General features: G+C 75.1%; 48 protein-coding genes. 23 read left to right on the plus strand and 25 right to left on the minus strand.

Annotation, left to right across the window (positions count from 1 at the left end; all coding sequences use genetic code 11):
* Positions 1-90: 90 nt before the first annotated feature.
* Positions 91-1524, minus strand: coding sequence for a PucR family transcriptional regulator (locus tag ACIQVZ_RS35205; RefSeq protein ID WP_402455759.1), 1434 nt, complete (start codon positions 1522-1524; stop codon positions 91-93).
* Between the two features lie 114 nt (positions 1525-1638).
* Between ACIQVZ_RS35205 and ACIQVZ_RS35210 the strand changes: the two genes are divergently transcribed.
* Entirely contained in the window at positions 1639-2619 is a 981-nt protein-coding gene (locus ACIQVZ_RS35210) for an esterase/lipase family protein (RefSeq protein WP_402455762.1), read from the plus strand.
* Between the two features lie 86 nt (positions 2620-2705).
* Here the strand turns inward: ACIQVZ_RS35210 and ACIQVZ_RS35215 are convergent, their stop codons facing one another.
* Both ACIQVZ_RS35215 and ACIQVZ_RS35220 read right to left on the minus strand, forming a co-directional pair.
* Positions 2706-3287: a HutD family protein gene (locus ACIQVZ_RS35215; protein ID WP_402455764.1), complete on the minus strand. Its 582-nt coding sequence runs from the start codon at positions 3285-3287 to the stop codon at positions 2706-2708.
* A 176-nt stretch (positions 3288-3463) separates the two neighbouring features.
* Positions 3464-4735 carry an MFS transporter gene (locus tag ACIQVZ_RS35220; RefSeq protein ID WP_350884193.1) on the minus strand — a complete coding sequence of 424 codons (1272 nt, stop codon included), beginning with the start codon at positions 4733-4735 and terminating at the stop codon, positions 3464-3466.
* Positions 4736-4752: 17 nt separating this feature from the next.
* Between ACIQVZ_RS35220 and ACIQVZ_RS35225 the strand changes: the two genes are divergently transcribed.
* Together ACIQVZ_RS35225 and ACIQVZ_RS35230 are read left to right on the plus strand one after the other, a co-directional pair.
* Positions 4753-6030: an ROK family protein gene (locus ACIQVZ_RS35225; protein WP_371521142.1), complete on the plus strand. Its 1278-nt coding sequence runs from the start codon at positions 4753-4755 to the stop codon at positions 6028-6030.
* Between the two features lie 142 nt (positions 6031-6172).
* The gene (locus ACIQVZ_RS35230) at positions 6173-7354 is read left to right on the plus strand and encodes a PLP-dependent cysteine synthase family protein (RefSeq protein WP_402455767.1); all 1182 of its coding nucleotides are present in this window, start codon (positions 6173-6175) and stop codon (positions 7352-7354) included.
* 79 nt (positions 7355-7433) lie between these two features.
* Here ACIQVZ_RS35230 and ACIQVZ_RS35235 read toward each other — a convergent pair whose 3' ends face one another.
* From ACIQVZ_RS35235 to ACIQVZ_RS35255, 5 genes are all read right to left on the minus strand, one after another.
* Positions 7434-9887 (minus strand): right-handed parallel beta-helix repeat-containing protein, encoded by a 2454-nt coding sequence (locus tag ACIQVZ_RS35235; RefSeq protein ID WP_402455770.1) that lies wholly within the window; start codon positions 9885-9887, stop codon positions 7434-7436.
* A gap of 243 nt (positions 9888-10130) precedes the next feature.
* Complete coding sequence (locus ACIQVZ_RS35240; protein WP_402455773.1) at positions 10131-11009, minus strand: MOSC domain-containing protein; 879 nt, start codon at positions 11007-11009, stop codon at positions 10131-10133.
* Between the two features lie 199 nt (positions 11010-11208).
* Entirely contained in the window at positions 11209-12018 is an 810-nt protein-coding gene (locus ACIQVZ_RS35245) for a DUF6643 family protein (RefSeq protein ID WP_402455776.1), read from the minus strand.
* Positions 12019-12363: 345 nt separating this feature from the next.
* The gene (mscL, locus tag ACIQVZ_RS35250; RefSeq protein WP_063350160.1) at positions 12364-12813 is read right to left on the minus strand and encodes a large conductance mechanosensitive channel protein MscL; all 450 of its coding nucleotides are present in this window, start codon (positions 12811-12813) and stop codon (positions 12364-12366) included.
* A gap of 206 nt (positions 12814-13019) precedes the next feature.
* The gene (locus ACIQVZ_RS35255) at positions 13020-14150 is read right to left on the minus strand and encodes a glycosyltransferase family 4 protein (RefSeq protein WP_350884201.1); all 1131 of its coding nucleotides are present in this window, start codon (positions 14148-14150) and stop codon (positions 13020-13022) included.
* A 313-nt stretch (positions 14151-14463) separates the two neighbouring features.
* Between ACIQVZ_RS35255 and ACIQVZ_RS35260 the strand changes: the two genes are divergently transcribed.
* Positions 14464-15714 carry a glycosyltransferase family 4 protein gene (locus ACIQVZ_RS35260; RefSeq protein ID WP_350884203.1) on the plus strand — a complete coding sequence of 417 codons (1251 nt, stop codon included), beginning with the start codon at positions 14464-14466 and terminating at the stop codon, positions 15712-15714.
* 111 nt (positions 15715-15825) lie between these two features.
* Positions 15826-16500 carry a thiol:disulfide interchange protein DsbA/DsbL gene (locus tag ACIQVZ_RS35265; RefSeq protein WP_402455780.1) on the plus strand — a complete coding sequence of 225 codons (675 nt, stop codon included), beginning with the start codon at positions 15826-15828 and terminating at the stop codon, positions 16498-16500.
* 55 nt (positions 16501-16555) lie between these two features.
* Here the strand turns inward: ACIQVZ_RS35265 and ACIQVZ_RS35270 are convergent, their stop codons facing one another.
* Both ACIQVZ_RS35270 and ACIQVZ_RS35275 read right to left on the minus strand, forming a co-directional pair.
* Positions 16556-17302, minus strand: coding sequence for an SAM-dependent methyltransferase (locus ACIQVZ_RS35270; RefSeq protein WP_402455783.1), 747 nt, complete (start codon positions 17300-17302; stop codon positions 16556-16558).
* Between the two features lie 57 nt (positions 17303-17359).
* A complete protein-coding gene (locus ACIQVZ_RS35275; protein ID WP_402455786.1) occupies positions 17360-18508 on the minus strand; it encodes a glycosyltransferase in 1149 nt (382 codons plus the stop codon).
* Positions 18509-18565: 57 nt separating this feature from the next.
* Here ACIQVZ_RS35275 and ACIQVZ_RS35280 point away from each other — a divergent pair, with 57 nt between their 5' ends.
* On the plus strand, positions 18566-19351 hold the full coding sequence (locus ACIQVZ_RS35280) for a glutamate racemase (protein WP_402455788.1): 786 nt from the start codon (positions 18566-18568) through the stop codon (positions 19349-19351).
* A gap of 454 nt (positions 19352-19805) precedes the next feature.
* On the opposite strand, the gene ACIQVZ_RS35285 is transcribed toward ACIQVZ_RS35280, so the two are convergent.
* Positions 19806-20831 carry a polysaccharide deacetylase family protein gene (locus tag ACIQVZ_RS35285; protein ID WP_402455790.1) on the minus strand — a complete coding sequence of 342 codons (1026 nt, stop codon included), beginning with the start codon at positions 20829-20831 and terminating at the stop codon, positions 19806-19808.
* Positions 20832-21204: 373 nt separating this feature from the next.
* Between ACIQVZ_RS35285 and ACIQVZ_RS35290 the strand changes: the two genes are divergently transcribed.
* From ACIQVZ_RS35290 to ACIQVZ_RS35300, 3 genes are all read left to right on the plus strand, one after another.
* Positions 21205-21477, plus strand: coding sequence for a hypothetical protein (locus ACIQVZ_RS35290; RefSeq protein ID WP_350884215.1), 273 nt, complete (start codon positions 21205-21207; stop codon positions 21475-21477).
* Between the two features lie 352 nt (positions 21478-21829).
* Positions 21830-22339 (plus strand): sugar transferase, encoded by a 510-nt coding sequence (locus ACIQVZ_RS35295; protein ID WP_350884217.1) that lies wholly within the window; start codon positions 21830-21832, stop codon positions 22337-22339.
* 73 nt (positions 22340-22412) lie between these two features.
* Entirely contained in the window at positions 22413-22901 is a 489-nt protein-coding gene (locus tag ACIQVZ_RS35300) for an NUDIX hydrolase (protein ID WP_402455793.1), read from the plus strand.
* Between the two features lie 119 nt (positions 22902-23020).
* On the opposite strand, the gene ACIQVZ_RS35305 is transcribed toward ACIQVZ_RS35300, so the two are convergent.
* A complete protein-coding gene (locus tag ACIQVZ_RS35305) occupies positions 23021-23428 on the minus strand; it encodes a PTS-dependent dihydroxyacetone kinase phosphotransferase subunit DhaM (protein WP_402455833.1) in 408 nt (135 codons plus the stop codon).
* A 467-nt stretch (positions 23429-23895) separates the two neighbouring features.
* Between ACIQVZ_RS35305 and ACIQVZ_RS35310 the strand changes: the two genes are divergently transcribed.
* The 3 genes from ACIQVZ_RS35310 to ACIQVZ_RS35320 all read left to right on the plus strand — a co-directional run bounded on the left by ACIQVZ_RS35310 (position 23896) and on the right by ACIQVZ_RS35320 (position 26938).
* A complete protein-coding gene (locus ACIQVZ_RS35310; protein WP_350884291.1) occupies positions 23896-24135 on the plus strand; it encodes a DUF397 domain-containing protein in 240 nt (79 codons plus the stop codon).
* A gap of 718 nt (positions 24136-24853) precedes the next feature.
* Positions 24854-25348 (plus strand): hypothetical protein, encoded by a 495-nt coding sequence (locus ACIQVZ_RS35315; RefSeq protein ID WP_063350170.1) that lies wholly within the window; start codon positions 24854-24856, stop codon positions 25346-25348.
* 318 nt (positions 25349-25666) lie between these two features.
* Positions 25667-26938, plus strand: a complete 1272-nt coding sequence (locus ACIQVZ_RS35320) for an acyl-CoA dehydrogenase family protein (RefSeq protein WP_402455794.1) — start codon at positions 25667-25669, stop codon at positions 26936-26938.
* 36 nt (positions 26939-26974) lie between these two features.
* On the opposite strand, the gene ACIQVZ_RS35325 is transcribed toward ACIQVZ_RS35320, so the two are convergent.
* Complete coding sequence (locus tag ACIQVZ_RS35325; protein ID WP_402455796.1) at positions 26975-28189, minus strand: phosphotransferase; 1215 nt, start codon at positions 28187-28189, stop codon at positions 26975-26977.
* 473 nt (positions 28190-28662) lie between these two features.
* Here ACIQVZ_RS35325 and ACIQVZ_RS35330 point away from each other — a divergent pair, with 473 nt between their 5' ends.
* Entirely contained in the window at positions 28663-30144 is a 1482-nt protein-coding gene (locus ACIQVZ_RS35330) for a hypothetical protein (protein WP_350884227.1), read from the plus strand.
* Between the two features lie 81 nt (positions 30145-30225).
* On the opposite strand, the gene ACIQVZ_RS35335 is transcribed toward ACIQVZ_RS35330, so the two are convergent.
* Positions 30226-30756, minus strand: a complete 531-nt coding sequence (locus ACIQVZ_RS35335; RefSeq protein WP_350884229.1) for a hypothetical protein — start codon at positions 30754-30756, stop codon at positions 30226-30228.
* Positions 30757-31042: 286 nt separating this feature from the next.
* Here ACIQVZ_RS35335 and ACIQVZ_RS35340 point away from each other — a divergent pair, with 286 nt between their 5' ends.
* Complete coding sequence (locus ACIQVZ_RS35340) at positions 31043-32548, plus strand: HEAT repeat domain-containing protein (protein WP_350884231.1); 1506 nt, start codon at positions 31043-31045, stop codon at positions 32546-32548.
* Positions 32549-32689: 141 nt separating this feature from the next.
* On the opposite strand, the gene ACIQVZ_RS35345 is transcribed toward ACIQVZ_RS35340, so the two are convergent.
* The gene (locus ACIQVZ_RS35345) at positions 32690-33532 is read right to left on the minus strand and encodes an undecaprenyl-diphosphate phosphatase (protein WP_402455835.1); all 843 of its coding nucleotides are present in this window, start codon (positions 33530-33532) and stop codon (positions 32690-32692) included.
* A gap of 250 nt (positions 33533-33782) precedes the next feature.
* A complete protein-coding gene (locus tag ACIQVZ_RS35350) occupies positions 33783-34496 on the minus strand; it encodes a class I SAM-dependent methyltransferase (RefSeq protein WP_350884235.1) in 714 nt (237 codons plus the stop codon).
* Between the two features lie 243 nt (positions 34497-34739).
* Between ACIQVZ_RS35350 and ACIQVZ_RS35355 the strand changes: the two genes are divergently transcribed.
* Both ACIQVZ_RS35355 and rox read left to right on the plus strand, forming a co-directional pair.
* On the plus strand, positions 34740-35681 hold the full coding sequence (locus ACIQVZ_RS35355; RefSeq protein ID WP_402455800.1) for an aminoglycoside phosphotransferase family protein: 942 nt from the start codon (positions 34740-34742) through the stop codon (positions 35679-35681).
* Positions 35682-35854: 173 nt separating this feature from the next.
* Positions 35855-37282, plus strand: coding sequence for a rifampin monooxygenase (gene rox, locus ACIQVZ_RS35360; RefSeq protein WP_402455803.1), 1428 nt, complete (start codon positions 35855-35857; stop codon positions 37280-37282).
* Positions 37283-37355: 73 nt separating this feature from the next.
* Here rox and ACIQVZ_RS35365 read toward each other — a convergent pair whose 3' ends face one another.
* The 5 genes from ACIQVZ_RS35365 to ACIQVZ_RS35385 all read right to left on the minus strand — a co-directional run bounded on the left by ACIQVZ_RS35365 (position 37356) and on the right by ACIQVZ_RS35385 (position 41666).
* Entirely contained in the window at positions 37356-38219 is an 864-nt protein-coding gene (locus tag ACIQVZ_RS35365; protein WP_402455806.1) for a biotin-dependent carboxyltransferase family protein, read from the minus strand.
* Positions 38220-38313: 94 nt separating this feature from the next.
* The gene (locus ACIQVZ_RS35370) at positions 38314-38940 is read right to left on the minus strand and encodes an allophanate hydrolase subunit 1 (RefSeq protein ID WP_402455809.1); all 627 of its coding nucleotides are present in this window, start codon (positions 38938-38940) and stop codon (positions 38314-38316) included.
* Positions 38937-39713 (minus strand): LamB/YcsF family protein, encoded by a 777-nt coding sequence (locus tag ACIQVZ_RS35375; protein WP_244293516.1) that lies wholly within the window; start codon positions 39711-39713, stop codon positions 38937-38939. The genes ACIQVZ_RS35370 and ACIQVZ_RS35375 overlap by 4 nt, the downstream gene beginning before the upstream one ends.
* A gap of 140 nt (positions 39714-39853) precedes the next feature.
* Entirely contained in the window at positions 39854-40390 is a 537-nt protein-coding gene (locus tag ACIQVZ_RS35380) for a hypothetical protein (protein WP_350884245.1), read from the minus strand.
* Between the two features lie 235 nt (positions 40391-40625).
* The gene (locus tag ACIQVZ_RS35385; RefSeq protein WP_402455813.1) at positions 40626-41666 is read right to left on the minus strand and encodes an IPT/TIG domain-containing protein; all 1041 of its coding nucleotides are present in this window, start codon (positions 41664-41666) and stop codon (positions 40626-40628) included.
* 194 nt (positions 41667-41860) lie between these two features.
* Here ACIQVZ_RS35385 and ACIQVZ_RS35390 point away from each other — a divergent pair, with 194 nt between their 5' ends.
* The 4 genes from ACIQVZ_RS35390 (at position 41861) to ACIQVZ_RS35405 (ending at position 49752) form a co-directional block, all read left to right on the plus strand.
* Positions 41861-43405, plus strand: a complete 1545-nt coding sequence (locus ACIQVZ_RS35390) for a hypothetical protein (RefSeq protein WP_402455837.1) — start codon at positions 41861-41863, stop codon at positions 43403-43405.
* Between the two features lie 66 nt (positions 43406-43471).
* A complete protein-coding gene (locus tag ACIQVZ_RS35395) occupies positions 43472-44347 on the plus strand; it encodes a hypothetical protein (RefSeq protein ID WP_350884249.1) in 876 nt (291 codons plus the stop codon).
* 37 nt (positions 44348-44384) lie between these two features.
* Positions 44385-48977: a hypothetical protein gene (locus ACIQVZ_RS35400; RefSeq protein WP_402455815.1), complete on the plus strand. Its 4593-nt coding sequence runs from the start codon at positions 44385-44387 to the stop codon at positions 48975-48977.
* Between the two features lie 10 nt (positions 48978-48987).
* The gene (locus tag ACIQVZ_RS35405) at positions 48988-49752 is read left to right on the plus strand and encodes a metallophosphoesterase (RefSeq protein ID WP_402455817.1); all 765 of its coding nucleotides are present in this window, start codon (positions 48988-48990) and stop codon (positions 49750-49752) included.
* Positions 49753-49775: 23 nt separating this feature from the next.
* On the opposite strand, the gene ACIQVZ_RS35410 is transcribed toward ACIQVZ_RS35405, so the two are convergent.
* On the minus strand, positions 49776-50126 hold the full coding sequence (locus tag ACIQVZ_RS35410) for a hypothetical protein (RefSeq protein WP_350884255.1): 351 nt from the start codon (positions 50124-50126) through the stop codon (positions 49776-49778).
* Between the two features lie 174 nt (positions 50127-50300).
* Positions 50301-50996 carry a FadR/GntR family transcriptional regulator gene (locus tag ACIQVZ_RS35415; RefSeq protein WP_402455819.1) on the minus strand — a complete coding sequence of 232 codons (696 nt, stop codon included), beginning with the start codon at positions 50994-50996 and terminating at the stop codon, positions 50301-50303.
* Between the two features lie 166 nt (positions 50997-51162).
* Between ACIQVZ_RS35415 and ACIQVZ_RS35420 the strand changes: the two genes are divergently transcribed.
* Positions 51163-51717 carry a gluconokinase gene (locus ACIQVZ_RS35420; protein ID WP_350884259.1) on the plus strand — a complete coding sequence of 185 codons (555 nt, stop codon included), beginning with the start codon at positions 51163-51165 and terminating at the stop codon, positions 51715-51717.
* Positions 51718-51719: 2 nt separating this feature from the next.
* The gene (locus ACIQVZ_RS35425; RefSeq protein WP_350884295.1) at positions 51720-53108 is read left to right on the plus strand and encodes a gluconate:H+ symporter; all 1389 of its coding nucleotides are present in this window, start codon (positions 51720-51722) and stop codon (positions 53106-53108) included.
* Between the two features lie 91 nt (positions 53109-53199).
* Here the strand turns inward: ACIQVZ_RS35425 and ACIQVZ_RS35430 are convergent, their stop codons facing one another.
* A complete protein-coding gene (locus ACIQVZ_RS35430; protein WP_402455821.1) occupies positions 53200-53820 on the minus strand; it encodes a TetR/AcrR family transcriptional regulator in 621 nt (206 codons plus the stop codon).
* A 93-nt stretch (positions 53821-53913) separates the two neighbouring features.
* Between ACIQVZ_RS35430 and ACIQVZ_RS35435 the strand changes: the two genes are divergently transcribed.
* Positions 53914-55137 (plus strand): amidohydrolase family protein, encoded by a 1224-nt coding sequence (locus ACIQVZ_RS35435; RefSeq protein ID WP_350884263.1) that lies wholly within the window; start codon positions 53914-53916, stop codon positions 55135-55137.
* A 92-nt stretch (positions 55138-55229) separates the two neighbouring features.
* On the opposite strand, the gene ACIQVZ_RS35440 is transcribed toward ACIQVZ_RS35435, so the two are convergent.
* Entirely contained in the window at positions 55230-56825 is a 1596-nt protein-coding gene (locus ACIQVZ_RS35440) for a glycerol-3-phosphate dehydrogenase/oxidase (RefSeq protein ID WP_350884265.1), read from the minus strand.
* Positions 56826-56859: the final 34 nt, after the last annotated feature.

Here is a 56859-nt window from a genome sequence, read left to right on the forward strand (position 1 = left end):
CCTGGGCCATCACCCCCACCACCACATAACGCAGGAGGGGCTGTCCCCAACCGGGACAGCCCCTCCACCAACAAGATCTTCAGGAGCCTTCTAGGGCGCCTGTTCGGCGGCGCGGGCGGCGATGGCGGCGGTGATCCGCAGGACGTCGGCGGGGCGGGCGGGGTCGAGGCCGGTGAGGGCGGCGATCCGGCGCAGCCGGTAGTCGACGGTGTTCGGGTGCAGGTGCAGGGCGCCCGCGGTGTGTCGCCGGTTGAGTCCGCCGGCCAGGTGGGTGCGCAGGGTGGTGAGCAACTCGCCGCCGTCGGCCAGTGGTTCGAGCAGTGCGGCGAGCCGGGAGCGGGCCTGGCTGGGGCGGGTGAGCTGGTATTCGAGCAGGACGTCGTCGAGCCGGTACAGGCCCGGTGGGCGGTCGAACGCGCGGGCCACGTCCAGGACTTCGTACGCGAGTGCGGCCGCGCCCGGCACCTCGCCCGGTGCGGCGGTTGCCACCGCGGCCAGGACGGGGACGCCCCCGGCCCGGGCGGCCGCGGCGACGGTGGCGGCCAGGTGCTGCCACGGGAGCTCGGCGGGTGTGCCGGGGCGTCCGGGCGTTCGCTCCGGCCGGGCCTCCGGGGACGGTCCTAGCGGGACGAGTGGGCTGAGCGGGACGAGTGGGCCGAGCGGGACGAGCACGAGACCGCCCGAGGGGGTGAGCGCGGTGATCGCCGAATGTCGCGTCCGGTGGTCGAGTTCGGCGACGAGCCGGCGGAGCTTGCGGCGGCCGGCGATGCCCGGGTCGACGCCGGGGGCGTGTTCGTCGGGGTGGTCGGCGACGGACAGGCACAGGACGGCGTACCGGGGCGGCAGTTGGAGCCCGGCCCGGGCGGCGGCCTCGTCCGCCGGGGCGCCGGCGAGCAGTGCGGTGAGCAGCGACTGCCGGGCGGCTGTGTGCCGGTCGCCGGCCGGGCGGCGTTCGTCGAGGTAGCCGGCGCCGGCGGCGGTGGTGGCCTGGCGGAGCTGGTCGAGCAGCAGCCGGTTGAGGACGAGCAGGTCGGCGGCGTCGCCGTCGCGGGCGTGCCGGGTGACGAACTCCCAGCAGACCTCCAGCCCGAGGTGGTGGGCGAGCAGGACGGCGTCCAGTGGCAGGCCCTCCTCGGCGCGGCGGGCGGCGGCCTCCCGGACGGCGGCGAACTCCTCGTCGGGGGCGGGGAGTCCGGTGCGGACGGCGTGGGCCAGGGCGCGGATCCGGCGCTCGGTGTCGCGGGTGAGTTCGCCGGTGAGCTGTTCGCGGGGCAGGCGGTGGTACACCGGCACGCGGTCCAGCAGGGCGGCGACCACGATCTCGGCCAACTCGCGTACACCGCACAGGAGTCGCTGGTCGGCCGGTCGGCCGCCGATCACCGGGACGCGCCAGCCGGGCGTCCGGTCGGCGGTGCGGTCGGGTGTGCGGTCGGGGGCGGCGGTGGGCGCGGAGTGCGGCTCGGAGCGGGGTGTGGCGTCGGGTGAGCGGCCGGGCGAGGCGGCGGGTGCGTTGTGACCGGTCACAGAGAACACCGTCCAGGTCTGGGGAACGCCCAAGGGCCGGGCCGGAGGGGCGACCGCATGATGGAGCCACTCGGGTTACCTGTTGGTAACAAACTTCCGCCATGGAGGCAACAGTTGAGAACCCCACTTCTCCGCTTCTCCGCAACTCCCTTGCGCCGCAGGCTCGGCGGGGCCATCGGCGCGACCGTCCTGGCAGGCGCGCTGCTGGTCGGCGCGTCGGCCGCCCCGGCGAGCGCCGCGACGTCCCCCTCCGTCGCGCCCGCCGCCGCCCGCTCCATCACCTCCACCTCCGCCGAACTGCCGCCCGACGGCGACTCGGTGGCTTCGCCGCCCGGCGCCAACGACTGGACCTGCCGCCCGAGCGCCGCCCACCCCGATCCGGTGGTCCTCGTGCACGGCACCTTCGCCAACCGCTACGAGAACTGGCTCGCCCTCTCCCCGCTGCTGAAGGGCCTCGGGTACTGCGTCTTCGCGCTCGACTACGGCACCATCCCGGGCGTCACCTCCAGCGGCAGCGGTCTGTTGCTACCGATCGGCGGCCTGGGCCCGGTGCCCGAGTCGGCCGCCCAACTCGGCCGGTTCGTCGACCTGGTGCTGAAGGCGACCGGCGCGGCCAAGGTCGACATCGTCGGGCACTCGCAGGGCGGCATGCTGCCGAACTACTACCTGAAGTTCCTCGGCGGCGCCGCGAAGGTCGGCCGGGTGGTCGGCCTGGCGCCGTCCAACCACGGCACGACGCTCGACGGGATCACCAACCTCGTGCCGTACTTCCCCGGCGTCGCGGACCTGATCTACACCGTCTGCCAGGCCTGCCGCGACCAGGCGGTGGGCTCCGACTTCAACCGCACGATGGCCTCCCGCCCGGACACCGTGCCGGGCGTGAGCTACACGGTGATCTCGACCGTGTACGACGAGGTCGTCACCCCGTGGCGGACCCAGTTCCTGACCGGCCCGGCCGTCGACAACGAGGTGCTGCAGAACCACTGCCCGATCACGCTCGCCGAGCACGTGGCGATCGCGTTCTCGCCGACGGCGCTGCACCTGGTGGCCAACGCCCTGGATCCGGCGCACGCCACCCCGGTGTTCTGCGGCTGAGCCGCACCCGTCGGAACGCCGCGGCCCGGGAGGGGGACCTCCCGGGCCGCGGCGTTCCGGTGCCCGGGCGCCCCGGTCCCCCGGCGTCAGCGCGACGGGCGGAGCGTGACCACGGCGGTGACCCCGCCGGCCCGGATCCGCACCTCGCGCGGGCCGGCTCCCTCCAGCAGGGCGGCGTCGTAGCGCTCCAGCACCGCGTCGCCGTCGACGGCGGCCGAACCGGTGAGGCAGACCAGCAGGACGGTCGCCTCCGGCGGGACGTCCACGGCGGCCGGTGCGGTCAGCACGTCCACGGCGGCGACGACCCGGCTGCGGCGGGTCATCACGTTGAAGTCGACCACCGGGCCGGCCGACAGCCGACAGTCCGTCACGGCGTCACCGGAGAAGGCGAAGGGGCGGAAGGGCGCGTCGACCGGATGCTCGGCGCCGTCGACGGTGAGCGTCATGCCGGGGCCCTCGACCAGGGTGATCACCCGGTCGACGCCGGGGAACGGCGAGAACGGCCCGGCCGACGCGACGTCCGCGAGGCTGACCCGCCAGTCGAAGGCGTCCAGCCCGGCCCCGACCGGGAAACCAGCGACCTCCCTGGTCACCCCGCCCCCGTTGAGCCACGCCGTGGCCGGGCGCTCGTCCGCCCGCAGTACCTGGATCCGTCCGCTGCTCGTCATGGCCCGCATCCTGCCACCACGTCCGCACGCGGCCGCGTCGGGTGCCGCCCGGGGCCGTCGGCGGTGGGCACGGTCGGACCGGCCGTGCCGACGACCCGGGTGCTCCCGTCAGCGCCGACCGACGGTCAGCGCCGACGGACGGTCAGCGCCGACGGATGGTCAGCGCCGAGGGATGGTCAGCGCCGACGGACGGCCAGCGGCAGGAGCGCTCCCGCCGTGGCCGCCACCGCGACGGTGGTCAGGGCCATCGGCAGCCCCACCGCGTCGGCGAGGAAGCCGATCACCACCGGGCCGATCAGCATGCCGCCGTACCCGAGCGTCGAGGCGAACGCGACGCCCTGCGGGCCGCCCGCCGCACCGGCCCGGGCGATCGCGAGGGGAAAGAGGTTGGCGAGGCCGAGGCCGACCAGGACGAACCCGCAGACGGCCAGCGGCACCACCGGGGCGAGGGCGGCGACGAGCATGCCGGCCGCCGCGGTCAGGCCGCCGAGCAGCATCAGCCGGGTCTGGCCGAGCCGGATGGACAGCCAGGTGCCGCCGACCCGTCCGCTGGTCATGGCGAAGGCGTACGCGGCGTACCCGGCGGCGGCCGTCCCGGGGCTGGCGTGGACGTCGTCGGTGAGGTGGAGGGTGGTCCAGTCGGCGATCGCGCCCTCGCCGTACGCGGTGCACAGCGCGGTGAGGCCGAGCAGCAGGACGAGCAGCCGCAGGTGCGGGGCGGCGCGGCCGGCCGTGCTGGGGGTGCCGTGGTCACTCGTGGTGTCGCCGGTGGTGCCGCCGTCGCCCGCGCGGCCGGGCGCGACCAGCGGTGCGGCCGGGCTGCGCAGCAGGACGAGGCCCGCGCCGGCGGTGACGGCGAGGCCGAGCAGTCCGCCGAGCGCGAGCGCCCAGGCGGTGCTCAGCGCACCGGCGAGGAGCCCGCCGAGGCCCGCGCCGAGCAGACCGCCGAGGCTGTACCCGGCGTGGAAGCTCGGCATGACGGGCCGTCGCAGCTGCGCCACCAGGTCGACGGCGGCGCTGTTCATCGCGACGTTGGCGCCGCCGTACCCGGCGCCGAAGAGCAGCAGCACGCCGCCGAGCGCGGCGACCGAGTGGGCGTGCGCGGGCAGCGGGACGGCGAGGCTGAGCAGGGCGAGCGAGCCGACGGTCACCGGGCGCGAGCCGTACCGCAGGCACAGCCGCCCGACGAGCGGCATGGTGAGGACGGCGCCGATCGACAGGCAGAGCAGGGCCAGCCCGAGGGCGCTGTGCGAGGCGTCGACCTGGCTGCGGATGTCCGGGATGCGGACCACCCAGGCGGCGAAGAGGAAGCCGTCGACGGCGAAGAACGCGGTGAGCGCGAGCCGTGCCGAGCCCCAGGGGCTGTCCGTTCCGGGGGGTGTGCTGCGAGACTGGGGGGAGGTCTGGTCGGGTCGGGGACGCGGGCGGATTTTGTTTCGAAGCGGCACAAAGTCACAATAGGGGCGTGCAGCTCTCACCTTCAAGTCCGCGACCAGGTTCCGGAACCGACCTCGAAGCGCAGCGCGACGCCCACCGCCGCGCGGCCCCCGATCGCGGTCGGACGCTGCTCGGCCCCGCGCTCTCGCTCATCCACACCGGACAGACGCCCACCCGCTCGGCGCTCACCCGCGCGCTGGACGTCACCCGGGCCACCGCCGGGGCCGTCACGGCCGAACTGGAGGCGCTCGGGCTGATCACCGTCGACTCGCGCCCGGCCGGCGGCGGACGCGGACGCCCCTCGCACCGGCTCGCGATCGACCCGCAGGGCCCGGTCGTGGTCGCCGGGCAGATCCACGCCGACGGGCTGAGCGTCACCCTGGCCGGCCTCGGCGGCCTGCTCGACCCGCCTGTCCATCTGCCGCTGCCCGCCGCCACCGACCCGGTCCGGATGCTGCGCGCCGTCGCCGAGGCGGGCGCCGAACTCGCCCGCGCGACCAGCCGGCGGTGCCTCGCCGCCGCGCTCGCCCTGCCCAACCCGGTCACCGAACCCGACGGAGCCGCGCTCGCCGCACTGCACTTCGCCTGGCCCAGCGGCACCCCGGTCGCCGACCTGTACGACGTCGAGGTGGGCCGCGCCGACCACGGCCCCGGCGCCCGGCGGCCGCTGCCCACCGCCCTCGCCAACGACGCCAACCTCGCCGCGCTCGCCGAGTACCGGCACGGCGCTGGGCGCGGCGCCCGGCACCTGCTCCTCGTCACCTCCGGCCATCGCGGCGTCGGCGGCGCGCTGGTGATCGACGGCCACCTGCACACCGGCAGCGCCGGGCTGGCCCTGGAGGTCGGCCACCTCACCGTCGACCCGCAGGGCCGGCTCTGCCCGTGCGGCAACCGGGGCTGCCTGAACTCCGAGACCGACCCCGACGCTCTGTTCGCCGCCGCCGGGCTCACCCCCGAACCGGGGCGCCCGCTGCTCGACCAGGCGCGCGAACTGTGCCGGGCGGCCGCCACCGACGAACGCGCGCGGGCCGCCGTGGAACACGTCATCGACCGGCTCGGGCTCGGACTCGCGGGCGTCGCCAACATCCTCAACCCGGACCGGGTGGTCCTCAGCGGGCTCCACCTGGACCTGCTGGAGGCCGCGCCCGAGCGGCTGCGCGCGGTGGTCGCCGAGCGCAGCCTGTGGGGGCGCAGCGGACGGGTGCCGATCGTCGGCGCGGAGCTGGCGCACGGTGCGCTCGCGGGTGCGGCGGAGCTGGGCTGGGGGCCGTACCTGGCGGACCCGCAGTCGGTGACGGCGGGCTGAACCCGGAGCCGGGCGTCCGGTCCGGGGTCGGCAGGCCGGACCAGGGACGATAAGCGGAAGCTGGGACTGCGAAAACGGTCACTTATCGTGACTCTCTTACACTCGTAGTGAGCAGTGGGGGGCGTAACGAGGGAGAGTGGCCATGAGCACCCAACCCGGCGGGACCCAGTCCGGCCGAGCGGGCGGCACCGAGCCGACGGCGGGCACCGAGCCGACGGCGGGCGTCGAGCCGACCGTCGACGTCGACCGGACCGACCCGCAGTACCGCGCCTGGCTCAAGGAGGCGGTGCGCAAGGTCCAGGCCGACGCCAACCGCTCCGCCGACACCCACCTGCTGCGCTTCCCGCTGCCGGGCGAGTGGGGGATCGACCTCTACCTCAAGGACGAGTCCACCCACCCGACCGGCTCGCTCAAGCACCGGCTGGCCCGCTCGCTCTTCCTCCACGGGCTCTGCAACGGCTGGATCCGCCCCGGCAAGCCGGTGATCGAGGCCTCCAGCGGCTCCACCGCCGTCTCGGAGGCGTACTTCGCGCAGCTCGTCGGGGTGCCGTTCATCGCGGTCATGGCCAAGAGCACCAGCCAGGCCAAGATCGACCTGATCGAGTTCCACGGCGGCGAGTGCCACCTGGTCGACCGCTCGGACGAGGTGTACGAGGCTTCCACCCGGCTCGCCGAGAGCACCGGCGGGCACTACATGGACCAGTTCACCTACGCCGAGCGGGCCACCGACTGGCGCGGCAACAACAACATCGCCGAGTCGGTCTTCGCCCAGCTGCGCCTGGAGCCGCACCCCGAGCCGGCCTGGATCGTCGCCACCGCCGGGACGGGCGGCACCTCGGCGACCATCGCCCGGTACGTGCACTACATGCAGTACGACACCCGGATCTGCGTCGCCGACCCGGAGAACTCCTGTTTCTTCGACGGCTGGGTGCACCACGACCCGGACGCCGTCTGCGAGCGGGGCTCGCGGATCGAGGGCATCGGACGGCCCCGGATGGAGCCGAGCTTCGTCCCGGGGGCGATCGACCGGATGATGAAGGTGCCGGACGCCGCCTCCATCGCCGCCGTGCGGGTGCTGGAGCAGGTGCTCGGGAAGAAGGCGGGGGCGTCCACGGGGACGGGGCTGTGGAGCGCGCTGAAGATCGTCGCCGAGATGCGGGCGGCGGGGCGGCGGGGCAGCGTGGTCGGTCTGATCTGCGACCCGGGCGACCGCTACCTGGACAAGTACTACTCGGACGACTGGCTGGCCGGCGAGCGGATCGACATCGCGCCGTACCGGGCCGTGCTGGAGTCCTTCCTCGTCGGCGGCGCCTGGACGGGCTGACGCCGAGGTCGTCCGCCGAGGTCGCCGCCCGCCCGGCGCCCCCGCCCCCGCCCGACGTCACGGCGCCGGGTCCCCGCCGTCAGGGCAGTGGTCCGCCCGGCAGGTCGGCCGGGACGAGGAGTTGGAGCTCCTCCGTCGACGGGTCCGCGAGGTGGGCGACCCGCATCGCGTGCCGCTCGACCATGGTCTCGAAGACCTGCCGCGCGGTGCGCCCGTTGCCGAAGTTGGGGCCGCGCTCCAGCCGGGCGAAGTGGTCCAGCAGCACGCCCTCGGTCGCCTCGGCGAGCGCGTACTCGTGCTCGGCGCACTGGGCCCGGGCGATCTCCAGCAGCTCGTCCGCCGTGTAGTCGGGAAAGGTGATGGTGCGTGAGAAGCGGGACGAGACGCCGGGGTTGGCGGAGAGGAAGCGCTCCATCTCCAGGGTGTAGCCGGCCACGATGACGACCACCTCGTCCCGGTGGTCCTCCATCAGCTTGACCAGGGTGTCGATGGCCTCCCGTCCGAAGTCGCGCGCGCCGTCCTCGGGGGCGAGCGCGTACGCCTCGTCGATGAAGAGCACCCCGCCGCGCGCACGGTCGAAGGCGGCGGCGGTGCGGATCGCGGTGGAGCCGATGTGCTCGCCGACCAGGTCGACCCGGGCCACCTCGACCAGGTGTCCGCGCTGGAGCACCCCGAGCGAGGCCAGGATCTCGCCGTAGAGCCGGGCGACGGTGGTCTTGCCGGTGCCGGGGGCGCCGGTGAAGACCAGGTGCCGGCGCAGCGAGGGCGCCTTGAGCCCGGCCTGGCGGCGGCGCTTGCCGACGGAGATCAGGTCGATGAGCGTGCGCACCTCCTGCTTGACGGTGGCCAGCCCGACCAGTGCGTCCAGTTCGGCGAGCGCCTCGTCGGCGGGCCGGCAGTCCGGGATCGGGGCGATCGCCGAGGTGGCGGCGGCCGCGGCGGACGTGGCGACGGCGGTGCCGGCCACCCCGCCCACACCGGCCCTCCCGGCCGACGGGGCGGTGGCGGAGGCCGGTTGGGCGGTCCGCGGGCCCGGCACCTCGGCCGCGCCGGCCGCCGGTCCGACGTCGTCCGAGGTGCAGCCCTCGGCGACCGGCCCGGGCTCGGAGAACTCGAAGCCGGCCCGCTCGTTCTGCTCGGCCCGGCAGCGGGTCAGCTGGGTGCGGCAGCCGTCGATGATGTGGAAGCCGAAGCCCTTGCCGTGCGAGACCCGGCAGTCCTCGAAGGTGCCCCGCCCCTGCGCCGAGACGTACACGCCCGCGTCGGTGCTGGCCCGGACGGTGCAGTCGCGCAGCACCGGGTCGGCGCCCTTGGTGACGATCACCCCGGTGGCCACGTCGGAGATCTCGCAGCCGGTGAGAAGGCCGCCGCTGCCGTGGTCGCGGAACCACAGGCCGGTGCCGGCCTCCTGGACCCGGCAGCCGGTGAGGGTCACCGCCGCGCCGCCGCTGACCGAGACCGCCGAGCTGCGGATCCGGCTGAAGGAGCAGTCCGCGGCGATCGCGGCGGAGTCCCGGTCGAGCACGAACAGCGCGTCCGGCAGGTCGTACAGCGAGCAGTCGGTGAGGGTGAGCCGGGCGCCGTCGCTGACCCACAGCGCCGGGTACTCGCCGGTGGAGCCGTGGATCTGGCAGGACTCGGCGACGGCCTCGGTGCCCTGGTCCCAGACCGAGAGCGCCCCGCGCCCGAAGTCCCGGACGGTGCTGTGGCTGAGGCTGAGCCGGGAGCGGCCGCGCAGGTCGGCGCCGTTCTCCGGCAGGTCGTGCACCCGGCAGCCGGTGAGGACGAGCTCGGCCTCGCCGTCCAGGGTCAGGCCGTTGCCGGTGACCCGGTGGATCTCGCAGTCGACGAGCCGCCCGCGGGCCTGCGCCTCGGCCTGGACGCCGCTGCCGCGGATCTCGTAGATCTCGCAGCCGGTCAGTTCGGCGGCGCTGCCCGGGTCGGAGAGCAGGACGCCGGCGCCGGCGGCGTGGTGGACCTTGCAGCGGTCGAGGGCGGCGGTGGCGCCGCCGAGGACGGCGAGTCCGGCCTGCCCGGCGGCGGCGACCTCGCAGTCCTCCAGGGCGGCGGCGGTGCCGGGGCCGCGCAGGCGCAGCCCGAGTCCGGCCGGGTTGGCGACGACGCAGCCGCGCAGGGTGGGCCGGGCGCCGTCGGTGATCTCGATGCCGGTGGCGGAGCGGGTCTCGATCCGGCAGCCGCTGAGCGAGGGGGCGATCTGCGGCCCGGTGATCAGGACGGCCGGGGTGGAGCTGTCGCCGCCTTCGACGACGAGGTCGCGGACGGTGGCGTCGGCGGTGACGGTCAGCGCCACTCCGGACGGCGGGTCGATCCGGACGGTGCCCGGGCCCTGGGCCGGGACGATCGTCACGGGCTTGTCCAGCAGCACGTTCTCCCGGAACGTCCCCGGCCGGACGGTCACGGTGTCGCCCGGTTCGGCGGCCGCGAGGGCCTCCGCGAGGGTGTCGTACTCGCCTGCGCGTCGGCGCCAGCGGGATGCGCTGTCCTGGGTGACCCGGACCCTGTGCTCTGCCATGACGGTCTGTCGTCCCCACCTTCGTCGAGCCGGCGTTCAACGGGCCGTACGCGCGGGCCGCCCGCCCACCGTAGCGCGCCTCGATGGGTGGTCCGGTCGGCCGCGGTCGCGCGGGCACCGGGGGCTCGCGCCTTCGCCACAGGTTCCGACCACTTGTTCAACGAGCGCGCACACCCGTGGTTCCGAGCCGGGGGCGCGCCGTGGGGGCGTCCGGGGGAGCCGGTGAACCGGCGCGCCGATGGTTCACCCCCGCGCGTCGGCGGGCCACTGCGCCCCGTCCTCCAGCACCTCGACCCGGTCGCCGACGCGCAGCGTGCCGAGCACGTCGCCGGTGGTGCCGGCCGGCCGCTCCGGGATCAGGTTCTGCCCGAACGCGGCCTTCTTCAGCAGCCGGTGGTGCCGGGCCAGGGTGCGAAGCGGCTCGGGGCCGCGCCGCTCGCCGCTCTCCTGGTCGGTGGTGGTGATGACGCAGCGGCCGCAGGGCTTGACCGCCTTGAAGGTGAGGTCGCCGATCCGGATCCGGCGCCAGCCGTCCTCGGCCCACGGCTCGGCGCCGCCCACCACGACGTTGGGGCGGAAGCGCTCCATCGGCAGCGGCTCGTGGCCGTCGGGGTGCTCGGCGGCGATCAGCTCGTTGAGCCGCTCCAGCGAGGCGGTGGTGGCGAGCAGCAGGGGGAAGCCGTCGGCCATCGAGACGGTGGTGCCGGGCTCGGCGTAGGCGGGGTCGGCCGGCCGGGCGTGCGGGTCGTCCAGGTGGACGAGGCGGTAGTCGCCGAGGTGTTCGGCGATCCACTGGTGCGCCTCCTTGGCGGCCTCGGCGGCGCGGAAGCGGGTGCCCCAGACCTCGACCTCGGCGAGCGGGTCGCCGGCTGCGACGGCGGGCGCGGGGACCTCGATCCGGGAGCCGTCGGGGGCGGTGAGGGAGAGCGTGCCGTCGGGCAGCAGGTCGGGCCGGATCTGGCCGAGGGCGGCGTTCTCGCGCTGGCTGACGAAGCGTCCGGTGGCGTCGGCCAGCATCCAGCGGCGGTCTCCGGCCAGGCCCCAGGGTTCGACGGCGGCGGTGTCCGGGCTCAGGCGGTACATGGACTTGACGGGGTAGACGTGGAGTCCGGTGAGCTGCATTCCCCCATCCTGCCAGCCGGTTCCCGGTGCTCGGCGGGAGCCCCGTACGCGCACGGACCGCCCGGGACGCCGTGGGGGGCGTTCCGGGCGGTCCGTGGATGACCCGTTTCTCCGTACGCCCGGCGCGGGGAGCGCGCCGGGTGGTGCTCAGGTGGTGCGGGTGCGGGCCGGGTGGGGTCCGGCCCTGGAGGTCAGTGGCTCAGTAGCCCTGGCCCTGCTGCTGGTAGCCGCCCTGCTGGCCCCCCGCGTTGTAGGCGTTGTTGCCGGGCTCGCCGTACGGGCCCGGGCGCTGCGGCTGCATCGGGCGGACCGGCGCCATGGCCGGGCGCAGCTGGGCGCCGCCGAAGCCCTGGTCGCCGCCCTGGCCCTGGAAGCCGGGGCCGGCCTGGCCGGGGCCGCCGAAGGACTGCTGGCCGCCGAAGCTCTGCGGACCGCCCTGCGGCTGGCCGCCCGGCTGCCCGGGGCCGAACGCGCCCGGACCGCCGATCGGCTGCGCGCCGAAGGACTGCTGGCCGCCCTGGCCGCCGATGAAGGTGTTCTGGCCGCCGAAGCTCTGGCCGCCGGTCGGCTGGTAGCCGCCGCTGGCGGTCTGCGCGAAGGCCGGTGCGGCGGGCTGCGGCCGCTGGTACTGCTGGGGGGCGCCGTAGCCGGGGACGGGCGGCTGGGGCGCGGAGGCGTACGCCGGCGCGGGCTGCGCGGGGATGTACGCCGTGGCGGGACCGGCGGAGGGGGTGCTGCTCGGGCCGGGGCCCAGAGCGAGGCGGGCGGGCGGCAGCGCGGGGAGGTTGCTGCCGGCGCTCTCGTACCCGTTGCCGTACCGGTTCTCGTAGGACGGGCCGGTGCTGGCCCCGTAACCGGACGACATGGCCGGCGGCAGGGCCGCCGGCACGTTGATGGGTGCGATCTGGGGGACGCCGCGCTCAGCCACGAGGCTGTCGTAGATCGGCGTGCCGGAGGAGAAGGACGGAGAGGGGTAGCCGACTCCGTCGTAGGAGCGGGGCGAGGTCATGGGGCATACGGTAAGCCCACAACGCGCCTGCTGAGGAGAGCGGGAGGGGGAGCAGTTCGACTGTTTACACAGTCTTCGCTCGCACAAAGGTTTCGAAAGTAGGAAGAACGGACATACCGGCGTTCACTTCCGGACAACCTCGGCGTGCCGTCAGTGATCGAACAGTACCCGGACGGCGGCGCGGCGAACCCTTGCGGTGACCGGGCGGTGGACGGTTCGGGGCCCGCCGGAGAAACTTTTGCGGACAGGGCGTGCGCCGGCGCATTCGAGCCCCCGCCGACGGTCCGACGAGGGCTCGTGAATGTTTCGGGAATAAAATCCCCGTCAGCGGCCTCGGGCCCGTGATCAGCTCGCCTGCAACGCCTGCGCCTGCGCCGGGAGGCCCGGCCGGCCCGCGACCTCCGAGGTGCAGAAGGAGCAGCGGGTCGCCGCGGCCGGAATCGGGCTCAGGCACTCCGGGCAGTCGACCTTCACGACCGGCGCCGGCTTGGCCGACTCGAAGCGCGCCTGCAGCCTGCCGACCGGCAGCACCACGGCGAAGTAGATCACCGCGGCGACCAGCACGAACCCGATCAGCGCGTTGACGAAGACCCCGTACGGGAACCGGGTGCCGGCCACCTCGAAGGTCTTCTGGGTGAAGTCGCCGACGGCGCCGGTGGCGACCCCGATGAGCGGGGTGAGGAAGGCGGTGACGAACCCGGTGACCACGGCGGTGAAGGCCGCGCCGATCACGATGCCGACTGCGAGGTCCACCACGTTGCCGCGCAGCAGGAAGCTGCGGAATCCCTTGAACACCGGGTGACTCCAAATCCGTACGGGGGAGGGGGAGATGAGGCAGCGTGACGGGCGCCCCGGCCGGACATCCTGCCGACCGGGCCGGGCCGAGGTCCAACCGCGTTCACCCGATCCGCGTAACCGGCCGCAGGACGCGCCGGCCGGTTCCGGGCGCAGCCCGGGCGCTGCGCGTACGGGTCGATCCGGCCGCCGCCGGGCCGGAGGGGTCAGAGCGGCCGCACCCGCAGCGCGCGCTCGTAGAACTCGACCATGTGCGCGGACACCTGGGACAGCGTGAACGAGGCCAGGAACCGCGCCCGCGCGGCCTTCGCCCGCACCCGCGCCGCCGCCCGGTCGTCCAGTGTGTCGACGACCGCCGCCGCCAGTTCGGCCGGCCGCTCCGGCGCCACCAGCCGGGCGTAGTCCTCCGAGCCGACCGTCTCGCGCAACGCCGGCACGTCCGCGCAGACCAGCGGCACCCCGACGCCCATCGCCTCGATCGCCGTGCCGCCCTGGCCCGCCCAGCGGGACGGCACGGCGAGCACGTCGGCGGCGGCCATCAGATCGGCCACGTCCTCGCGCGGCCCGAGCAGGCGGACGCTCCCGGCGGACTCGGCGAGCGCCCGCAGCCGTGCGCTCTCCGGGCCCGCCGCGCCGGCGAGCAGCAGCACGGCCCCCGGTTGCGCGCGCCGGACCGCCGGCCAGGCCGCCAGCAGCACGTCCAGGCCCTTGCGGTGGTGCTGCCCGGCGGCGGCCAGCACCACCGGCACGTCCTGCGCCAGCTCCAGCGCACCGCGCACGGCGGCCCGCCGCTCCGGGGTGGCCGTGCCCAGCAGCTCCGGGTCGAGCCCACGCGGCACCACGTCGATCCGCCGCCGGGGGACGCGCAGCCGCCGCGCCATCGTGCCGGCCACGTGCCGGGTGAGCGCGTGGAAGCGGCGGGCGCCCTGGGCGGTGGCCGCGTCCAGGGCCTGCGCGGTGCGCATCCGCCAGGGGCTCGCCCCGTGCGCCGCCGACTGCTCCGGTCCGTACGCCGGGTCGAGCAGGCTGGAAACCACCGGGGTGCGGGCGGCCAGGGCGGCGGCCCGGCCGAGCACGTCCGAGGCGTGGCGGGCGGTGTGGACGAGATCGGGCCGGCGTTCGCGGATCAGCCGGCGCAGCGCGGCGGCGGTGGCGGCCCCGGTCGGCCGGCCGACGCCGAACACGGCGGCGCCCGCCGCGGTCAGCTCCGGCTGCCAGCCGCCGGGGGAGTCGTAGAGGTAGGCGACGTCCAAGGTGACGCCGGCGCGCACCAGTTGGGGGGCCATCGAGACCAGGGCGCGTTCCGCCCCGCCGGTCCGGTTCACGCTGTCGACCACCAGAAGCACCTGCACCGGCCACCCCCGCCCGCTGCGGGCGCGTCCGTTCTCCCGTGCCGGACGCCCCCTGACTGGTGATCAGCATCGCAGGTGGCCGTCAGGCCCGCCAGCCATGGGGCGGCCGGGGTCGGACGCCGGGGTGCGGCGGGGCGAGGCAGGGCGAGAGGGGGCGGAACGGGGCGCACGACGGGAGCAGCCGGCGCACGGCCGCAGTCGACCAGCGCACATCAGGTGTATTCACGCGGGCGCACGGGCCACCACCAGGTTGCGCGAAGGGGCTGTACGGCGCGGGGCGCTGTGCCAAGGTCGGTCCATGCCCGACCATACGTCGGCCGACCCGGCCGGAACCCGTCCCCGCGTCCTGCACCTGATCAGTGATCCACGCCGCGGCGGCGCCCAGAACTTCGCCCGTGACCTCCACCGGGAGCTGCGCCGCCGGGGCCAGGCCTCCGCCCTGTGCGCCCTCGCCCCGCACCCGGCCGCCGGGCCCGCCCTCCCCGGGCCCCGCGCCGCGGACCGCACCGGGGTTCACGCCGGTGCCGGTCCGGGCGCCCGCCCCGACGGGCTCGACCGGCAGCCCGACCCGCACCCCGGCGCCTGCGCCGACGAGGAGGACTTACGCGCCGCCGTCCTCGGCTCCGGCCGCCTGCGCCCCGGCACCCTGCGCGCGCTGCGCGCGGCCGCCCGCGGCGCCGACGTGGTCCTCGCCCACGGCTCCGACACCCTGGCGGCCTGCGCCCTCGCCCTGGCCGGCACCCGCACCCCCTTCGTCTACGTCTCCGTCGGCCACCCCCGCTACTGGACGGCGAACCGGCTGCGCCGGGTGCGCGGCGGCGCGCTGATGCACCGCGCGGCCGCCGTCACCACGCTCACCGACGAGGCCCGCGCCGTCCTGGAGGGGCAGTTCCGGCTGCCCGACGGAAAGGTGCACGTGATCTCCAACTCCCGGGCCGCCGAGAGCTATCCGCCCGCCGACGGCCGGGCCGACCGGCGTGCCGCCCGGCACGCGCTCGGCCTGCCCGCCGACGTCCTGCTGGTCGCCTGGATCGGGGCGATCGCCCCGGAGAAGCGGCTCGACCTCGCTCTCGACGTCCTGGACCGGCTGCCGGACGTCCGGCTGGCCATCGCCGGGGACGGCCCGCTGCGTGAGACGCTGGCCCGCCACCCGGCCGCCGCCCGCGCCCACTTCCTCGGCGCCCTGCCCGATCCGGCGCCGCTCTACCGGGCGGCCGACGCGCTGCTGCTCACCAGCGACAGCGAGGGCGTGCCCGGCGCGCTGATCGAGGCGGCGCTGGCCGGTGTGCCAGCCGTCGCCACCGACGTCGGGTGGGTGCGCGAGGTGGTCCGGGACGGTGCCACCGGCGCGCTCGTCGCCCCCGGGGACCCGTTGGCCCTCGCCGAGGCGCTGGCCAAGGTGCTGGCGTGCAACCGTGCGGGCCTCGGCGCGGCCGCCCGGGCGCACGCGTTGGAGCACTTCGAGCTCGGCGCCGTGGTGGACGCCTGGCAGGGGCTGGTCGCCGAGGTGTGGGCGGGGGGTGGCCCGGGGGCGCGCACCGGTCCGTGACCGACCTGCGGCGCCGGGCCGGGCGCTGGGTTGGGCCGATCGGGCGAATCCGGGCCAGCGCGCCCCGGCCGAACTCGACGGTAACGAACCGCCGACAGCACACTGCCCGGTGTGAACTCGAAGTCGCTGCTGCGGTCCACCGTCCTGCTCGCCATCGCCGCCGGGATCGCCGTGTCCCCCCTCCAGGCCGGTGCGGTGAGTCACCAACCCCCCTCCGAGGGCACCCAGTTCGTCAAGCTCGATCATCCGCAGCCGGTGCGCGAGAGCGTCCGCACGGAGGCGGCCGAGTTCTTCTGGTACGACTGCAGCCACTCCCAGCAGCTTGAGGAGCCCTTGCAGGCCTGGGCCCAGAAGCACCGCGCGGACGTCGCGCTGCGGCGCGTCCCGGCGATCTGGCCGGGCAGCCCGGACGAGGGCGCCCAGCGCGGCCACGCGCGCCTGTACTACGCGCTGGAGCGCCTGGGCCTGGTCGAGCGCCTGCAGAGCAGCGTCTTCCGCTCGGTGCACACCGACCAGACCGACCTCACCACCGAGGCCACCGCCACCGACTGGGCGGTGCGCCACGGCGTGGACGCCCAGCTCTTCGGCCGGACGTACCGCTCCGACGAGGTGGCGCGGTCGGTCGACGAGGCCGCCGTCGAGTTCGTCCGCTACGGCGTCAACGAGCTGCCGACGGTGGTCGTCCAGGGCGAGTACCGGACTTCGCCGAGCAAGGCCGGCGGCGTCGAGGCGATGCCCGAGGTGCTGGACTACCTGGTGCAGCAGGAGCAGTTGCGCGGGCACTGAGCCCGCCGCGCGCCGGGGCCGAACAGCCCTCCGGCGGCCCGCCCGGCCGGGGTGTTCAGCCCTGGCGCAGCAGGTACGTCACGAAGCCGAACGTCCCCCGGTAGCCGTGCAGCCACTCCCGCCGGTGCCGGTCCGCGGCCTCCCGGGCGGCCGCCGCATCGGGGTCGTCCGGGTGCTCCAGCGCCCACTCGGCCAGCGCGCCCGTCCACGCGAACTCGTAGTCGTCCCACTCCTGCGGGCTGCTCACGTACCCGGACACCGGTGTCCAGCCGTCCGCCAGCACCCGGTCCGTGGTGGTCGCCAGGTCCGCGTAGTCGTCCCGGGCCGCGCCCAGCCCGTCCAGGGCCGCCCGGGACGGCTCCCGCTCCCAGAAGCCCTCGCCGACCAGCACCCGACCGCCCGGGGCCAGGTGCTCGCGGGCCGCCGCCAGCGTCGGCAGCAGCCCGCCGAAGGCGTGGGTGGCACCGACGCACAGCACCAGGTCGAAGGGCTCGACCGAGCCGAACTCCCGTGCGTCCACGTGGTGCAGGCCGATCCGGCGCACCACGCCGAGCGCGGTCGCCGCCTCCCTGGCGCGGGTCAGCGCCGCCGCGTCCAGATCCACCCCCACCGCCCGCCAGCGCGGACGCGCCGCCAGCGCCCGGACCAGCCACGCCCCCTCGCCGCAGCCGAGGTCCAGCGCCCGGCCGTCCGCCGACCCGGCGGTCGCGCGTTCCAGCAGCACGGCCACCGACTCGTCCGTCAGCGGCGCCGCGATCGGGTGGTGGGCATGGGCGAGACGGGAGATCCTCTGACGGTCCATTCGAGCAGTATGGAGCCGACCGGACTGCCGCGCCCGCGAATTCGGGCCCCGGAACGCTCAGGTCCGTGAGTACGTCCGGCCCTTCCACGCCGCGCCCCGGCCCCGCCGGTGCTGCACCGCCGAGTCCACCGTCATCAGCAGGTACAGGCCCGCCGTGAAGGGCAGCAGCAGCACGGCCGGCGCCGGCTGCCGGTAGTACCGCACCATCGGCAGGTAGGTGCCCGCCATCAGCGCCCAGGCCGCCCCGCCGGCCACCGCCACCGCCGGCGCCCCCGCGACCAGCCCGGTCGCCGTGGCCACCGGCGGCACCAGGTACACCAGCGCCAGCCCCAGCACCGTCCCGAGCAGCAGCAGCGGCGAATGCCGCAACTGCGCGTACGCGCTGCGCGACACCATCCGCCACAGCTGCTCCAGCCGCGGGTACGGCCGGACGCTGTCCACCGCCCCGGCCAGCCCCAGCCAGGTCCGCCCGCCCGAGGACTTCACCGCCCGCGCCAGCGACACGTCGTCGATCACCGCGCCCCGGATCGCGGCCACCCCGCCGGCCCGCTCCAGCGCCTCCCGCCGCACCAGCGAGCAGCCGCCCGCCGCGGCCGCCGTCCGCCCACCGGGCCGGTTGCTCCGGCGGAACGGGTACAGCTGGGCGAAGAAGTAGACGAAGGCCGGCACGATCAGCCGCTCCCAGCCGGTCTCCACCCGCAGCCGGGCCATCTGGGACACCAGGTCCAGCCCGTTGCCCTCCGCCGCTGCCACCAGCTCCGCCAGCGAGTCCGGCCCGTGCGCGATGTCCGCGTCCGTCAGCAGCAGGTACTCGACGTCCGGACCGGCCAGCTCCACCCCGTGCCGCAGCGCCCACAACTTGCCCGTCCACCCCGGGGGCAGCGGGGGAGGGGTCGTGACGGTCAGCTCCAGCCCGTCCATCGTCCGCAGCCCCGCCGCCACCGCGCCCGTGCCGTCCGAACTGTGGTCGTCCACCAGGATCACCCGCGCCCGCCCCGGGTACTTCTGCGCCAGCAGCGTCGGCAGGCTCACCGGCAGCACCTGCGCCTCGTCCCGGGCCGGCACCACCACCGCCGCCTGCGGCCAGCGCACCGGCGGACGGCGCGGCGGCAACCGCACGTCGGTGCGCCAGAACAGCCCGTGGCAGCACGCCAACCAGAGCCAGACCAGCAGGGAGAACGCGGCGATCCACACCAGGACGGTCACTCCCGCAGTTTGCCGCAGAACCGGCCGGATCGGGCGGATCGACTAAAGTCTTGCCCCGTGAAGATCGCACTGATGGACTCCGGAATCGGCCTGCTGGCCGCCGCCGCCGCCCTTCGGAAGCTGCGCCCGGACGTCGATCTGGTGCTCTCCTCCGACCCGGCCTCGATGCCCTGGGGGCCGCGCACCCCCGAGGAGGTCACCGACCTCGCCCGAGGCTGCTCGCTCGCCGCCGCGGCGCTCGAACCGGACGCGCTGGTCATCGCCTGCAACACCGCCTCCGTGCACGCGCTCGCCACCCTCCGGGCCGAACTCGAACCCGGGCTGCCCGTCGTCGGCACCGTCCCGGCGATCAAACCCGCCGCCGCCCTCGGCGGCTCCGTCGCCATCTGGGCCACCCCGGCCACCACCGGCAGTGCCTACCAGCGCGGCCTGATCCGCGACTTCGGCGGCACCGCGGACGTGACCGAGGTCGCCTGCCCCGGCCTCGCCGACGCCATCGAACACGGCGACGACGCCGGCATCACCGCCGCCATCGCCGACGCCGCCGCCCGCACCCCCGCCGGTACCGCCGCGATCGTCCTCGGCTGCACGCACTACGAACTGGTCGACGACCGCATCCGCGCCGCCGTCGCCCCCGCCGCCTCCCCGGCGCTCACCCTGCACGGCTCCGCCGACGCCGTCGCCGCCCAGGCGCTGCGCCGCGTCACCGACCCCACCCGCACCGGCGCCGGCACCATCACCGTGCTCCACGCCGGCGCTCCCGCCGCCCTCCCCCCGGCCGCACTCCTCTATCCCCAGGGCCGCACCCTCGCCGCCCTGATGCGCAGCACGCTGCCGGCGTGACCGCCGCCGCCCTCGCGGAGCACGTGGCCCCGGCGAGCCGCGGCCGGGCCAGGTTTCGCCCGACGGCGGTCGGCCCCTCGGCCCGCGCGGCACGCCACCGCAGCTGATCCCCATCCGGGGCAGCCGAGCGCAGGGCGCCTGCCCCGGTGCCGGAAGCCGGCCCGCTCGACGTTCTCCGTCATGAGCTGAGGGGCAAATCTTTGCCCCTCAGCCCCCGGGGTCGGCTGAGGAGTCCGTGGCGGCCGGCTGCCCGTCCGCAGCCGCCGACGCGGGAAGTCGGCCCGCCCGACGTTCTGTGCCCGTAGGGCAGGGCTTTGCCCTACGGGCGGCTGGTTGGCCGCTGAGGCAGGCCCAAATTTCGCCCCCAAGAGTCCCGTACCAGTCCCTGGCGGGGCTCATTTTTGTCCCTGATGGCCTCTGGGTACCCCTGCGTCCCCTTGCGTGCCCCGACCGGTCAGGCGACGGCTTGGCGGCGCCAGCGACGATAGGCGGGTTCGAGGCCGGAGAGGATGGTGTCGAAGCGGCGGGTGCTGGTGGTGGAGTCGACCTGGAGACGGCTGATCTGGAGCGGGTGGGAGGGGATACGGGGGCCGAGCCGGTGGTCGGAGAGGAAGCCGAGGCGGTAGCCGAGCTCCTGGAGGACGGTTTCGGCCCGCGGGTCGTGCCCGCCGTCCGGGTAGGCGAAGGCGATCGGGGGTTCGCCGAGCCAGCGGGTGAGGGCTTCGTGGGCGCCGGTGATCTCGGCGCGGACGGTGGCGTCGTCGCAGCGGCCGAGGCAGGGGTGCCCCTGGGTGTGGTTGCCGATGGCGACGCCGCCGTCGCGCAGGGCGAGCAGGTCGGCGGGGGTGAGCTGCTCCTGGCGGGGCGGGCGGCGGTCGGCGCTGACCCGTAGCTCGTGCAGGCTGCGCCGCCGGTCGGGGTCGGGCATGGCCTTGAGCCGGGGGAGCAGCTGGGAGGGGTGCCCGCAGTCGAGCGAGCGGGCACGGCCGCCGTGCCGGGCGAGGAAGTCGGCCTCGTGCCACCAGAAGGGGCGCTCGGTGCCGATGAGCTCGGAGATGACGAAGGCGGTGGCGGGGATGCCGCGGGCGTCGAGGGCGGGCAGGGCGTGGGTGAGGACGCTGCGGTCGGCGTCGTCGAAGGTGACCAGGACGCTGCGGGGCGGCAGCGGCCGCTGTTCGGTGACGGCTTGGAGGACGGCGGTGAGCGAGACCGGGGTGGCGAGTCTTCGGAGCCGGTCGAGCTGGGCGCCGAAGGACCGGTGGTCGGTGACGCCGTGGTAGGCGAGGACGGCGAGGCGTTGTGCGGCGCGGGCACGGAACAGGGGTTGGACGGGGGCGAACCGCAGCCATTCGCCCCGCGCGTCCGCCCGGCCCCGGTCGGCGGTCGGGTGGCGGCGGGTGGCCGTCGGCAGCGGGCGCACGAACGGGACTGGCCTGGTGGGGGCCATGGAGATCGACGTGGTGGACTGGGACTGCGGCACGGTTCCCCCTCGGTCGCCGAGCGGCGTGGCGGTACCGCCGGAGGACGGAGCCCGGCCTCCGACTCCAGGAGGCGGCGGCTCCGCCTCCTGGGTATTCCGGTCCGCGGTGGGGGGCTCGCACCCTTCCCGCGAACGGCTCCTGGATCGCTCAATGCCATTGAGACCGCTGCACCTAGCGGATGGTTGTACCGGGGGGACGAGGATTTTTCGTGGACTGATGTGAACTGATGTGGACTGATTGTGGAGCCGGAATGCACGACCGGGGCCGGGCCGCGGGGGGCTCGGGCAAGGCCGGCGGGCCGGCCGCACCGGGTGGCCGAACGTTCACTGCCCGCGGGCTGCCTCCGGCGTTCGCCGGGGGTACCTTGGGCTCATGGCAGATGCGGACCGTGATCCCTTCCACCTGCACGGCGCGACCAGGATGGCCCGTGCGTGGAGTGGTGGAGCCCTGGTCACCCACCAGCTTCCGCTGGCGATGGTGGGTTTGGCCTGCCTCGCGCTGGGCATTGTGGTGGCCGTGATCGTTCCGGACAGTGACGGTCCGGCCTGGGCGATGGCGGTGGCGGGCTGTCTGGCCGCGGGAGTGCTGCTGCTCGGCCGGATCGCGTTCGGGCTGCTGCGGTACCGCCGCCGCGCCGCGCTCTGACCGCCTCGGCGACCGGCCGGCCTTCGGTGGACGGCTGTACTTCGATTGCCCTCGGCATTTCAGGCGGTAGGTCGAGCAGCAGATCGAGCAATATTGGTCAGATCGACCGAATTTCGGCCTGTCGGACAATCCTCTGCGCACTTCTTTCACCATTCCCGGGCCACGGCTCCGAGGCGCCTCTACTGTGAATGCGTTCTTGCGGCTCGACGGTGCCGTGGACTCGACGGTGCCGCGGAGGGGAAGAGATGGGCGGCAGCGCCACGTCCGATCCGGTCAAAGAAGCGGTCGGGGATCCGGGCGGGTCACCCGGCGGTGAGCCGGACGGCGCACGGCGCACCGCCGTGTCCGCCGGATGAGGCGCGGCGGGGACCTCGCCCTCGCCGCCCTGGCCGGGATCGTCGCGCTCCCGCTGGCCCTGGTGATCGCCGGCCTGCTGCGCTGTACGGCGCCCGGCCCGGTGCTCCTGCGGCTGACCCGGGCCGGACGGCACGGCCGGGAGTTCCAGGTCCTCCGCTTCCGGACCAGCCGGGGAGGGCGGCTCGGCGCCCTGCTCCGCCGGACCGGCCTGGACGAACTGCCCCGGCTGTGGAACGTCGCCCGCGGCGAGATGGGGGTGATCGGCCCCCGGCCCGTCCGCCCCGACCAGGTGGTCCGCTACTCCCGCCGCGAGCGCGGCCGGCTCGACGTCCGGCCCGGACTGACCGGCTGGGCCCAGCTCCAGGCCCGCCGCCCGCTCGCCCGGCCGGACTGGGCCGAACTCGACCTCTGGTACGTGGAGCACCGCTCGCTCCGGCTCGACCTGCGGATCCTCGGGCTGACCGTGCTGGCCCTGCTGCGCCCGGAGGGCGGCCTCGCGCGATGAGCCCGCGTGCCGCGGACCGCACGTCGGTGGCGTCGGCCCGGGGCCCCGCCGGACAGGGCCTAGGCTGCGGCGCATGGCCATTCCCCCGTTCCTCGCCGATCTCCGTGCCCTGGTGGGCACCCGCCCGCTCTGGCTGACCGCCGTCGTCGCCGTCGTCCTGGACGACCGCGGCCGGGTGCTGCTGGGCCGACGGGCCGACGACGGGAGGTGGGCGCCGGTCGGCGGCATCCTCGACCCCGGTGAGCAGCCCGCCGACGGCGTGGTGCGCGAGTGCCTGGAGGAGACCGGGGTGGTGGCCGTGCCCGAACTGCTCGCCTCGGTCACCGTCTCGCCGCAGGTCACCTACCCGAACGGCGACGTGACGCAGTACCTGGTGCTGACCTTCCGGTGCCGGGCGGTCGGCGGCGAGGCGAGGGTGAACGACGACGAGTCGCTGGAGGTCGGCTGGTACCCGCTGGACGGGCTGCCGCCGATGATCGAGGTCGAGCACGAGCGGCTGCGCCACGCGCTGGAGTGCGAGGGGTCGACGGTCTTCGTGTGGGAGGGCAAGGAGCGCCCCTGAGCGGCGCACGGCGGACGGTCCGCATCCTCGCCTCCCCTCCCCGGGCGGGCCGGGAGCCCGGACCCTTCGCCGATGGTAGCCGCCCGGTCACCCCGGGTGGGCGGAGTTCGCGAGGCCGCTCAGCCCTTGCGCTGCCGGTAGGCCTCCTCCGCGGCGTCCAGGACGGCGGCGAGGTCGCCGCCCGCGGTGGCGGTGGCGGTGGCCGCCACCGCGCCCTCGACGAACGGCGCGTTCGCGAAGCGGACCGGGAACGGGAGGCCGTGCTCGTCGGCGTCGGACAGCAGGGCGCGCACGGTGGTGACGGCGCTGCCCAGGTCGGCGAGCACCACGACCCCGTGGCCCTGGTCGACCCGGCGGGTGGCGGCGGCCACCAGGACCGCGCTGATGCCGGGACCGCCCTGGTCCCCGCCGGTCGCGGCGACCGGGGCGGGGGAGTCGGATCCGGTCAAGGCGAGCGCGAGGGCGCGTACCGCGATGGCCAGTTCCTGGCTGTGCGACACCAGGACGATCCCGACCCGGCCGTGCACGGGAGGCCGGCCGGAGGCGGGCCGGGGCAGCGTGGCGGGCGCGGGTGGCGTGCGGGGCGCCGGGGGGTGGGCCGAGGGGGCGTCGGAGATGGGGATGACATCGGCGCGGGTGCCGTCCCGGCGGCTCATCGGCTGCTCCCTCTGGGCGGTGGTGGGCGGTGCTGGGCGAGGTGGTGCGGGCCGCGTCCGGTGCGCATCGGCTTCCGCGGGGCCGGGGCGGGGCCCGGGCGGGCCGTCGGGGGCCCGCGTACGGCCGGCGGGGGGTGGTCCCCCGCGCTGCCAAGCACTCTGGCAGCTCCGGTGGCCCCCGCCGGGCGGGACACGCGTTGAGCGGGCCTCCGGCGGCGTCCGGGCCCGGCTGGTGGAGTCCTCGTCAACCCGCTGACCGGGGCGGGCGGGTGTGGTTAGGCTGGCCGGGAAAGCCGTCGGGAGGAGACCGGGTAGTGGCAGTCAACAGCGGGATCGACGTGGAGGCGGGCGGCGCGGAGCCGCAGCTGGCGCCGAGCGGGAAGCCGAAGGTGGACTTCACCGGCGCGAAGTGGCTGTGCAGCAGCCAGGGCGTCGGGGATGTCCAGATCGCGTTCGTGGACGGGTACATCGGGATGCGGGACGGCCGTCAGGAGGACGGTCCGGTCCTGGTGTTCACGCCGGGGGAGTGGCGGGCCTTCGTGCTCGGTGCCCGGGACGGCGAGTTCGACCTCACCTGAGCCCGGGCGACCGTCGCACGACCGCGGAGCGGTCCCCGCCGGAACGGGGCCCGCTCCGCGGTCGATTCCGGCCCCGAACATCACAACTGATGATCTATTGAACGTGCCCCGTCAGAATTTCTGTTGACTGTTAGACAAACGCAGCTCAGAGTATGAGCACAGGCAGACGCCGTGCCCACCGCCCCCACGCGGCCAGACACGGCGCCTGCTGTGCGACCCGGCAGCAACGCCAGGCCATCCTCCCAGTCATCCCCTGCGCACCGGGGTGCGCCGGCCGGTCCCGGCCCACGAGGGGCCGGCAGTCGCCGGGAGGCTGGCGTCGACGCCGAGAGCGACTCGGCGGCGACACCGTTTGCTCGGGACCCGCACGCCCCCACGCGGCGGCGTCCCGAGCAAGATCCGCGGGAGCGACGGGCCGGGGCCCCGCGGATCTGGCTTGTGGTGATGGAACTGTTGGCTTGTGTGCTGTGCTGTGTGCGACGACGAAGCTGGGTGCTCGGCAGTTCGGCACGACGATGTGCACAGTGAGGGAAACGCGTGTAGGGCCGCGTTGCGACATGCCGTCCCCCCGGAGGGTGAAACCCAGAACGGCTGTCGTGCTGAACCGAACGTAGCCCGGACGGTTGCTCAGAGTCAACATTGGTCTCTGAGCGTCGATCTCCCGACGGTGCCCCACCCACCTCGCGAGCGTGGTGTGCCGGGCACGTACGATGTTCCCATGTCTTTTCTCCGCCGTCGCTCCGGACAGCCCGCCGGCCCGGACTTCGACGTGCTCGCGATGGACCCGGGTGACTGGCCCGGCGACTTCGGTGCGGCCATGATGACCGGCCCGGACGGCTCCTGCCAGGGGATTTTCCTGCGCTACGACCTGTTCGGCGGCAGAGGCCCGGCGATGTTCATCGGCAACCTCCCCGAGGGCTCGCCCGCCCGGGAGACCGGCGACAGCGTGCCCTTCGAGGTGCGGCAGCTGCTCGCGGCGCTGGAGAACGACGAGCCGGTCGACTTCGTCTCGGCCGAGGACTTCCCGGTGATGCTCGGGGACGACCTGCTGATCGTGAAGAAGGTCAAGGTCAGCGAGGAGCGGGTGTTCTGCGCCCAGTTCGGGCGCAGCGACGGCGTCCAGGTCACCATCGCGTCCTGGGACCGACCGATTTCGGACGACCTGTATCAGCTGCTGAAGCCGCTCCCGGCCGACATGTTCCAGCAGGGCTGACCGGCCTCGACCAGGGCTCGGACGTCGCTTGACGGTTTCGATCACGGGTTCGTACAGTCGCGGACATGTCGTGCCGTCTCCCGCTGCTGACCCGTCGCAGCTATCTGGACCTGCGGCGCACCGCCAGCGCGGTGTGTCCGGGCCACTGAGGGGGAATTCGTCCCCGAGGCGGCATGCGGCCGGCCGTTCGTGGCCGTCGCCGGATCCGGGGGCGGGCCGTGAACCGACCTCCGGGGCCGCCCGTCCGGTACCGCGCGCCCGTCCGGCGTGCCGCCCGCATCTGCCGCGCCCACGCTGCCGCCCGGAGGCCCCAGCACCATGACGACCACCGCCGCTGACCGTTCGCCCGCGGACCGCCCGTCCGGCATCGCGGCCGCCGCCGTGCCCGGCGCCGCCTCGGGAGCGTCGGATTCCGGCCACCCGGCGCCCGACCGCTCGGCCGTCGTCGCCGCCCTCGCCGGACTGCCCCGGGTGGTCGACCTGCTCTCCGCCCGCGCCGAGGAGCACGACCGCGACGCCACCTTCCCGTACCAGGGCATCGAGGCGGTGCACGAGGCCGGACTGCTCACCCTGACCGTCTCCCAGCGGTACGGCGGACCGGGCGGCACGCTCGCCGACACCGTCCGGGTGCTGGCCCAACTCGGGCGCGGGGACGCCTCGGTGGCCGTGGTCACCGCCTTCACGCTGCTCCAGCACGCCGAGCAGGCCCGCCGGGCGGTCTGGCCGACGGCGGGCTACCGGCGGCTGCTCACCGAGTCCCGGCGCGGGCCCGCCCTGGTCAACACGCTGCGCGCGGAGCCCGGCGGCCGGTCCGGAGCGCTGCCGGACACGGTGGCCCGGCGGGACGGCGAGGGCTGGTCGCTGACGGGCCGGAAGACGTACTGCACCGGCGCCGAGGCGCTGGCCTGGATGGCGGTGACCGCGCGGACCGACGAGCCGGAGCCGAGGGTCGGGACGTTCCTGGTCCGCGGCGAGAGCGAGGGCCTGGAGATCGACCCGACCTGGGACCAGGTCGGCCTGCGGGCCAGCGCCAGCCACGACGTGGTGCTGGAGCAGGTCCGGGTGCCGGCCGAGCTCGCGCTCGGCCTCACCGCTCCCAAGGGCGGCGCGGTGGATGGGGCCGGGGCCGCCGAACTCTCCCTCGCCTGGCACGACCTGGCGCTCTCCGCGGTGGCGATCGGGGTGGCTCGCGCCGCCCAGTCCTGGCTGATCCGCTTCCTCAACCAGCGCACTCCGGCCAATCTGACCGAGCCGCTCGGCACCCTGCCGCGCTACCGCTGCGCCCTCGGCGAGATCGAGGCCCAGCTGATCGGCGCCGAGGAACTGGTCGAGGGGCTGGCCCCCCGGGTGGACCGGGGAGAGCCGGACGCGGTCGCCCGGACCGGCCCGGCCCACCTGCTGGCCACCCGGGCCGCGACGACGGCGGTCCAGCAGGCGATCTCGCTCACCGGCAACCCCGGCCTGAGCCGGCGTCACCCGCTGGAGCGCTACCTGCGGGACGTGCTGAGCAGCCGGGTGCACCTCGCCCCGGACGAGGCCGTCCTGGAGGCCGCCGGCCGGACCGCCCTGGAGCGCGGCGGCCGGCCGTAGCGGAGTCCGGGCCCCGGGGGCTCGGGGCCCGGAGCCTCAGCGGGTGCCGACCGCGGCCCGGACGGCCCGGCGGGCGAGCGCGGCGTCGTCGTAGAGCCGGCGGATCATGATCCGCTGCTCCTCGCCGGCGCCCGGCACGTCGTACAGCCGGATCTCCCGCATCAGCACCAGCACCAGGTTGACCAGGAACGCGTCCCGGGCCAGCGTGCCGCCGCTCTGGGCGAGTTGGCTGATCTGGCGGCGCGCCGCGGTGTCGCCGGACAGCACGCTCCACAGCACCGCCAGGTCGTAGCCGGGCAGGTACCAGCCGGCCTGCTCCCAGTCGACCAGTACCGGGCCGGACGGCGCCAGCAGCATGTTGCTGAGCAGGGCGTCGCCGTGGCAGAGCTGGAGCGGGGTGTGGCCGAGGCCGTGCAGCAGGCCGCGCAGGTCGCCGGCGTCCCGGTCGGTGAGCTGCCCCACCGAGTGGTAACGGGCGATCTCCATCGGGTAGTCCATGCGTGGCTGGAACACGTCGGTCGGCGGCCGCCACAGGTTGAGCGTCCGGACGGCGGTCAGCAGCGCCCGCACCTCGCCCGGGGTGGGCGCGTTGACCGGGTGGCGCTCCCGCGCCGCCGGGCGCCCGGGAACGCGCTCCATGACGAGCACGCAGCGGTCGTGGTCGGCGGCGACCAGCCGGGGCAGCCGCACCGGCGGGCGGTGCCGGACGAACGCCCGGTAGACCGCCACCTCGTGGTGGAAGTCGGCCACCAACTGCTCGAAGTACCCACTCCGCACCGCCTGCGGCGCCAGGCACTTGGCGACCACCGGGGCCCGCCCGATGGTGCCCGCCACCAGGATGTGGCGGCTGCCCTCGCGCAGCACCTGACGCGGGGTGAACGCGGGACATATCCGCGCGACACTCGCCAGCGCGGCCCGCACCGCCGGGGTCTGCAGCGCCGACGGGTCGATCCGCTCGGGGCCGCCGACCTGGCCGGGCCGGTGCGGCGGGCGCAGCACCCGGCCGTCGGCCTGGCGGGCGAGCGGGAGCCGGCCGCCGACGGGCGGGGCCGCTTCGGGGCCGCGGAGCCCCAGCGCCGCACGGCCGGACGGGACCCGGGCGTCCGTGGACCGGCCGTCGGTGCCGTGCGGAGCCACCGGGCGGCTCGACGGGGGCACCTGCTTCGGCCCGGGGCGCCCGGCGGCCGCGGTGGGGGGGCGCAGCGCGGTGCGGGTCGCGGTCGGCGAGGGGGTCGTCGCTGAGGAGTACATGGGGTGAGGGTGGTCCCTTTCTGTCCGTCGGCAGGTGCGCCCCGCGGTGCGGGGAGGGCCGGTGCCGCGTGCTTCCTGGCGTGACGGCGGCCCTGACTCGGTGCGGTGGGTGGTGCGCGGGCGCCGGGCACGGACGCGGGGTCGTGAGACCCGGACGACGGCGGTGCTCCGGCCGTCCGCACCCTGGGGAGTACGGTCGGCCGGACTGCCGTGGCCGTGCCCGGCGCCCCCGCGCCACCCGGCCGCGCCACCCCCTCGGGTGAGGACCGGGAGCGTCCCGTGCCACGGTCGGGGGACTGCCCCGACGCCGGTGGGACGCCGCCCGACCCGGGGGCGAGGTGGCGCACCCCTACAACACACCCGCCGCGCACTGGCTTAGTAGTCTGGCGGGCCCTGGCGAACGGTGGCGAATGCTCGCCTGGCACTTGCCGGAGCCTCTAGCCTCGAATCAGCCGAGGAACCTGGGGGCTTCGTTGAGCAGGGAACCCAACACCCGACTCGCTGATCTGTTCGTCCTGACCGGTTGGTCGAAGGGCGAGCTCGCGCGGCTGGTCAACCGTAGGGGTGCCGCGATGGGGCAGCAGCAGCTGTCCACCGACACGTCGAGGGTACGGCGCTGGATCGAGCAGGGGGAGATCCCCCGGGATCCGGTGCCGAGGGTGCTGGCGGCCGTGTTCACGGAGCGGCTCGGCCGTGTCGTCACCACTGAGGACCTCGGTCTGGAACGACACCGGCCCACCAGGTCCGGAGCGGCGCAGTCCGCAGCAGTGCCATGGTCGCCGGATCGAACGGCCGCGGTCCTCACCGAGTTCACGGGAATGGACCTCATGCTGAACCGACGTGGATTGGTGGGCGCGGGTGCCGCGCTCACGGCCGGAACGGTCATCGCCGATTCGTTGAAGGGCTGGCTCGGGGGGGACGCGGTCGCGTACGCGGCCTCGGTCCCCGGGCCGCGCCAGGTGATCACCCAGGGCGGGGCGCGCCCCGCGGTGGACGTGTACGACGCGGGCCCGGTCGGGCTCGACGAGGTGGAGTCGCTGGAGCGCTCGGTCCAGGTGTTCCGCGCCTGGGACGCGGCGCGCGGCGGCGGGCTCCAGCGCAAGGCGGTGGTCGGTCAACTGAACGAGGTGGGAGGCCTGTTGACGCACCGGCACGCCCCGGCGGTGGAGCAGCGGCTGTGGCTGGTCGCGGCCAACCTGGCGGTGCTGGCGGGCTGGATGTCGCACGACGTGGGCCTGGAGCCCACCGCCCAGCGGTACTTCATGATCGCGGCGGAGTCGGCCAAGGAGGCCGGCGACCGACCGCGGGCCGGCGAGGCGATCTCCCGGGCCGCGCGGCAGATGGTCCACCTGGGCCGGGCCGACGACGCGATCGACCTGATGTCGGCGGCCAAGGCGGCCGGCGGCCGGGTGCTGCCGAGAACGCGCGCGATGCTGAACACCGTCGAGGCCTGGGCGCACGCCTCGATCGGGCACTCCCAGGACACCTGGCGGCTGCTCGGCGAGGCCGAGGACCTGTTCGCCGAGGGCGCGCCGGAGCCGCCGCCGTCCTGGATGCAGGTGTTCGACGAGGCCGAACTGCGCGGCATGCAGGCGCTGGTGCTGCGCACGCTGGCGGAGCACGACCCCTCGGCGGCGGCGCAGGCGCAGCGGCACGCGGAGCGGGTGATCACCCTGCGGGAGGGCACCGGGCAGCTGCGCTCGGCGCTGTTCGACCGGATCACCCTGGCCTCGGTCCACTGGCTGAGCGGCGAGCCGGACGCGGCGGAGTTCCAGGCCAAGATGGTGATGAACCTGATCGGCCAGAACTCCTCGCACCGGACCTGGGACCGGCTGCGCGAGATGTACCGGCTGACCGCGCGCTACCGGGGCCTGCCGGTGGTGGACGAGCTCCGGGCCGAGCTGGGGCGGGAGTTGCGGGCGGCGGACGCGAAGAAGCGGCCGAAGCGGTCCTGAGGCCCGGGGGTCCCGAGCCTTGGGGGTCCTGAGCCTTGGGGGTCCTGAGCCTTGGGGGTTCCGAGGTCCCGGCGGCCCCGGTCAGTTCGGGGGTGCCGGCCGCAGCAGCATGCGCAGGGCGGTGACGGTGCCGTCCGTGCCGAGGACGGGCTCGCCCGCGCACTCGACGCTGGCGTGCGGGGCGCCGTCGCGGCGGATCCGCAGGGTTCCGGCGGAGGTGCGGCCGTGGACCAGGGCGTCGGTCATCATCCGGCGCAGCACGGGCCGGTCGGCCTCGGGGAGGCGGTCGGGCAGCCGGTCGAGGCTGAGCGGGCCGTTGCCCGGGTCGCAGCCGAGGAGTCGGTAGGTGTCCGCGTTCCAGCGGACGCGGTCGGTGAGGAGGTCCCATTCGGCTGAGCCGATGAGGTGGTCGAGGCCGTCGTCGGCGCCGGGTCCGTCGCCGAGGTCGGGGTTCTTGGACGGCTCCTGCGCCGTGCCGTCCACTCTGCCGTCCGTTCCGCTGTCGGCGTCGCCGCTCGGCTCACCGCGCGCGCCGTCGTCCGTCGCGCCCGCCGGGGCGCCGTCCACCGTGGCGGTGTCCGGCGGGCGGGCGACGCCTATGGGCATCTTCATGGCGGGTCCATCGCTCAGGGGAAGCCCGCCGCGTGCGGGCCGCCGGTGGTGAGAAGACTGTGGCACAGCGCTCTCACCCCTGCGGGCGATTTGGACATAACGCAGGCAAAATTCCCCTGGCATATGCCACTGTGGCAGGAGCCGTCGTCGCCCTGTGTGCGGAAGGTGGCGCGAGGCGGTAACCTTCGGTGATTCCGGCGCCCGGGCGCCCACCGCAGTACCGACCAGAGACCCCGGCGACGGAAATCCCGTTGCCACTACGACCGCCGCAACGGATGCTGACCTCATGTTCGAGCCAGTGATAGCACCCAGTGCCAGCCTCCTCGGCCTCCTGCAGCGAGGCCGCGGTGACGGGCAGCTCCACGCGCTGGCCGCCGACCGTACCGAGGCCATCGCCGCGCTGGAGGAGTGCGTCACCAGGGATCCGCGAGCCGACTGGCAGGTCGAGAACCGCTCCCTCTACTACGCCCGCCTCTACATGGAGCTGGAAGCGCCCCTCGACGGCATCGAGGACCACCTCCACTCCGCCGAGGACCTCGTCAGCGACGACGAGAACCGCACCGGCCTCGCCCTGTCCGTCCTGGGCCACCTCGCCGCGTACGGCCGGCGCGACGCGCTGCTGATGCTGCGCGAGTACACCGCCACCGGCGCCAACTGGGCCTGGGCCCTCGACGAGCTCGCCCTGCGCGACGACGACCGCGGCCTGCTGCTGCTCGGCACCGCCGTCCTGGACCGCTTCGCCCCGGGCCCCGAGGGTGACGCCGAGCTGCGCGAGTTCATCCGCAACGCCTACGAGCCCCGGCCCTGGCGGCTGTGGGCGGCCTACCACCCGAGAGTGGCGGCGGCCAGCGAGCAGTCACCCTTCGACCTCTGGCAGCGCCAGATCAACCGCGGCGGCGTCACCCCGGGCTGGTCCACCGCCGACGTCCTGGCCTGGGCCGACCAGGGGAGCCTGGGCGCCCTCGGGGCCGGCGCCTTCCTCGGCGGAGCCGACAGCCGGCCCGCGCCCGACGAGCCCGATCCGGCCGCGCCCGACGCCGTGGACCGCCGGGCCGCCGCGGCCGCCCGCTGCCTGACCGCCGTCGTCCGGCCCGAGGACCGCCCCGCCGTCCTGGAGGCCGCCCGCGGCGGCCTGCCCGGTGCGCGCCGGGCGGCACTGCGCTACCTGGTCGACCAGCGGGACCCGGCCGCCGCCGGGCTGATCGAGGCCGCCGCCGTCGACGTCGACGACCGGATCGTGCGCGCCGCCCTGGAACTGGTCGGCCGGATGCGCGGCCCCGAGGTCCTGGCGCAGGCCCGCCGCTGGGCCGATCCGGCCACCGGGGGCGCGGACAGCGCGCTCGGCGAGGCCGCCGTCAAACTGCTCGCCGACGCCGGGGAGCCGGCCGACGCGCCGTTCGTCGTCGACGGGCTGCGCCGCTGGGTATCCGTCCGCGGGGTCAGCGGTACCGGGCTCGGCTCGCTGGTCGACGGTGCGGGGCGGCTGGTCGCCGCCGACGCCGTCCCCGTGCTGCGCCACATCTACGGGGAGGCCGCCTCCTCCGAACTGCGCGGCCGCGCCGCCCGGGCGCTCGCCGTGACGGATGTGCACTTCCCCGAGGGCCCCGCCGTCGAGTGCCTCTGGGACTGCGAGGAGTCCACGCGGGAGCTCGCCGCGCGCCATGTCGCCACCACGGGTGACGCGCGCGTGCTGGAGCGCCTGCGCCGGCTCGCGGCCGATCCGGCCGAGGAGGCCGAGGTCCACGCCGCCGTCCGTGGCCGGCTGACCGCGGCCCGGGAGTTCGGGCGGTAGGGCCTCGCAGGCCGGTGGCCGCCTTCCCGGTTCTGGCGAACGACGGGCCGGGACACCCCCTCGGGTGTCCCGGCCCACTGCTGTTCCGGGGCGGTGCTGTTCCGGGGTCGCGCTGGAACGCTGTCCTGGTAGAACGCGGTTCTACTTCACGACGCCCGCGTCCGGGGCCAGCACGCCGCCGGCCACCAGTCCGATGATCAGGACGCCGAGCAGCACCCGGTAGACCACGAACGGCAGAAAGCTGTGGTGCGAGATGTACTTGAGGAACCAGGCGATCGCCGCGTAGCCGACCGCGAAGGCGATCGCGGTGGCCAGGATGGTCGGCCCCCAGGCCGGTGCCGGGCCCTCGCCGATCTTGAACAGCTCCAGCGCCCCCGAGGCGAGCACCGCCGGGATCGCCAGCAGGAAGGAGTAGCGGGCCGCCGCCTCCCGGCTGTAGCCGAGCAGCAGGCCCGCGCTGATCGTGCCGCCGGAGCGGGACACCCCAGGGATCAGTGCGAGCGCCTGGGCGATGCCGTAGACGCCCGCGTGCGGCAGGGTGAGGTCGGTGATCGGCCGGGCGTGCCGGACCGCGCGGGTGCGGTCGGCGAAGGCCAGCAGCAGGCCGAAGACGATCAGCGTGGTGCCGATGATCCGCAGATCGCGCAGGTGGGTCTCGATGGTGTCCTGGAACAGCTTGCCGAGGATGCCGATCGGCAGCGTGCCGATGATCACGAACCAGCCCATCCGGGCGTCCGGGTCCGAGCGCAGCGCCGGGCGGAACAGCGACAGCGTCCAGGTCCGCACGATCGAGACGATGTCCCGGCGGAAGTAGATCAGCACCGCGGTCTCGGTTCCGAGCTGAGTCACGGCGGTGAAGGCCGCGCCCGGGTCGTCCCAGCCCAGCAGGGCGGAGAAGACCCGCAGGTGGGCGCTGGAGGAGACGGGCAGGAACTCGGTGAGCCCCTGGATCAGGCCGAGAACGGCCCCGTGGAACCAGTCGATCACCAGACACCCACCAGGGGTATCCGTGAGTCGTCGTACATGTGCGGTCCTCGCAGGTCGGAGCGGGCGTGCGGGCAGGCGGGCAGGCCGCGACCCGCACGGCCGTCGGGCCGCGCACGGGCGGGCGCGCGGCCGATGGTACGGGGTGAAGATGACTATTCTTTGTTCACCTTTTGACCCGGCTTTGCCCGCCGACCTTTTGCTGCCCCGCTGACTCTTCCGCCTGCCCTTCCGTCGGCCCTTCCGCCACTCAGCCGGTGGGCCGGACGCGGACCCAGGTGCGGTCCTCCGTCAGGTAGCTCTCGACCGTCAGACCGGCGTCCGCCAGCGCCCGGTCGAACGCGGCGGTGGTGAGCGGCCGGGAGCGGAAGGTGTGCGTCCAGCGGCCGTCCGGGAACTCGTACTCGGCGTGGACGGAGTTCACGCCGTCCCCGACCGGCGTCGAGGAGACGATGCGAGACACGCCGTCGGTGCCGAGCCTGCCCTCGCGCGGCACGTTGAGGTGCCAGTCCTCGCCCTCCCGCTGCATCAGCACGCAGCCGTCCGCGGCGACGTGGCGGCGGCAGGTCTCCAGCAGGCCCTGGCGGACGGCCTCGTCGCCCGCGTGGATCAGGAAGGAGGCGAGCAGGACGACGTCGAAGCGCTCGCCGAGGTCCAGCCGCTCGATCGGGCTGCGCACGGTGCGGACGTCCGCGCGCACCCTGGCCAGCATCTCGGCGGACTCGTCCACCGCCGTCACGGTGAAGCCGCGGTCGGTCAGCGGGTGCGTCATCCGGCCGACGCCGCAGCCCAGTTCGAGGACGGTGGCGCCGGCGGGCACCGCGGCCTCGATGACGTCCGGGGCGTCGCCGACGGGGAGCCGGGACCAGAGCTCGACGGCGCAGCCGTCCGGGGTGATCGCGCCCGGGCCCGTTCCGTCGTGCCCCTCGCGTCGTACGTTGCCGGCGTGCGTGTCGTTACCCATGGGCGTCATCGGAACACGGGCAGGGTGGGGAGGGAAGGCGCCGCAGCGGGTTTTCGGTCAGTCCGTCAGTCTCCTCGGCCCGCAGGTCCGTCAGTCCGTCAGTCCGGGCGTACGGTTGGCGGCCGTCCCGGACTGCGGGCACAACATCATGCTCGACAACCTCGACAACCTCGACGGCTTCGTCTCGGCGGCCGGCCTCGAACCTCGACCGTAGGCTGGGGGAGTCGGAGAGGAACCCGCGCGATGCCCTTTGAAGTCCCGCCCGTTGAGGTCCCGCCCGCGCTGGCCGCGTCGCTGGAGCAGTCCCTCGGCCCGGGCGGTCGCGCCTGGGCGTCCCGACTCCCCTCCCTGGCGGGCGAGTTGCTCGACCGCTGGGAGCTGCGCCCGGACGGCCCCCCGGCGCACGGCGTCGTCGCACTGGTGCTGCCCGTGCGGTGCGCCGATGGCACGCCCGCGGCGCTCAAGCTCCAGCCGGTGGACGAGGAGACGGAGGGCGAGCCGGTCGCCCTCCGGGCCTGGGGCGGGCGAGGGGCGGTTCGACTCCTCGGCCACGAACCGGCCTCGGGCTCGATGCTGCTGGAACGACTCGACCCGGGGCGTTCGCTGCTGGATGTCGCGGACGACCGGGAGGCGCTGCGCGTCCTTGCCATCCTGCTCAGGGAATTGACCGGACGTCAGGTCGATGTCCCGGGCCTGCGCCGGCTGGCGGACGTCGCCGACGGTCTGCTCGCGCGGGCCCCGGAAGCGGCCGCAACCCTCGTCGACCCGGCCGAGCGGCGCTTGCTCGCCGACTGCGCCGCGGCCCTGCGCGAGGTCCGCGCCGAGCCCGGCGACCGGCTGCTGCACTGGGACCTGCACTACGGCAACGTCCTCGCCCCGTTCGAGGGCGGCGGCCGTGCCCCCTGGCTCGCCATCGACCCCAAGCCGCTCATCGGGCACCCCGGCTTCGAACTCCTCCCGGCGCTGCGCAATCGCTGGGCCGACGTACTGGCCACCGGCGACGTCGCCCGGGCGCTGCGGTGGCGGTTCGACATCCTGGTGGAGACCCTGGAACTGGATCGCGCGGCCGCGGTCGCCTGGACGCTCGCCCGGGTGCTGCAGAACGCCGTCTGGGCGGCGGAGGACGGGGAGTCGGCGCTCGACCCGGGGCAGCGGACGGTGGCGGAACTGCTGTCGGGGCGTTGAGCGGAAAACGGCGAGCGGCAGGCAGCGGCCGGAAACAGCGAAGGCAAGGAGGTCGTCGACTCTCCTTGCCACTCTCAAGATATAGCGCACCGGGGGGCTTGCCGCAAGGCCCCGGTCGTGCCGCAGAATGACCGGCCGAAGCCGGGATCTGCGGGCATACCTGGGGGTTTGTGATGATTGACGTGATCGTGGTCGGCGCCGGGCCGACCGGATTGATGCTGGCCGGCGAGTTGCGATTGCACGGCGTGCGGGTGCTCGTGCTGGAGAAGGAGACGGAGCGGCCCCTGGAGGCCCGGGCGCGCGGTCTGCACGCGCGCAGTCTTGAAGTGATGGACCAGCGCGGGCTGCTGGAGCGGTTCCTCCCGCTCGGCCGGAAGTTCACGGTCGGCGGCTTCTTCGCCGGCATCGGCAAGGAGTGGCCGGAGCGGCTGGACACCACCCAGGCATACGTCCTGGCCATCCCGCAGGCGGTCACCGAGCAGCTGCTGACCGAGCACGCCGCCGAACTCGGCGCCGAGCTCCGGCGCGGCTGCGAACTGGTCGGGCTGAGCCAGGACGAGGACGGGGTGAGCGCCGAACTGGCCGACGGCACGCGGCTGCGCTCGCGCTACCTCGTCGGCTGCGACGGAGGCCGCAGTACGGTGCGCAAGCTGCTCGGCGTCGGCTTCCCCGGCGAGCCCTCCAGGGTGGAGACGTTGCTGGGCGACATGGAGCTGGCCGAGCAGCCGGAGACGATCGCCGCCGTCATGGCGGAGGTCCGCAAGACCCAGCTGCGATTCGGCGCCATCCGCGAGGGGGATGGGGCGTACCGCGTCATCGTGCCCGCCGAGGGGGTGGCCGAGGACCGTACGGCTGCTCCGACCTTCGAGGAGTTCAAGCACCAGCTGCGGGCCGTCGCGGGCACCGACTTCGGGGCGCACTCACCACGCTGGCTCTCGCGCTTCGGCGACGCCACCCGGCTGGCCGAACGCTACCGGGTCGGCCGGGTGCTGCTGGCCGGCGACGCGGCGCACATCCACCCGCCGACCGGCGGGCAGGGGCTCAACCTCGGCGTCCAGGACGCGTTCAACCTGGGCTGGAAGCTGGCCGCGGAGGTCGACGGCTGGGCGCCGGAGGGGCTGCTGGACAGCTACCACGCCGAACGGCACCCGGTGGCCGCCGATGTGCTGGACAACACCCGCGCGCAGATCCAGTTGATGTCCCTGGAGCCCGGTGTCCAGGCGGTGCGCCGGCTGCTGGCGGAACTGGCGGAGTTCGGAGAGGTGAACCGGTACCTGATCGAGAAGATCATCGCGATCGGGGTCCGCTACGACCTCGGCGAAGGGCATGAACTGCTCGGCCGCCGGCTGCGCGACGTCGAGCTGAAGCGCGGCCGCCTCTACGGGCTGATGCACGGCGGCCGCGGGCTGCTGCTCGACCAGACCGGCGGGCTCTCGGTGGCGGGCTGGGCGGACCGGGTCGACCATGTCGTCGACGTCAGCGACGAGTTGGACGTGCCCGCGGTGCTGCTGCGCCCGGACGGCCACGTGGCCTGGGTCGGCGAGGACCAGCAGGGTCTGCGCGGCCACCTGGCCAGGTGGTTCGGGGCCCCCGCCGTCTGATCGCACCACGGCGGCCGCGGTGACGTGCGAACGGCCATCGCGCCAGGAGCGCCGGGGGTGTGCGGGCGGACGCTCAGCGCTCCCGCAGCAGTACGAAGCGCACCGGCGTCCCCGGGCGCGCCTGTGCGGCCGCCGCGAGGTCGGCGGCGGGGACGATGCCGATCACCGGGTAGCCGCCGGTGGTCGGGTGGTCGGCGAGGAAGACCACCGGCCGTCCGTCCGGCGGGATCTGCACAGCGCCCAACACCATGCCCTCACTGGGTAGTTCACCCGCCCGGGCGCGGGTGACCGGCGGGCCCTCGGTGCGCAGCCCGATCCGGTTGCCGGTCGGGGAGACCAGGTACCCGTCGCGGGCCAGTCGGGTCAGCGCCGCAGGCTCGAACCAGTCCGCGTGCGGGCCGAGCCGCAGCCGCAGCACCAGTTCGGCCGGGGGAGCGGGCAGCGGTACCAGGTCGGGTCGGGGGCGGTCGGGCGGAGGCGGGCCGACCGGCAGCCGGTCGCCGGCGGCGAGCGGGGCCGGTCCGAGGCCGGAGAGCAGGTCCGTCGAGCGGCTGCCCAGGACCGGCGCGACGGCGATCGCGCCCGCGACCGCCAGGTAGCCGCGCACCCCGGCGGTTGCCGCCCCCACCTCCAGCACCGCCCCGGCCGGCACCGTGACCGGCGCACCCCACGCGGCCGCCCGCCCGTCCACCCGCACGGGCGAGGGCGCCCCGGTGACGGCCACGACCACCGGCCCGAGGGCGCGCAGGGCGACCCCGCCGAGCGTGGTCTCCAGCCCGGCGGCGCCCGGCTCGTTGCCGACCAGCCGGTTCGCGGCCCGCAGCGCGGGCTCGTCCAGCGCCCCGGCCCTGGGCACCCCGAGGTGGGCGACACCGCGCCGCCCGAGGTCCTGGACGGTGGTCAACGGCCCGGGCCGCACCACCAGCAAACCGCTCAACGCCCCCACCCCGTCCGCCCCCGCCCCGTCCCCCGCCGTCCCGTCCCGCTCCGTCCGGGGCCCGCGCGCCGCCCGCCGTGGGCCCGCACCGCCGCTACGCCCGTTCCGCCGTGAACCGCACCCGCACCCCGGGCGCCAGCAGCGCCGCCGGCTCGCGCCCGGTGTCCCAGAGCACGAGCCCGGTGCGCCCGATCAGCTGCCAGCCGCCGGGGGAGGAGCTCGGGTAGACGCCGGTGTACGGGCCGGCCAGGGCGACCGAGCCGACCGGGACGCCGCTGCGCGGGGTGGCCCGGCGCGGGACCTCGTACCGGGGTGGCAGCCCGGTCAGGTAGCCGAAGCCGGGCGCGAACCCGCAGAAGGCGACCACGTACTCGGGCCCGGTGTGGATCCGTACGGCGGCCTCCTCGGAGACTCCCCACAGCGCGCCGACCTCGGCGAGGTCGGCGCCGTCGTACACCGTCGGCACCTCCACCAGCGGCCCGGTCGCCGCCGCGGCCGCCGACGGACGGGCCGTGCGCAGCAGGGCCGCCAGCGCGCCGACGTCCGCGACGCCGTCCAGCAGCACCGTGCGCGCGGCCGGCACGATCTCCTCGACCGCGCCGAGCGCCCCGCTCTCCTGCCGCTCGCGCAGCCATCCGTACAGCGCCGCGACCTGCGCCGTGTCGTCGAGTTCGACCAGCAGTGCCCGCTCGCCGACGCGCCGGACGGCGGCGGGCGTCACGTGAACGCCTCCACCCGGACCCCGGCGGAGGCGAGGGCACCGCGGATCCGCCAGGCGAGCTGGGCGGCGCCGGGGGTGTCGCCGTGGACGCACAGGGAGCGGGCCTCGACGGCGATCCGTTCGCCGCCGACGGCCTCCACCGAGGCGTCCCGGGCGATGCCGACGGCGCGGGTGATCACCGATTCGGGGTCGTGCACCACGGCGTCCGGATCGCGGCGCGGGACGAGGGTGCCGGCCCAGGTGTACGCGCGGTCGGCGAAGGCCTCGGCGACGACCGCGAGGCCGACGCCCTCGGCGACGGCGAGCAGCCGGGAGCCGGGCAGCCCGAGCACCGGCAGCGGTCCGTCGCAGACCGCCCCGGCCCGCAGCACACCGGCCACCACGGCCTCGGCCTGTTCGGAGTCGGTGACCACCCGGTTGTAGAGGGCGCCGTGCGGTTTGACGTAGGAGACCCGGGAGCCGGCCGCGCGGGCGAAGACCTGGAGGGCGCCGATCTGGTACGCGATCTCGTCGGCGAGCTCCTCCGGGGGGACGTCCATGGCCCGGCGGCCGAAGCCGGCCAGGTCGCGGTAGGAGACCTGGGCGCCGATCCGGACGCCGCGTTCGGCGGCCAGCGCGCAGACCCGGCGCATCGTCGACGGATCTCCCGCGTGGAAGCCACAGGCGACGTTGGCACTGGTCACCACGGACAGCAGGGCCTCGTCGTCGGTCAGCGTCCAGCGTCCGAACCCCTCACCGAGGTCCGCATTGAGATCGATCACCGCATCGGCCACGCCCGTCCGCCTTCCAGCAGCTGTTGAGCCAGATGGTAGGGCCTGCGGATGAAGGCCGTTGCCCGTGACCCGGGCCCAGGGGGCCCACCGGCGTGCGACCCCTGGTCACACGCCCTGGGGCGGCGCTGGGCGGCTCCGGCTCAGCTCGTGGCCACCGGCCCCTGGAAGGAACGTTCCAGCGGGCGCAGCGCCCGCAGCACGATCAGCAGCGGGACGACGCCGACGATCCCGAACGACATGTCGATGAATCGCCAGCCCAGGGGAATCCCCCGCAGCGGTCCGCAGACCAGGGCCAGGGGGATGACGGCGCCGCAGGCGAGCACGGCCCAGCGGATCACCCAGATGTTGCGGACCGGGTCCTTGATCGGGCCCCAGAAGGCGGCGGCGATCACCAGGTGGGCGAAGGCCAGCCAGTCGGTGCCGTAGGCCAGGAAGGGGTAGCGGTCATTGGTCTGCGCGACGCCGGTGCGGACGCGTTCGATCCAGTCCAGTGCGGCCGGGAAGCGGTCGGTCAGCGGTGCGGCCGGCCCGGTCGCGAGGTCGGCCAGCCAGCGGGTCTCGGTCTCCAGGGGGAAGGCCGTCAGGCCGCTCAGCACCAGGCAGACCACGAAGATCCAGAGCCAGCGCCGGACTCTGCGCAGGACTGCGGCGGGACCGGTGCCCGGATTGGCGTCCATGGTGCGAACCTCCATGCCGAAGAGCAGGCGGGGCCTTGTCCCGTCTGTACGGAACCGACTCTAGGCCCTTCTTTTGAACATGTTCAACTAGCCCCTGACGTGCGGGCACGCCCCGGTCGCCGTGCGGGCGCGCACCCGGACGCCCGGGCCGGCGCGCGCCCCCGGACACGCCGATGCCCGGGTGCCGGAGCACCCGGGCATCGGAACAGCCGGACGACGCGGTGTACGTCGGGAACTACGCGGTGTACGTGAAGGTCACCGGGGCACTGGTGCCGCCCGCAGTGGTCACCGTGACGTCCACCGGGCCGGGGCCCGCCGCCGCCGGGGAGGTGGCCGAGCAGAAGGACGGGCCGCAGGACACGTGCGTGGCAGGCACCCCGCCGAACGCGACCGTGCCGTACGTCAGGTTGGTGCCCTGGAGGTACACCTGGGTGCCGCCGGCGGCCGGGCCGCCGGTGTTGGTCAGGTTGCCGACCGTCGGTGCGGGCGGCGGCGGGGGCGGGGCGCCCGTGTAGGCGAAGGCGGCCGGCGCCGCGACCGTGCCGCCGGGGGTCACCACGGAGACGGGCGCGCTGCCCGAGCCGCCGGGCGTGGTCACCGTGCAGGCGGTGTCGGTGCAGGTGCCGGCCGCCGGGACGCCGCCGACCAGCACCATGCCGTGCGCCAGGTTGCTGCCGCTGACGGTCACCGCGGTGCCGCCCGCGCCCGGGCCGGTGGTGGTGTCGAGGCCGTCGACCGTGGGCGGCGCCTGGACGACCGGCGCCGGGGTGGTCCCGTCGACCGACAGGGCCGTCACGTGGCCGGTCGGGTCGGTGTCGTTCGGGTTGGACACGGTCACGACGATCTGGCCGGTCAGCTGCTGGGTGTAGTCGCGGCCCACGTCCAGCTTCATGAACTCGTAGCGCCCGGGCCTGCGGGTGCCGACGAGGACGGCGTCCAGGTGGCGCCCGTCGGGCGAGAGGGACTCGGTGAAGGTGTAGTCGTACGGGGTGGAGAAGAACATGCCGAGCCCGGTGGTGAGCCCGGGCGGCAGGTCGACGGTGATGTGGGTCGGCCCGGTGAGGTCCTGGGTGCCGGCGGAGGTCCAGCCGGCCGAGAGCTTGCCCGGTCCGGGAGGGGTGGTGCCCGGCAGGAAGCCGTTCAGGGCCGCGGTCACGTGCTGCCCCTGAACGGCGGGGGCGTCGGCGGGGGCGGCCGACGAGGCGGCGGCACCGGCGGTGAGGGTGGTCACGGACAGCGCGGCGGCGAAGCCCGCTTTGACCAGTCGAGTGATCATAGGCCGATCATCACGGTAGCGACGCGCAGTCTTCACGGGTTTGCCGAATATGGGTTCGGAATTGGCGGAATCCCGTCGAAATCCCGTTCTGAATTCACCCCCGACACGCCCTCCGGCCTGCCGCGCAGCCCGCCCACAAGGCCCGTTTCGGTCGAACTCGGTGCGAACCTCTAATCTTGTCCACCGTGACCGCCATCGCTGACCCGCCCACCCTGCCCGGCCCCCGGCCGCCCGCCGGGTCCGTCGCGGCGAGGCCCGCGCCCGGCCCCGCCGCCGACGAGGGCCTGGCCCGCCGGCTCAAGGCGCTGGCCTGCACCGCCCCCCTGCACGACCTGGACAACCGCAAGGTCAACCTGGCGGGCGAGTACGGCGGCTACGCGATGGCCGAGGTCGGTCTCGCCGCGATCGACCTGGTCACCCTGCACATGGACTTCGACACCGGCGCCGACCGCGACATAGTGCTCGCCCGCCTGCTGCCCCGGGTCGCCGCCCAGGCCGCCGGCCGCCCCGCCGCCGAGCACGAGCGGGTCGCCCGCTGGGTGCTGGAGTCGCTGATCAACGTCGGCAGCGTCGACCGGGGCTTCCGCGCCGTCTACGGCACCTTCGGCGCGGACGGCGCGTACGTCCGGCGCGACTACGACTTCAAGCTGATCGAGGAGGTCCCCGGCCCCGACGGCGGCGTCTACCTGCGCACCACCGACGAGGCGGTCAACGTCCTGGTCGGCGCGCTCGACACCGACGTCACCTCGGCCCAGATCGCCGCCGAGGTCAAGCTGGAGGTGCTGATCCGCCGCGGCCGCCTGGCCGACGCCCAGCTCGCCGCCGAGCAAGCCCGCTACCGCACCGTCCAGTACGCCGAGACGCTGCGCCGCGCCCTCGACGCGACCCGGCGCAACGTCCGCGCCGTCGACTGGATGCGCGCCATCCCCGACCTCATCGACGAGGCGCTGGACCACATCGCCGACCGCTACCGGCACGAGAACGCGATTCTCACCAACATCCGCAAGGCCCGCGACGAGGCCGAGCCGAACACCCCCGAAGGGGCCGAGCACAAGCGCCGCGCCGCCGAGCTGCTCGACATCGTCAAGGACTGCATCCGCCGGCACACCAAGCTGCAGACCCGCCTGCTGGAGGCCGGCCCGCTGTTCCGCGCCGAGCAGGACCGGCAGGCCTTCGCCGCCCCCGGCGCCCGCAGCGGCATCGACCTCTACGGCCAGCTGCTCGCCCCCGTGCTGCGGCTGCCGGTCGAGCAGGCCGTCCGCCCCACCGGTGCCTTCTTCGCCCGCGGCGCCGGCCTGCGCACCCCCGTCTCCGTCCGGGTCGCCGACCTGGTCGACCTGCTGCTCACCCCGCCGGTCGAGCGCGAGCACCTCGGCGCCGAACTGCCCGACCCGGACCTGGTCGCCACCCCGGACGACAGCCGCTTCTCCGAAGCCCAGCTGGAGTCCGCGCTGCTCCTGCTCGACCTGCCCGCCGACGCCCCCCGCCGGCTCTCCGGCCTGCTCGCCGAGGCCCGCGAACAGGACCCGGAACTGCCGTACCTGGTCGCCCTGCTGGCCGTCCACGCGGCCAGCCCGCCGGTCGGCACCGCCTACCGGCAGGGCGAGGAGCGGCTGCTGTTCGCCGTGGACGACGGCACCCCGCTGCGCGACCCGCAGTTCGGCGGCGCCGACCTGATCGTCGGCAGCGCCCTGCTCGACGCGGCCGGCATGGCCGCCGACCGCAAGGACGCCGGCTGACGAAGCCGCCGCCTCGACGCACCACCAGATCGCCCGTACCAGCAACAGCCCCGAGGAGCACGGCCCGTGACGACCCACCACGACGCGTCCTGGGCGGCCGAGACCGAACCCGCGGCCCCCGCCCCGATCACCCCCGGCGACGTCGCCGACGCAGCCCGGCTGGTCTCCTTCGGCCTCCAGGCCAAGCTGCTCCCCGCCCGCGACGCCGAGTACGCCGAACTCGTCCGCCGCCACCGCGAGGACCCGCCGTTCGCCCGGCTCGCCGACGCCGTCGCCACCGGCATGGGCCTGGTCGTCCTGGAGGTCTCGCCGCGCGCCGGCATGGCCGTCGCCGCCGCCGAGGACTCGCTGTTCGCCGTTCGGATGGGCGACTACTCGCGCCGCGCCGCCACCGAGTCCACCGACCGCTTCCTGCACGGCCTGGCCCACCTCGCCGTCGCCGCGATGGCCTTCCCCCGGCCCGAGGACCTCGCCGACGACGGCTACCTCGGCCGGATCACCGTCAACGGCGTCGACGCCTTCGTCCGCCAGGCCTGCCGCCGCCTGGAGGAGCAGGCCGCGACCGAGGGCGACAACACCGACCCGCAGTCCGACGCCCCCGGCCTGGAGGCCGCCTGGCGGGTGTGGGCCCGGCGCACCGCCACCGGCGCCACCAAGGACGCCCGCCGGCTCTCCGGCTCCACCATCGGCATCGTCGCCAAGGCCGTGCTGTTCCTGGTCGACTCCGGCTTCCTGCAGAAGGTCTCCGACGACGCCGGCGGCACCTACCGCACCACCGCCCGCTACCAGCTCCAGGTCCGCGACCTGGCCGGCAGCGCGGCCATGGCCGAACTGCTCGACCTCGGCATCGTCCCGGTCTCCGACGGCACCGCCAGCCTGCTGCCGCCGGACACCGGCGACGAACTGGTGGCCGACGCAGGCCTGCCGTTCCACTCGCTCTGACACCCCAACCCGACTCGCCCACGGAGAACCGCCGCACATGTACGAGCTCAACCGGGTCCGCCTCTACTCGATCGGACCGGCCGGCGCCCGCTACGCCGACACGGTGCTCGACCTGCGCGGCGTCGGCGAGCCCGTCGCCGACCCGGCCCCGCAGCAGATCGGCCTGTTCGGCGAGGACCCCGAGGGCCCGGTCCGCCGCCCCGCCCCGGCCGGCGTGCTCTTCCTGGAGAACGGCGGCGGCAAGTCCGTCCTGCTCAAGCTGATCTTCTCGGTGATGCTCCCCGGCCACCGCAACACCCTCGGCGGCGCCAGCTCCGGCGTGCTGCGCAAGTTCCTGCTCGCCGACGACTGCGGCCACGTCGCGCTGGAGTGGCAGCACACCGTCACCGGCGAGCTGATCGTGGTCGGCAAGGTCAGCGAGTGGCGCGGCCGCCAGGTCTCCTCCGACCCGCGCAAGTTCGCCGAGACCTGGTACTCCTTCCGCCCCGGCCCCGGCCTCACCCTGGACTCGCTGCCGGTCGCCGAACGGATCAGCCTGGCCGGCGACCAGAAGGCCCGCGGCCGCCGCCGCACCATGAAGGGCTTCCGCGACGCCCTCACCGAGGCCGGCAAGGCCCACCCGCACCTCGACCTGGTCTTCGAGGACGGCCACGACCGCTGGACCGAGCACCTCGGCGAACTCGGCCTCGACCCCGAACTCTTCCGCTACCAGCGCGAGATGAACGCCGACGAGGGCGAGGCCGCCGGACTCTTCGCGGTCAAGCACGACAGCGACTTCACCGACCTGCTGCTGCGCGCCGTCACCGACACCCGGGACACCGACGGCCTCGCCGACCTCGTCCACGGCTTCGCCGCCAAGCTCGGCCGCCGCGCCGAACTCACCGCCGAACGCGACTTCACCGCCGGCTCCCTCGACCTGCTGGAACGCATCGTCGAGGCCACCGGCGCCCGCGAGAGCGTCCGCGAGGCCCACCGCACCGCCGAACGCCGCACCCGCCGCCTCGCCCACGCCCTCACCTCCCGCGCCGCCGCCGAACGCGACCGCGCCCAGGACCTCGCCATCGAGGTCGCCGCCGCCGCGGGCGCCGTCACCGCCGCCGAGGCCGACCGCACCCGGCACACCCTCATCACCGCCGAACTCACCCACCGGCACGCCACCCTGGGCCTCGCCGCGGCCACCGCCGAGGCCGCCGCGCTGCGCCGCGAACTCATCGACGCCCGCACCCTGCACTCCGCCTGGCAGGCCGCCGAGGCCGTCCTGCGCCAGCGCGCCGCCGCCGACCGGGTCACCCGGGTCGCCGCCGCCATCCGCGAGGCCGAACTCGACGCAGCCCCCGCGCTCGCCGCCCGGGCCCGCGCCGCCACCGCCCTGGCCCGCGCCCTGGAGGCCGCCGCCGCGGCCGCCGAAGCCCGCGCCGACACCGAGGAGCAGCGCGCCGGCGAGCTCCAGGACGACGGCGCCAAGGCCCAGTCCGACGCCACCGAGGCCGCCACCGCCGCCCAGAAGGCCCGCAGCGAGGTCGACCACCTGCGCCAGCGCCTCGCCGAGGTCGAGCAGGAGACCGCCGCCGCCGTCGAGGCCGGCTTCATCGACGCCGACGGCGACGTCGACCCGGCCCGTGCCGCCCTGCACGCCGCCGACGTCGAGAAGGCCGCCGGAGCCGCCCTCGCCCAGGCCCGTACGGCCGCCGAGGCCTGCGCCGCCCGGCTGCGCGAGGCCGCCGCCGCCACCGGCCGCGCCGAACTCGCCGCCGAACGCGCCGGCGACGCCCGCACGGCCGCCGCCCGGGCGCTCGCCGCCGAGCAGCGCACCGCCGCCCTGCTCGCCACCGAGCAGCGCCTCTCCGACCTGCTCTCCCTGACCCCCGCACCCACCGACTGGAGCGAGGACGGGTCAGGGGCCGAGGAGGACGCCGGCTTCCTCACCCCCGCCGTCCTCGACCGCAACGCCGAGTACCTGCGCGAACTCCTCGACGAGGCCATCGCCACCGCCGAACGCACCCTGTTCGACCTGCGCACCGCCGCCGCCGACGACTCCCGCATCCTCGCCGCCCTCGGCGACGGCGGACTGCTGCCGCCCGGCCCGGACGTCCTGGCCACCGTCGAGTACCTCGCCGAGCACGGCATCCCCGCCCTGCCGGGCTGGCGCTACCTCGCCCAGTCCGTCGACCCGGCCGACCACGAGGCGATCCTCGCCGCCCGCCCCGAACTCGTCGACGGCGTCGTCGTCACCGACCCCGCCTCGCTGGAGCGGGCCCGCGAGGCCCTGCAGGCCGCCGCCCTGCTGCCCCGCTCCACCGTCGCCGTCGGCGCCGCCGCCTCCCTGACCGCCCCGATCACCGACCAGCCCGCGTTCTTCCTGGTGCCGCCGAACCCGGCCATGCACGACGAGTCCGCCGCCGACGACGAGCGCCGCGAACTGCGCGCCCGGGCGGGCGCCCGCGAGGAGCACATCCGCGAACTCGCCGCCCGCCTCGGTGCCGACCGCGCCCTCGCCGCCCGCCTCGCCTCCTGGCACGCCAGCTGCCCGCCCGGCACCCTCGCCGAACTCGCCGCCGCCGCCGAGGCCGCCCGCGAGCACGCCGAGCAGGCCGCCGCCGCCCTGGCGACCCTGCGTGCCGACCACGACGAGGCCGAGACCGACCACGCCGCCGCGGCCGCCGCCCACGAGGAGCACCGCGAGGCCGCCCAGCGCGCCCGCCGCCGCGCCGACGCCCTCTCCGGCCTCGCCTTCCGGCTGCGCGAGCGCGCCAACTGGGCCCGCCGCCAGCGCGAACTCGCCGAGGACGCCGCCGAGTGCGACCGCCGCCAGGCCGTCTGCGCCGAACGCGCCCGCACCTGCGACGAGGACCGCCGCGCCGCCCAGCGCGCCGCCGACGACGCCCGCCGCACCGCCCGCACCGTGCGCGCCGAACGCGCCGAGATCCCCGCCGCCGAGCAGGCCGACGAGCCCTCCGAGACCGCCCCCGCCGCACTGCCCGCCCTGCGCGAGGCCTACCGCGCCGCCTCCCAGCTGTACGAGAAGGTCGGCGTCGGCGCCGACCTGCGCGCCGAGCAGGCCCGCGCCGAGGGCGACGAGGCCGCCGCCGCGACCGAACTCGACCGCCTCACCAACAAGGTCCGCACCCGCGCCGAGGAACTCCTCGGCAGCCCCGACGGCGCCGACGGCCCGGGCCGCCAGGCCGCGGCCGCCCGCGCCGAGGACCTGGTCGCCACCATCGAGGCCCGCTCCGCCGCCGCCAGCGAGCAGCTCGGACGCCTGCGCGGCGAGGCCGAACGCTCCGCCCCCGCCGACGGCGTGGCGCACACCGAACTGCCCGAGGACCTCGTCCCCGCCGACCCCGAGCACGCCCAGGTCCTGCTGCGCACCGCCACCAGCCGGCTCGCCGAACGCCGGGAGGCCCTGGACGCCGCCCGCACCGCGCACGCCGACCTGCAACGCACCTTCGACGCCGCCCAGTCGGCCGCCGCCGACTTCGACGAACTCGCCGGCCAGCTGCGCGATGGCCTGCGCGAACAGCAGGAGGACGACGGCCAGTCCGTCGAGCCCTACCTCGGCTCGCTGCCGGAGGCGCGCGGCACCGCCGCCGAGGCCCGCCGCGCCCTGCGTACCGCCGCCGGCGAGCTGTCCTCCGCCGAACTCGCCGTCCGCGACGCCTCCGACGCCCTCGTCCGGCACGCCAACGCCGCCCGCTACGAGGCCGTCCGCACTCCCGCCCGCCAGCAGATCCGCGAACTGCCCGCCGCCGCGCTGCCCGAACACGCCGCCGCCTGGGCCGCCGCCTTCGCGCCCCGGCTGCGCGTGCTGACCGACGAACTCGCCCAGCTGGAGCGCAACCGCGGCTCGATCGTCGACCGCCTGCGCGGCCTGGTCGAGTCCTCGCTCACCACCCTGCGCGCCGCCCAGCGGCTCTCCCGGCTGCCCGAGGGCCTGGGGGAGTGGTCCGGCCAGGAGTTCCTGCGGATCCGCTTCGAGGACCCGGACCACGCCACCCTGGTCGAGCGCCTCGGCGAGGTCATCGACGAGGCCACCCGCGCCGCCGTCCGCAAGAACAGCGACCTGCGCCGCGACGGCGTGTCCCTGCTGCTGCGCGGGGTCGCCGCCGCGATCGGCCCGAAGGGCGTCAGCGTCGAGATCCTCAAGCCGGACGCGGTGCTGCGCGCCGAGCGGGTCGGCGTCGGCCAGATGTCCGACGTCTTCTCCGGCGGTCAGCTGCTCACCGCCGCCATCGCGCTGTACTGCACGATGGCCGCGCTGCGCGCCAACGACCGGGGCCAGTCCCAGCTGCGGCACGCCGGCACGCTGTTCCTGGACAACCCGATCGGCCGCGCGAACGCCACCTACCTGCTGGAGCTCCAGCGGGCCGTGGCCGATGCGCTCGGCGTCCAACTGATCTACACCACCGGCCTGTTCGACACCACCGCGCTCGCCGAGTTCCCGCTGGTCATCCGGCTGCGCAACGACGCCGACCTGCGGGCGGGCCTCAAGTACATCTCGGTCGAGGAGCACCTGCGCCCCGGTCTGCCCGCCCCGCAGGACCCGGACGGCCCGGCCGTCCACGGCGAGATCACCGCCACCCGGATGTTCAAGCGTCCGGCCGAGGTTCCGGTGCAGTCCGCAACTGACTAGCGTGGCGTCCATGCTGACGATCGCGCACTTCAGTGACATCCACCTCGGGCAGGAGCACCGCCAGGACGGCGGCGGCCGCGCCCTGCGGCGGGCCGGGCAGGTGATGGCGTACCTCGACGCCCTGCCCGGTCCGCTGGACGCCGTGCTCGTCACCGGGGACCTCGCCGACCACGGCCTGCCCGCCGAGTACGAGCAGGTGGCCAAGGTGCTGGACTGCCGGTACCCGGTGCTCACTTGCCCCGGCAACCACGACCGCCGGGCGCCCTACCGGGAGGCGCTGCTCGGTGAGGCCCCCGCGGACGGCCCGGTCAACCGGCTGCACCGACTGCCCGGCGCCGACGTGCTGATGCTGGACTCCTCGATCCCGGGCCGCGACGACGGCCTGCTGGACGAGGAGACGCTGGCCTGGCTGGACGCCGAACTGGCGGGCGGCCGCGCCGACCTGCCCGCGCTGGTGGCCTTCCACCACCCGCCGGCCGTCCTGCACCTGCCGAACGTCGACCCGATCCGCCAGTTCGGGGAGGAGGCGCTCGGCGCGGTGCTGGCCCGGCACCCCCGGGTGGCCGGCCTGCTCTGCGGCCACTCCCACACCGGCGCCGCCACCACCTTCGCCGGGCTGCCCCTGCTGGTCGCCCCGGGGGTGGTCTCCACCGTCACGCTGCCCTGCGAGGGCGGGCCCGGCATCTCCTTCACCCAGCCGCCGATGCTCGCCTTCCACGTCCTGGACGACACGGGCCGGCTCACCACCCACTACCGGGCCGTCCCGGAGGACTGATGGCGGCGCCGGCCGCGGGCGTCCTACGCGGCCGGCAGCCGCGGCTGGCGCTGCGGCCCGCCGGGCCGGGGGAGCGGCCGGGCGGCCAGCGGGTCGGGCGCCCGGCTGCCCGCCATCGGGTGCGCGGAGCCGGGCGCGCGCTGCCGCTGGGCGGCGACCTGACGCGAGATCAGGATCTCCAGCAGGCACCACATCGTGCCGAACACCCCGAGCCCCATCGCCATCAGCGCCGGCGTCATCAGCCAACTGTCCGCGTACGAGGCGAGCGTGGCGACGACCACGCCGACCAGTGTGAAGGACAGGCAGAGCACCGCCCGGACGGCGGCGGCGCGCACCTCGTCGGGCAGGCGGCGACGGCGGCGTGGCACGGACATCGATCGACCCCCAGGCGCGGACTCGGTGGCGGACACGGGACGGGCGCACGCGAAACGCGCCCCCTTGCCTCACTCTGCCCCGTCGAACCAGGACTATGCGTCCGAATCCACCGAACTGCCGTCAAAGCGCGTGATCCGGGCAGCCGGCAGCGGGCGGCCCGCCGCCGGGGGAGGTCAGCCCAACTGCAGGTTGAGCTCCTCCAGGGCGCCCGCCACGATCGTCCGCATGGCCTGCTCGGCCTGGACGGCGTCCCCCGCGCAGATCGCGTCGGCGACTTCGCGGTGCAGCCGGATCGCGTACGGCTCCGGCTGATGGGGCATCAGATGGTACTCGGTCCGCCCGGTGAGCACCGCCCCCACGGTGTCGCCGAGGTGGGCGAACATCTCGTTGCCGGAGGCGCGCAGCACGGTGGCGTGGAAGTCGATGTCGTGCCGGAGGAAGGTGGCGAGGTCGGCGGCCCGCGCCGAGACGGTCAACTCCACGGCCAGCGATCCGAGTCGGCGCCGGTCGTCGTCGCTCGCGTGCACCGCGGCGAGCGCGGCCGCGGCCGGTTCGACGGCCACTCGCAGCGAGCCGAGCGAGCGCAGCTGGGCCGAGCGGTCCGCGCCGGACAGTCGCCAGCGGATCACCAGCGGGTCGAAGACGTCCCAGAGCGACCTGGGCTGCACGGTGATCCCGACCCGTCGCCGGGACGCCACCAGGCGCATCCCCTCCAGGATCCGCACCGCCTCCCGGACGACCGTCCGGGACACCCCGAACCGCTCCTCCAGCTCCTCGCCGCGCAGCACCGCGCCCTCGGGGATCTCCCCCGACGCGATCGCCGGCCCGAGCTCGTCAAGCAGCCGGCCGGGCAGCCCCTGGATCTCCATCCGCCCAGCGTAGACGCCCGCCCCGCCGCCACCACCGGCGCGTACCGGGTCCCGCGCCCTGCGATCTACCCCACAGCCCAAAAGTATGACGATTTGGTTTCCACCACTTGAATACGTCATATCTTTGAGGCGATAGTGGCGGCCAGGCAACGAAGGAGCACCACCCATGGCTCTCAGCGTCGAGAACCACGACCTCCCGGACACCCCTCTCACCATCGTGGTGATGGGCGTCTCCGGTGTCGGCAAGACCACCCTGGCCCGCCTGCTGGCCGAACGCCTCGACCTCCCCTACGCGGAGGCGGACGACTTCCACCCGGCGGCCAACATCGCCAAGATGTCGGCCGGCATCCCGCTGGACGACGAGGACCGCGCCCCCTGGCTGCGCGCCCTCGGCGCCTGGCTCAAGGAGCGGGCCGAGGACGGCACCGGCGGCGTGGTCACCTGCTCGGCGCTGAAGCACCGCTACCGCGACACCCTGCGCGCGGCCTGCCCGGGCGCCTACTTCCTGCACCTCAGCGGCGGTCACGAGCTGGTCGAGGACCGGCTCGCCCACCGCACCGGCCACTTCATGCCGCCGTCGCTGCTCGACTCGCAGTACGCCGCTCTGGAACCCCTGGGCGCGCACGAGCGCGGCGCCGTCCTGGACGTCGGTCCGTCCCCCGAAGAACTCGTCGAGATGGCCGTGGCGCTGCTGCGGCCGGTCAATGGAGACCTCGCGTGAGTATTGCCCCCACTCTGCTCGCGGCCGCCCCACCGGCCCTGCCGCACACCAGCAGCGACTCCCAGCTGCTGATCGCGGTCCTGCTCAGCATCGGTGTGATCGTCCTACTGATCACCAAGCTGAAGCTGCATCCCTTCCTCGCCCTCACGCTCGGCTCCGGCCTGCTGGCCGCCGTCGCGGGCGCCCCGTTCGACAAGCTGCTCAACAGCTTCTCCACGGGCTTCGGCTCCACCGTGGCCGGCGTCGGCCTGCTGATCGGGCTGGGCGCGATGCTCGGCAAGCTGCTCGCCGACTCCGGCGGCGCCAACATCATCGCGGACACCGTGCTGGCCCGGTCGGGCAACAGGGCGCTGCCCTGGGCGATGGCGCTGATCGCCGCCGTCCTCGGCCTGCCGCTGTTCTTCGAGGTCGGCGTCGTCCTGCTGATCCCGATCGTGCTGCTGGTCGCCCGCCGCGGCAACGTGCCGCTGATGCGGATCGGCATCCCCGCGCTGGCCGGCCTGTCCGTGCTGCACGGCCTGGTGCCCCCGCACCCGGGCCCGCTGGTCGCCGTCGACGCCCTGAAGGCGGACCTCGGCATCACCCTGGCGCTCGGCCTGCTGATCGCCGTGCCCACCCTGATCGTGGCAGGCCCGCTGTTCTCCCGGCTGGCCGAGCGCTGGGTCGGCCCGCTGGAGATCCCGAAGGCCACCGCCCCCGAGGAGAGCGCCAAGCCCGAGCACACCCCGTCCTTCGGCGCGGTGCTGGCGACCATCCTGCTGCCGGTCGTGCTGATGCTCGGCAAGGCCCTGACCGACGTGGTGATCGACAACCCGAAGGCTCTGGGCCAGCGGGTGTTCGACTTCATCGGTTCGCCGCTGATCGCGCTGCTCGCCGCGACCCTGCTCGGCATGCTGACCCTCGGCAAGGCGGCCGGCTTCGACAAGGCGCGGATCTCCGACACCGTCGGCAAGTCGCTCGGCCCGATCGCCGGCATCGTGTTCATCGTCGGCGCCGGCGGTGGCTTCAAGCAGACCCTGATCGACGTGGGCGTCGGCAACGCGGTGAGCGAGTGGTCCGGCAAGTGGCACATCTCGGCGCTGCTGCTCGGCTGGCTGATCGCGGTGCTGATCCGCCTGGCCACCGGCTCGGCGACGGTCGCCACCATCACCGCCGCCGGGATCGTCGCCCCGCTCGCCGCGGACATGTCCTCCACCCACGCGGCCCTGCTGGTCCTGGCGATCGGCGCCGGCTCGCTCTTCCTGTCGCACGTTAACGACGCCGGCTTCTGGCTGGTGAAGGAGTACTTCGGGATGAGCGTCGGGCAGACGCTGAAGTCCTGGTCGGTGATGGAGACGGTGATCTCGGTCGTCGCGATCGCCCTGATCATGCCGCTCAGCCTGATCATCTAGTCCCGACGGCGCCCGGCGCCGCCGCCGACATCCGCCGAGGGGCGGCACCCGTACGGGTGCCGCCCCTCGGGCGTGTCCGACGGACCGGGGCTCAGCCCAGCAGCCCCGACAGCACGGCCGCCGTCGCGTCCAGCAGGTCCTCCGCGGCCGCGCCGCCCGCCGCCGTCCGGGCCAGCAGCCCCTCGCGCGCCGCCAGGATCACCTGGGCGGTCTGCCGGGCGGTGGCGCCCGCCGGCACCAGCTCGGGCAGCGCCCGTTCCAGGACGGCGGCCAGCGCCTGCGCGACCGCACGGTCGTGCTCGGCGACCCGCTCGGCCAGCCCCTCGCTGCGGGCGGCGAGCAGCCGGAACTCCAGGAACAGCAGGATCCACCCGGTCTCGGCCGGCTCGACCCTCAGCAGCGCCTCGACCAGTAGCCGGGCCCGTTCCTGCGGTGCCAGTGCCTCGTCGGCGCCGGCCAGCTTCGCCAGTTCGGCCATCCGGTCGGCCGCCTGGTCGTCGAAGAGCGCCAGCAGCAGGTCCTCCTTGCCGGCGAAGTTCGAGTAGAAGGCGCCGCGGGTGTATCCGGCGGCGGCGCAGACGTCCTCGATGCTGGTCCGCGCGAAGCCGACGGCGAGGAACAGTTCGCCCGCCGCCGCGAGCAGCCGGGCCCGGGTGTGGACGCGGCGGCGGGGCGGTCGGGCGGGGGCGGCATCGGCCGGGGGCGGGTTCACAGAAGCACGATACATGGTGTATTCAGTACGGGACGTATTCAGTACGGCTCGTACTGAATCCATCCCGTACCGAACCGGAGGGGGACCAGCGTCATGAACCGACTGCTGATCACCAACGCCCACCTGCTCCACCCCGAGGACGGCACCCGCACCGAGGAGCCCGGCTGGCTGGAGACCGCCGACGGCCGGATCGCCGCCACCGGCACCGGCCGCCCGACCGCCGCGGGCGACGGCGTCCAGGTCCTCGATGCCGGCGGCGCCACCGTCCTGCCCGGCCTGATCGACGCCCACGTCCACCTGCTGGTCACCACCCTCGACCCGCACGACGTCGCCGACTGGACCCCCGGCTACGCGACCGTCCGCGCCCTCGCCGAGGCCGAACGCATGCTGCGCCGCGGTTTCACCACCGTCCGTGACGTCGGCGGCGCCGACCACGGCATGGCCCGCGCCCTGGACGAGGGCCTCGCACTCGGCCCCCGCCTGCTCCACGGCGGCAAGGCGCTCTCCCAGACCGGCGGCCACGGAGACCTGCGTCCGCTCGGCGACGACGCCCTGCCGTGCTGCGAATCCCGCCCGAACTTCGGCCGGATCGCGGACGGCGTGGACGCCGTCCGCGCCGCCGCCCGGGACGAGTTCCGCAAGGGCGCCCGGCACCTCAAGGTGCTGCTCTCCGGCGGCGTCGCCTCCCCGCACGACGAGATCGCCGCCGTCCAGTACAGCGAGGAGGAGATCCGCGCGGCCGTCGAGGAGGCCGAGAACCACAACCGCTACGTCACCGTGCACGCCTACCACCCGCGCGCCATCGACCGCGCCCTGCGCGCCGGGGTGCGCTGCGTCGAGCACGGCAACCTGCTGGACGACGGCACGATCGCGCTGCTCCTGGAGAAGGACGCCTTCCTGGTCCCCACCCTCGTCGCCTACGAGCAGACCGCGAAGCTCGGCGCCCGCTCCGGCCTCCCGGCGGCCTCCCTCGGCAAGCTCGCCGAGGTCCGCGACCAGGGCTTGGCCGCCCTCGAACGCGCCCACCGCGCGGGCGTCAACCTGGTCTACGGCAGCGACCTGCTCGGCCCCCTCCACCCGGCCCAGTTGGAGGAGTTCACGATCCGCGGCCAGGTCCAGCCCGCCGCCGACGTGCTCCGCTCGGCCACCACGACCGCCGCCCGCCTGCTCGGCCTGGAGGGCCGGATCGGCACCCTCGCCCCGGGCGCCCACGCCGACCTCCTCCTCGTCGACGGTGACCCACTGGCCGACCTCACCGTCCTCACCCGCCCCGACCGCCACCTCCGCCACGTCATCAAGGCGGGCACGCCGGTCTGAGCGGCCGACCGGGCGAGCCGGGCGCACGAAGGGCGGGCACCCGGAGAACCCGGGTGCCCGCCCTCGGCGACGCCGCGCCTGCTCGGCTGCGCCTACTTGGTCCCGCGCTTCGCGAGGAAGGCCTCGACCTCGTCCCGGATCTCCGGCGTGTCCAGCCCGCGCACGGTCATCGTGGTGCGGCGCCGCAGCACGTCGTCCGCCGTGTACGCCCACTCGCTCTCGGCCGCGTAGGCGACCTGCGCCCAGACGTCCGGGCCGTCCTCGTGGATCGGCCGGCCCAGCTCCGGGTTCTCGTCGATCATGCGGGCGATCTCGAAGGACAGCGTGCCGTAGTGGCTGGCCAGGTGCTTGGCCACCAGCGGCTCCATCCGGGAGCCCGGGTCGCGGTCGATCAGCAGCCGGTGCGCGACGGCGTTCGGCGCGCCGACGCCCGGCAGCGGCACGGTCGCCGCGATCGGGGACATGTCCTCGCCGAGGCTGGTGCCGGGCACGTGCGCCAGCTTCTCCAGCACGGTGCGGCCGATGTGGCGGTAGGTGGTCCACTTGCCGCCGGCGACCGACAGCATGCCGCCCTTGCCCTCGGTGACGACCGTCTCGCGCTTGGCGGCGGCGGTGTCGCCCGGGCCGCCGGGCAGCACCCGCAGGCCGGCGAAGGAGTAGGTGATCAGGTCGCGGTCGAGGTGCTCGTCGCGGATCGCGTGCGCGGCCTCGCCCATGATCTGGTCGATGTCCGCCTCGGTGGCCCGGACGTCCTTCGGGTCGCCGGTGTACTCCTCGTCGGTGGTGCCGAGCAGGACGTGGTCCTCCCACGGGATGGCGAAGGAGACGCGGTACTTGTCGATCGGGATGGTCAGCGCGGCGCGCCACGGCGAGCGGCGCTTGACGACGACGTGCGCGCCCTTGGAGAGGCGGATCGACGGCGCGGCGCCGGCGTCCTCCATCTTGCGCAGGTGGTCCACCCACGGGCCGGTGGCGTTGAGCACCAGGCGGGCGTCGATGCCGAACTCGGTGCCGTCCAGGCGGTCGCGCAGCTCGGCGCCGGTGACCCGGCCGGCGGTGAAGCGCAGGCCGGTGACCTCGGCGTGGTTGAGCACCACGGCGCCGGCGTCGACGGCGGCGCGCACGGTCATCACGGCGACGCGCGAGTCGTTCATCTGGTGGTCGCCGTAGACGGCCACCGAGCGCAGGCCCTCGGTGCGCAGCGCGGGCACCTGCTGGGCGGCGTGCGCGGCGGTGGAGACCCGGCCCATGCCGTCGCGGAAGGCGGACAGCGCGGAGTACAGGAAGACGCCGGCGCCGAGCTTGGGCGCGCTGTGCGGGCCGCCCTTGTAGACGGGCACGAAGAAGGTCAGCGGGTTGACCAGGTGCGGTGCGACGTCGGTGGCGAGCGCGCGGCGCTCCTTGTGGTTCTCGGCGACGAGCTTGACCGCGCCGGTCTGCAGGTAGCGCAGACCGCCGTGGACGAGCTTGGAGGAGGCGCTGGAGGTGGCGCCGGCGAAGTCGCCGCCGTCGACCATGGCGACCTTGAGTCCGGCCTGGGAGGCGGTCCAGGCGACGGCCGTGCCGAGGATGCCGCCCCCGATCACCAGCAGGTCGTAGGTGGCCTTGCCGAGCAGCTCACGGGTCTCGGCGCGGGAGGCGGTGCGGCCGGCGGTGCGCTCGGCGCCCAGGGTCGGGATGGTTGCCATGGTGGTTGTGTACGGCGCGCGGGTCAGGCGGCGC

The sequence above is a fragment of the Kitasatospora sp. NPDC098663 genome, assembly GCF_044760075.1.
Lineage (GTDB): Bacteria > Actinomycetota > Actinomycetes > Streptomycetales > Streptomycetaceae > Kitasatospora.

Excerpts from the sequence above, each read along its gene's own strand:
- ACIQVZ_RS35270 (WP_402455783.1), bottom strand. The coding sequence starts at position 17,302 with ATGGACCGTCAGAGGATCTCCCGTCTCGCCCATGCCCACCACCCGATC.
- ACIQVZ_RS35245 (WP_402455776.1), bottom strand. The coding sequence starts at position 12,018 with ATGACCTCGCCCCGCTCCTACGACGGAGTCGGCTACCCCTCTCCGTCC.
- ACIQVZ_RS35320 (WP_402455794.1), top strand. The coding sequence starts at position 25,667 with ATGACGACCACCGCCGCTGACCGTTCGCCCGCGGACCGCCCGTCCGGC.
- ACIQVZ_RS35440 (WP_350884265.1), bottom strand. The coding sequence starts at position 56,825 with ATGGCAACCATCCCGACCCTGGGCGCCGAGCGCACCGCCGGCCGCACC.
- ACIQVZ_RS35315 (WP_063350170.1), top strand. The coding sequence starts at position 24,854 with ATGTCTTTTCTCCGCCGTCGCTCCGGACAGCCCGCCGGCCCGGACTTC.
- ACIQVZ_RS35355 (WP_402455800.1), top strand. The coding sequence starts at position 34,740 with ATGCCCTTTGAAGTCCCGCCCGTTGAGGTCCCGCCCGCGCTGGCCGCG.
- rox (WP_402455803.1), top strand. The coding sequence starts at position 35,855 with ATGATTGACGTGATCGTGGTCGGCGCCGGGCCGACCGGATTGATGCTG.
- ACIQVZ_RS35410 (WP_350884255.1), bottom strand. The coding sequence starts at position 50,126 with ATGTCCGTGCCACGCCGCCGTCGCCGCCTGCCCGACGAGGTGCGCGCC.
- ACIQVZ_RS35400 (WP_402455815.1), top strand. The coding sequence starts at position 44,385 with ATGTACGAGCTCAACCGGGTCCGCCTCTACTCGATCGGACCGGCCGGC.
- ACIQVZ_RS35435 (WP_350884263.1), top strand. The coding sequence starts at position 53,914 with ATGAACCGACTGCTGATCACCAACGCCCACCTGCTCCACCCCGAGGAC.
- ACIQVZ_RS35290 (WP_350884215.1), top strand. The coding sequence starts at position 21,205 with ATGGCAGATGCGGACCGTGATCCCTTCCACCTGCACGGCGCGACCAGG.
- ACIQVZ_RS35380 (WP_350884245.1), bottom strand. The coding sequence starts at position 40,390 with ATGGACGCCAATCCGGGCACCGGTCCCGCCGCAGTCCTGCGCAGAGTC.
- ACIQVZ_RS35240 (WP_402455773.1), bottom strand. The coding sequence starts at position 11,009 with ATGCAGCTCACCGGACTCCACGTCTACCCCGTCAAGTCCATGTACCGC.
- ACIQVZ_RS35340 (WP_350884231.1), top strand. The coding sequence starts at position 31,043 with ATGTTCGAGCCAGTGATAGCACCCAGTGCCAGCCTCCTCGGCCTCCTG.
- ACIQVZ_RS35385 (WP_402455813.1), bottom strand. The coding sequence starts at position 41,666 with ATGATCACTCGACTGGTCAAAGCGGGCTTCGCCGCCGCGCTGTCCGTG.
- ACIQVZ_RS35235 (WP_402455770.1), bottom strand. The coding sequence starts at position 9,887 with ATGGCAGAGCACAGGGTCCGGGTCACCCAGGACAGCGCATCCCGCTGG.
- ACIQVZ_RS35405 (WP_402455817.1), top strand. The coding sequence starts at position 48,988 with ATGCTGACGATCGCGCACTTCAGTGACATCCACCTCGGGCAGGAGCAC.
- ACIQVZ_RS35215 (WP_402455764.1), bottom strand. The coding sequence starts at position 3,287 with ATGACGAGCAGCGGACGGATCCAGGTACTGCGGGCGGACGAGCGCCCG.
- ACIQVZ_RS35260 (WP_350884203.1), top strand. The coding sequence starts at position 14,464 with ATGCCCGACCATACGTCGGCCGACCCGGCCGGAACCCGTCCCCGCGTC.
- ACIQVZ_RS35420 (WP_350884259.1), top strand. The coding sequence starts at position 51,163 with ATGGCTCTCAGCGTCGAGAACCACGACCTCCCGGACACCCCTCTCACC.
- ACIQVZ_RS35325 (WP_402455796.1), bottom strand. The coding sequence starts at position 28,189 with ATGTACTCCTCAGCGACGACCCCCTCGCCGACCGCGACCCGCACCGCG.
- ACIQVZ_RS35230 (WP_402455767.1), top strand. The coding sequence starts at position 6,173 with ATGAGCACCCAACCCGGCGGGACCCAGTCCGGCCGAGCGGGCGGCACC.
- ACIQVZ_RS35335 (WP_350884229.1), bottom strand. The coding sequence starts at position 30,756 with ATGAAGATGCCCATAGGCGTCGCCCGCCCGCCGGACACCGCCACGGTG.
- ACIQVZ_RS35300 (WP_402455793.1), top strand. The coding sequence starts at position 22,413 with ATGGCCATTCCCCCGTTCCTCGCCGATCTCCGTGCCCTGGTGGGCACC.
- ACIQVZ_RS35295 (WP_350884217.1), top strand. The coding sequence starts at position 21,830 with ATGAGGCGCGGCGGGGACCTCGCCCTCGCCGCCCTGGCCGGGATCGTC.
- ACIQVZ_RS35350 (WP_350884235.1), bottom strand. The coding sequence starts at position 34,496 with ATGGGTAACGACACGCACGCCGGCAACGTACGACGCGAGGGGCACGAC.
- ACIQVZ_RS35415 (WP_402455819.1), bottom strand. The coding sequence starts at position 50,996 with ATGGAGATCCAGGGGCTGCCCGGCCGGCTGCTTGACGAGCTCGGGCCG.